Here is a 57671-nt window from a genome sequence, read left to right as displayed (position 1 = left end):
CCGTGCCAATCTACGGCAAGCTCGGCGACTTGTACGGGCGCAGGCGCCTGATGCTGTTCGGCATGGGGCTCTTTACCCTCGCCTCGCTGTTTTGCGGGCTCGCGCAGAACATGGAGCAGTTGGTCCTGGCAAGGATCATTCAGGGGATTGGTGCTGGCGGGATGATATCGGTGAGCCAGGCGATCATCGGCGACATTGTTCCACCACGCGAACGAGGTCGCTATCAGGGCTACTTCAGCAGCATGTATGCCCTGGCCAGCGTCGCGGGGCCGGTACTGGGCGGTTACATGACTGAGTACCTGTCGTGGCGCTGGGTATTTTTAATCAATTTGCCCCTGGGTCTCGCAGCCTGGTGGATCTCCTATCGCACGCTGGTCGGGCTACCTGTCCCGCAACGCAAACCGATTATTGACTACTTGGGCACGATGCTGATGATCGTGGGCCTGACGTCGCAGCTGCTGAGCATCACGTTTATCGGTCAGGGCCATAGCTGGCGCGATGATCAGGTCGCCGGGTTTCTGGCGGTTGCACTGATCGCGCTGGGGCTGTTTGTGTGGCATGAACGTCGCACGACTGAACCGTTGCTGCCCATGCACCTGTTTGCCAATCGCAATGCGGTGCTGTGCTGGTGCACAGTATTTTTCACCAGCTTCCAGGCCATTTCCCTGATTGTGCTCATGCCGTTGCGGTATCAGAGCATCACCGGCGCGGGGGCCGACAGCGCGGCCCTGCACCTGCTGCCTCTGGCCATAGGCTTGCCGATCGGGGCCTATTTTGCCGGGCGCAGGACTTCGGTCACCGGACACTACAAACCGATGATTTTAGCCGGTGCCGTGCTGATGCCCCTGTCCATCCTCGGAATGGCTTTCAGCCCGCCAAGCGCAGAGTTGTTGAGCGCCGTATTCATGCTTTTCAGCGGGATCGCTTCGGGCATGCAGTTTCCAACCTCGCTGGTGGGCGCGCAGAACTCGGTGCAGCAGCAAGACATTGGCGTGGCGACCAGCACCACCAATCTGTTTCGCGCCTTGGGCGGTGCGATGGGGGTCGCCTTGATGTCGGCCCTGCTGCTGGCGTTGCTGCACGACTCGATACTGTCACCGGTCATGGGGCAGCCCTTGATCGGTGAAGGCAGCTCGGGGAATGTGTTGCTCGACAGCCTGAACGCGGTCCAGGGCCCCGCGCTGGATAACCTGCGGGCAGAACTGCTGCTGACTTTCCGCCACCTGCTGACCATCAGCGCGGCGGTGTCGTTGCTGGGGCTGGCTGCAGCGCTGGCGATGCCCAATCAGGTGCTGCGTGGGCGTGAAGACAAGGCGAAGTAGTGGGACGTGTGGGGGCGGGCAAGCCCGCTCCCACACGTTCAGTGTTGCGATTTACGGGCGGGCGCTGATCTGCTTCTGCAAGTTCTGAATCTGGCTTTGCAGGGTATTGATGTTGCGCGTCATCTGGGCGCGAAACACGTCAAACTCCGCTGCATTGGCGCCTTGGGCAGGTGCCGGGCGGTTTTCCAGTTCGCTCTTGAGCACGATCATGTCTTGTTCCAGACGCTCGAGCGCCACACTCGGATTACCTTGTTTTTTAAGGGCCGCCACGTCTACAGCCTGTTGCGCGACACCGGCCTTGAGCGTCGACAACTCAGCACCCAACGTTTTCAACTCGGCTTCGAGCCTGGCCTGGGTTTCTTTTTGCGCCGTCACCTGCAGCACCATCGCCGCATTGATCTGCTCAAAGCGCTGATCCAGCTCGCCCTGCTGCCCCGCCACAACACCCTGCTGACGTTTGCTCTGCTCAAGAAGCTGCTCTTCGAGCTGCTTGATCTGCAACTTCAGGGCTTCGCTGCCATTGTTGATGCTCGACTCGCTGGCCACCACCTTGCCGGAAATGGCCTGCAACCGCCCCGCCGCATCTTCACTGATGCGGGCAAAGCTTTCCTGGGTCGCCACCAGTTGCTGCTCCATCAGCGAGATCTGCTGAAAGCTCCACCAGGCAAGCCCGCCCACGGCAAGCAGCAAGGCACAGATCAACGTCCACAAAGGCCCGGTACTCGGACCCTTGACCTTGATCACCGGTGTATTGCGTGAATAAACCGTGGTGCGCTCACGAGCAGCGTCCGTGGGCGCCAGCTCATCATGATCATGGGCATCGGCGCGCAAGGTCGGGACATGTTCAAAGTCGTCGCGGGCATCGTTACGCATGGTAAACCTTCAAAAATAGCGCTCAGTTACAAGCATTTATCGGTACGGCGATTCCTGAGCTTTCCACCAGCCACAGAACTCATCCAGTGCGGCCCACAGACTGACTTTGGGGTCGTAGTCCAGGTAATGCCGGGCACGGCTGATGTCGAGGGTAAAGTCTTTGTCCATGATCTGCACCCCCAAACGCGAACGTGACGGTTCGGGCTGGCCCGGCCACAGCTTGCAGCCGACTTCGCTCAGCGCGCCCAGACTGTAGGCCAGGCCGTAGCCGCGATAACGGGTTACTTGCGGCACGTTCATTTGGCGCATCACATAATTGATCACATCCCACAACGGGATGGGCGTGCCATTACTGATGTTGTAGGCCCTGCCCAAGGCCGAACCCGTATTCAACAGGCTGCTCATCAACGCCTCGTTGAGGTTTTGCACACTGGTGAAGTCGACCTTGTTCAGGCCGTTGCCCACGATGGCCAGGCGACCTTTGCGCTGCATTTTCAACAAGCGCGGGAACATGCTCATATCCCCCGCCCCCGTGACAAACCGCGGACGCAGTGCAATCACTTCAAGGCCGAACTCCTGGGCACCGAACACCTTTTGCTCCGCCAGGTTTTTGGTCGCGGCATAGGGGTGCCGAAAACGCCTGGGCAACTGTTCTTCGGTGAGGTCGATGTGGGAACGGCCATCGAAGTACAAGGATGCAGAGGACAAATGCACCAGGCGGCGCACCCGCTGCTTCAAGCAGGCCTCAACCACGTTCTCGGTCACCAGCACGTTGTCACGGTGGAAGTCCTGATAACGCCCCCAGGCGCCCCTATGGCCAGCACAATGCACCACAGCGTCGACATCGACACACAGGTCACGCACCAGCAAGCCATCGGTCAAATCACCCGGGATAAATTCAGCCCCACGCCGCACCAGGTGTTCAACACCCTCAGCCCGTCGCCCGCTGACCCGCACGTCAAAGCCCTGCTCCAGGGCAAAGCGCGCGAAGCGTCCCCCGATAAAGCCGCTCGCGCCGGTGACCAGAATCTTCATCAATCACTCCAAATGCTGTAATTCTTGCTGCTTGCTCTTTAAACGCCGGTTATCAGGCCAAAGGCACTAACCACCGTGACGCGGAACGAGATAAATGCTCAGTCAGTTGACTCAGCAGTTGTCCGCCATTACGCCAATGATGCCAGTACAGTGGCACGTCGATGGGTTTATCTGGCAAAAGCTCCACCAGACGTCCACATTCAAGCTGTTCGCGCACTTGTAACTCCGGGACCAGCCCCCATCCCAGACCCGCCTCGGCCAAACGGATAAACCCTTCCGAGGACGGGCACAAATGGTGTTCGAATCCACCGTCTACGCCCAGTGCGGCCAGGTAGCGGTGTTGCAGAAAATCATCCGGGCCAAACACCAGGGCTGGCGTTTTTGACAGCAACGCCGGGCTCACACCCTCAGGAAAATGCCGTGCAATAAAAGCCGGGCTCGCCAGTGCCCGATAGCGCATGGCGCCCAGCAGCACGCTACGGGCCCCGGCCACCGGCCGCTCACTGGCACACAGGCAGGCAGCCACTTCACCGGCGCGCATGCGTTTGAGGCCAACGGTCTGATCCTCAACCACCAGGTCCAGCAACAGGTGCTGCTCGGCACAAAAATCACCCACCGCCGGTGCCCACCAGGTGGCCAGGCTGTCGGCATTCAGGGCAATGCGCAGGCGCTCGGGCAGCCCCTCGTCATCCAGCGCCGGCACTGCACTTTGCAGATCACGCTCCAGCAAGCGCACTTGTTGCACATGGTTGAGCAGGCGACGGCCAATCTCGGTCGGCGTCGGTGGCGTGGCGCGGATCAGCACCGGCTGACCGATGCGCGCTTCCAGCAACTTGATGCGCTGGGAGATGGCCGATTGTGACAACCCCAGTACCTGAGCGGCCCGTTCAAACCCGGCTTGTTCTACTACCGCGGCCAGGGCCGAGAGCAATTTATAGTCGAACATCAGTTTTCCTAATGAGCGATCAGCAATATTGGTTTTTCTTATACATCCAAGGGCCGGACAATAGCCAGCAACAACCCTCTCCCGCCTGCACACGACGAGTAATTCTTATGTGGCAAAGCTACCTCAATGGCCTGTTGGTCGCGTTCGGCCTGATCATGGCCATCGGCACCCAGAATGCATTCGTTCTCGCACAAAGCCTGCGTCGTGAACACCACCTGCCCGTGGCCGCGTTTTGTGTGGTGTGCGATGCCCTGCTGGTGGCGGCCGGGGTCTTCGGCCTGGCGACCCTCCTGGCGCAGAACCCGTTGTTGCTCAGCGTGGCGCGATGGGGTGGCGCGGTGTTCCTGCTGTGGTACGGCACGCAGGCGCTGCGTCGAGCGTTCGCCAAGTCGAGCCTTGAGCAATCCGCCGGCCAGACTGCACGCTCGCTCAAGGCCGTGATGCTCAGCGCGCTGGCCGTCACCCTGCTCAATCCCCATGTGTACCTGGATACGGTTTTGCTGATTGGCTCGCTCGGCGCGCAGCAAAGCGTGCCAGGGGCCTATGTCGTGGGCGCGGCGAGTGCTTCGCTGATGTGGTTTTTCACCCTGGCACTGGGCGCCGCATGGCTGGCGCCGTGGCTGGCACGGCCAAATACCTGGCGTGTGCTGGACCTGCTGGTGGCGGTGATGATGTATGCGGTGGCGGTGCAGTTGATCGTCTCTGGCTGAACCTGCGCGCAGGTCACAAAAACATCGCCAAAAGTGCTGAAACGTCTATCCCACACAGTTGTCGCGTGGTTATGCCTTCACCCCGGTGCTATGATCCAGCCCCTGCGCCGCAAAGAGTAAAAACTCATCGGCGCGTGTTTGGCCGCCCGTGATCGGCCTTGCGCTCATCGCAACTGACCTGATTAGGAGAATCATCATGGCTTTCGAATTGCCGCCGCTGCCGTACGCACACGATGCCCTGCAGCCGCACATCTCCAAAGAAACCCTGGAGTTTCACCACGACAAGCACCACAACACCTACGTCGTGAACCTGAACAACCTGGTGCCAGGCACCGAGTTCGAAGGCAAAACCCTGGAAGAGATCGTTAAAACCTCTTCGGGCGGTATCTTCAACAACGCCGCTCAGGTCTGGAACCACACCTTCTACTGGAACTGCCTGGCGCCAAACGCCGGCGGCGAACCAACCGGCGCGCTGGCAGATGCCATCAACGCTGCCTTCGGCTCGTTCGACAAGTTCAAAGAAGAATTCAGCAAAACCTCCATCGGCACCTTCGGTTCCGGCTGGGGCTGGTTGGTGAAGAAAGCTGACGGTTCCCTGGCCCTGGCCAGCACCATCGGCGCCGGCAACCCGCTGACCAGCGGCGACACCCCGCTGCTGACCTGCGACGTTTGGGAACACGCTTACTACATCGACTACCGCAACGTTCGTCCGAAGTATGTTGAAGCGTTCTGGAACCTCGTTAACTGGAAGTTCGTCGCTGAGCAGTTCGAAGGTAAAGCCTTCACTGCCTGAGCCTGACTCCAGGTAAAAAAACCCGGCATTGCCGGGTTTTTTTTGGTCTGATTTAAAGTTTCAAAAGAGCCGCTCGCCGAGTCCGGGCCAGCTAGTATGAAAGCGTTGTGTATTTTAATAGCGCACCTCAAGTTCGAAGTGAAAATACCGACACAGTAGCGATTGTGAGCGTTGTGTATTTATTGCTTTCGCACCTGTCGTGAATCGTCCACCTACAAGGCCACAGGCAATACCGGCAAGGAACAGGGAAAAGTGCTTTGAAGCTGCAATTCAAGAACAGCTTGTCACTGAAGTTGCTCCGCATCGCACTGCTGTCAGCAGTGGTCGTAGGTGGAGTATTGAGCTGCGCGCAAATTGTCTTTGACGCCTACAGGGTTCGACAAGCCGTCACGGTAGATGCCGGACGTATCCTGGACATGTTTCGCGACCCGTCGACTCAAGCGCTTTATAGCCTGGACCGCGACATGGCCATGCAGGTCATCGAAGGCATGTTCCAGGATGGAGCCGTGCGCAACGCGTCCATCGGCCATCCCAATGAGACGGCCCTCGCCGAAAAATCACGGGCGCTGCAACACTCATCGAGCCGCTGGATGACTGACATGATTCTGGGTCAGGAGCACACGTTCAGTATTCCTCTAGTAGGCAAGGGACCTTACAGCGAGTACTACGGCGACCTGAGCATCACGCTCGACACCGCCAGTTATGGCGAAGGGTTACTGGCCGATTCAGCGGTCATGCTGTTCTCCGGACTGTTGCGTGCCCTGCTGATGGGGCTGGTGCTGTATTCGGTGTATCAGTGGTTGCTGACCAAGCCGCTTTCCAAAGTCATCGGACACCTGACCAGTATTAATCCGGACCGCCCCAGCGAGCACGTGATCCCCCTGCTCAAAGGTCACGAGCACAATGAACTGGGTGTTTGGGTCAACACTTCCAACCAGTTGCTCGCATCCATTGAACGCAACAACCGTTTGCGTCACGAAGCTGAAAGTTCCTTGCTGCGCATGGCCCAGTATGACTTTCTGACCGGCCTGCCCAATCGCCAGCAGCTGCAGGGGCAATTAGGCAAAATCCTCACTGATGCTGGCCGTTTGCAACGCCGCGTCGCTGTGCTTTGCGTGGGGCTGGACGACTTCAAAGGCATCAACGAGCAGTTCGGCTATCAAGCGGGCGATCAACTGCTGCAGGCCCTGGCCGATCGCTTGCGCGCCCACAGTGGAAGCCTGGGCGCTCTGGGACGCCTGGGTGGCGATCAGTTTGCGCTGATTCAGGCCCATATCGAACAGCCCTACGAAGCTGCCGAACTGGCCCAGAGCATTCTGGATAACCTTGAATCACCCTTCTGTCTTGACCAGCAAAACATCCGCTTGCGCGCCACTATCGGTATCACGCTGTTTCCCGAAGATGGCGACACCACTGAAAAGTTGCTGCAAAAAGCCGAGCAAACCATGACGCTGGCCAAGAGTTACTCGCGCAACCGCTATCAGTTTTATATTGCCAGCGTGGACCGCGAGATGCGGCGTATGCGCGAGCTGGAAAAAGACCTTCGTGAAGCCCTGCAATGCAACCAGCTCTCCCTGGTCTACCAGCCACAAATTCGTTACAGCGACCACCGGGTGGTCGGCGTCGAAGCCCTGTTGCGCTGGCGGCACCCGCTACACGGCTTGGTTCCGCCCGATCTGTTTATCCCGCTGGCCGAGAAAAACGGCAGCATCATTGCCATCGGTGAATGGGCAATGGACGAAGCCTGCCGCCAACTGCGCGAATGGCATGATCAAGGCTTCAGTGAACTGCGCATGGCGGTCAATCTGTCCACGGTGCAGTTGCACCACGTCGAACTGCCGCGAGTGGTCAACAACCTCCTGCAGCGCCACCGCTTGCCGCCGCGCAGCCTGGAACTGGAGGTCACCGAAACCAGCCTGATGAAAGATATCAGCACCGCCGCCCAACACCTGCTGAGCCTTCGCCGCTCCGGCGCGTTGATTGCGATTGATGATTTTGGCACCGGCTATTCGTCATTGAGTTACCTCAAAAGCCTGCCGCTGGACAAAATCAAGATCGATAAAAGCTTTGTTCAGGACCTGATCGACGACGGCGACGATGCCACTATCGTGCGCGCCATCATCCAGCTGGGTAAAAGCCTTGGCATGCAGGTGATTGCCGAAGGGGTTGAAACCATTGATCAGGAAGCCTACGTCATCGGCGAAGGCTGCCATGAAGGCCAGGGCTATTTGTACAGCAAACCCCTTGGCTCGCGGGAGTTGGTCGCTTATCTGAAGCAGGCCAAACGTGACAAGGCCGCCAATATGTAAATCCATATTTCAAAAATCGGCAAAGACCCGGTGCGGCCTGCGGTAAATAAGAAATATTTCCAACAGTATCTCTTTACACAAAATGCATATCTTTCGCATTATGTGGCAGTTTCGCGTGCAGCCGCACGCTTGTCCCACCTCTCGAAGCAGGATTTTCGCCATGATTCGTATGCCTCTGGCAACCGCCAGTCTGCTGGCCATTGCTATCTCACTCGCCGGTTGTGGCGACAAGGACAAGGAAAAAACCGCCGCAGCCCCTACGCCAGCAGCCGCCACCAGCACCGCGACGCCAGCCGCTGACATCAGCGCAGCCAAAGTCGACGAAGCTGCCGCCAAGGCCGTCGTTGCGCATTACGCCGACATGGTTCACGCCGTGTACAGCGATGCTGAAAGCACTGCCAAAAAACTGCAAACCGCTATCGATGCGTTCCTGGCCAAGCCCAACGACGACACTCTGAAAGCCGCTCGCGCTGCATGGGTTGAAGCCCGTGTGCCTTACCTGCAGAGCGAAGTGTTTCGCTTCGGCAACACCATCATTGACGACTGGGAAGGCCAAGTTAACGCCTGGCCGCTGGACGAAGGCCTGATCGACTACGTTGACGCCAACTATGCAGGCGCACTGGGCAACCCGGGTGCCAACGCCAACATCATCGCCAACACCCAGATTCAGATCGGCGAAGACAAGGTCGACGTCACCGAAATCACTCCGGAAACCCTGGCCAGCCTGAACGAGCTGGGCGGTTCCGAAGCCAACGTGGCTACCGGTTATCACGCAATCGAATTCCTGCTGTGGGGCCAGGACCTCAACGGCACAGGCCCGGGTGCAGGCAACCGCCCTGCTTCCGACTACCTGGAAGGCGAAGGCGCAACTGGCGGCCACAACGAACGCCGTCGCGCTTACTTGAAAGCCGTGACCCAACTGCTGGTTAACGACCTCGACGAAATGGTCGGCAACTGGGCACCCAACGTTGCCGACAACTACCGCGCCACGCTTGAAGCCGAGCCGGTACAAAACGGTCTGCGCAAAATGCTGTTCGGCATGGGCAGCCTGTCGCTGGGCGAACTGGCCGGCGAGCGTATGAAAGTGTCACTGGAAGCCAACTCCCCTGAAGACGAGCAGGACTGCTTCAGCGACAACACCCACAACTCGCACTTCTACGATGCCAAGGGCATTCGTAACGTGTACCTGGGCGAGTACCTGCGCGCTGACGGTACTAAAATGACCGGCCCAAGCCTGTCGTCGCTGGTGGTTGTGATTGACCCGGCTGCAGACGCGACACTGAAGTCCGATCTGGCCGACACAGAAGCCAAGATCCAGGTCATGGTTGACCGCGCCAACAAGGGCGAGCACTACGACCAGTTGATCGCAGCGGATAACGCAGCGGGCAACCAGGTGGTTCGTGATGCCATTGCAGCCCTGGTCAAGCAGACCGGTGCCATCGAGCAAGCCGCTGGCAAGCTGGGCATCAGCGACCTGAACCCGGACAACGCCGATCACGAGTTTTGATCTGCAGGGTTTGAGTGAGTGAACAATGAGGCGACCTTCGGGTCGCCTTTTTTGTGGGTTTCGCCCTTATACAGAAGTGCTTTTGCAAAACAGATATGACGCTAATGCATTTACAGTCTAATGCTAATACCTCTGTAAACAATACATATACATAGCCATCACCATCCTTGAACTTGATTCAATAAAAGCCCAACAACTTATTGAACGAGAACAACATGACTATTAATTACACTCCCTTCCAAGCCAGCGGCACCCCCTTGCTGCCGCCAAATCAAATCATGTCACCAGGACAATATCTTACGTCCGAAAACAAACGCTTCCGATTGATACTACAATTCGATGGAAACTTGGTTATTAAAGAGGGTGAAACTGTTGTCTGGACCGCCGATAGCAATCAAGTTTACAGCAAAACTTTACAGCGCAAAAAAATGCGTGAACACCTACATTTCGTCATCAGCAACAGTGGTTTTCTCTATGATCCTTCCAGGAGACGCTTGTGGATAGCTGAAAGCACTCACAGCACTGATAAATCGCTCTGGTACAACGCGTGTATGGTCATGCAAAACGATGGGAATCTGGTCATCTATGATCAACGCTCGGGAAATTTGCGCTGGGCTCGGTTTGGATTTACTCCAGGTCGCATGCCAAAAAGAACATTCAAAGTGATCAATATACTGCCTGACGGAGTGCCCTTCACACTATGGGAGTTTTAACTCACCAGCCCCCAATCTTGGCCTACCCTTTACGAAATCATTAATTCTTGATTGCCGCTGGCGGGTGCAGACAATAATCACCATACGGATCTGTCTGACACTTATAAGCAAGTTCCGGACTGTACGCTTTAGGTAATAACTGGCCATTTGCACAACCAGAAATCGCACCCACTATGAACACGACTATAAGTATTTTCATATTTTGCTCCGTTTTTTGGAGAGCATAGTATTCAAAGAAAATACCTTATATCGTTCATCTCTGATTATTCCGTGGGAAATACCTATTGTATTACCATGCCATGTAGGATTTAACCTCCAGACCGCACTGGCTGCCATCGCAAGCAAGCCCATTCCCATGAGCTTGCTTGCCACATATCAATCCAAACGCTAATCCCTCTTATTTCAATTCACCTTCCCTGATAAACTTTGCGCCCTCGATTTAGCTCACTGATCTGGACGTTTGATGCCTTCGTTGCCTCTTCGCCTGTCCCTGCTGCTACTGGCCTTTGGCCTTGGCGGTTGTGATGATGCCCCGCGCTTTACCAAACCCGAGCCAGGCGAAGCCCGCTCCGGCGGGGCTGCTACGGTGCGTAAAACCGATCACAATGCGTTTTCCATGCCCTCGGCCAACCTTTCGCCCACCCGGCGTCTGGATTTCAGCGTCGGCAACAGTTTCTTTCGCAGCCCTTGGGTCATAGCACCGTCCACCACCACCGCACGTGATGGCCTGGGCCCGCTGTTCAATACCAATGGCTGTCAAAACTGCCACATCAAGGATGGCCGCGGCCACCCGCCAGCGCCCGGCGCAAAGAACTCCGTGTCGATGCTGGTTCGGTTATCGATCCCCAACGATCCCGCTTACGCCACGCTCATCGAGCAGGCCGGTATCGTCCCCGAGCCGGTCTATGGCGGTCAGTTGCAGGACATGTCCGTACCCGGCGTAGCTCCCGAGGGCAAGGTACGGGTCGACTACGAACCCGTTACCGTGCGCTTCAAGGACGGCACTGAAGTCGAATTGCGCAAACCCACGCTGCAGATCACCCAGCTGGGTTATGGCCCAATGCACCCCGACACACGTTTTTCGGCTCGCATTGCGCCACCGATGATAGGCCTGGGGCTGCTCGAAGCCATCCCGAACGAGGCGATCCTGGCCAATGCCGATGAACAGGACAAAAACCGTGACGGCATCGCCGGGCGCCCCAACTGGGTGTGGGATGACGCGCAGCAAAAGACGGTTCTGGGTCGATTTGGCTGGAAAGCGGGCCAACCGAACCTCAATCAACAAAATGTTCACGCCTTTTCTGGTGATATGGGGCTCACGACATCCCTGAGACCCTTCGATGATTGCACCAAGGCTCAAACCGCCTGTCTCGAAGCGCCCAACGGGAACGGCCCTGATGGCGAACCCGAGGTCAGCGACAACATCCTGCGCCTGGTGGAGTTCTACACCCGTAACCTGGCCGTACCTGCCCGCCGTGATGTCGGCGCGCCCCAGGTGCTGGCCGGTAAAAACCTGTTCTTCCAGGCGGGCTGCGCCTCATGCCACACCCCTGCGTTCACTACATCCGCCAACGCTGCCGAGCCCGAACTGGCCAATCAGGTCATTCGCCCGTACAGCGACTTGCTGCTGCACGACATGGGCCCCGGCCTTGCCGACAACCGCACCGAGTTCGCCGCCACCGGCCGCGACTGGCGCACGCCACCGTTATGGGGCATTGGTTTGACCCAGGCAGTGAGTGGTCATACTCAGTTTTTGCACGATGGACGTGCTCGCAACCTGATGGAAGCCGTGCTCTGGCATGGCGGCGAAGCCGAATCGGCCAAGCAGCAGGTTTTACGCTTTAATGCCGAGCAGCGCGCTGCGTTGCTGGCGTTCCTGAACTCTCTTTAACGCTTTACAAGATCGGGGACCCCGACATGTTTCGACCCAAGCTGTTGTTCACCAGCCTTGCCGCTATCGCCCTGGCCGCATGCTCACCACAAGACCCGCAGGCCGTCACCTCGGCAGCCATCGCCAAGCAAGTGATCTTGCCGACGTACAGCCGCTGGGTTGAAGCCGACCGCCAACTGGCCGTCAGCGCACTGGCTTACTGCCAAGGCAAGGAAAACCTGGAGACTGCCAGAGCCGACTTTCTGCATGCGCAAAAAGCCTGGGCCGAGCTGCAGCCTTTGCTGATCGGGCCATTGGCCGAAGGCAATCGTTCGTGGCAGGTACAGTTCTGGCCAGACAAAAAGAATCTGGTCGGCCGTCAGGTTGAGCAACTGGTCATTGCCCAGCCACAGATCGATGCAGCAGCCCTGGCCAAATCCAGCGTTGTGGTGCAAGGCCTGTCGGCTTACGAATACATTCTGTTCGACAGCAATATCAACCTCGCTGACGATTCGCAAAAAGCGCGCTACTGCCCGCTGCTGACCGCCATTGGCGAACGTCAAAAGCAACTGGCCGAAGAAATCCTGGCCAGCTGGAACAGCACCGATGGCATGCTCGCGCAAATGAGCAAGTTCCCTAACCAGCGTTATGCCGACTCCCACGAAGCCATTGCAGATGTGCTGCGTGTACAGGTCACGGCCCTCGATACCCTGAAGAAAAAACTCGGCACCCCAATGGGCCGTCAGAGCAAGGGCATTCCGCAGCCATTCCAGGCTGATGCGTGGCGCAGCGAGTCATCGCTCAAAAGCCTGGCCGCCAGCCTATCTGCCGCTCAGAGCGTGTGGGCGGGTGTCGACAACAAAGGGTTGCGCAGCCTGTTGCCTGCCGAGCAAAAACCGTTGGCTGACAAGATCGATGCGGCCTATGCAACCTCGCTCAAGCTGTTCAATGACAACCAGCGCACACTCAATGAGCTGCTGGCAGACGACGCCGGGCGCGCTCAACTGAACGCTATCTATGACAGCCTGAACGTGGTTCACCGCCTGCACGAAGGCGAGCTGGCCAAAGCGCTGGGTATCCAGCTGGGCTTTAACGCCAACGACGGCGATTGATGAAGGAGGGTTCGATGATGCGCAGGCAAGCTCTCAAGCTCGGCGGTTTACTGCTCAGCGCGATCACGCTGGGCGGTTGGTCCCTGTTCAAGCAAAAAGACCGTAGTCCCTTGCTCTTGAGTGCCCGCGACGATGTGGACGGCAATCACTTTGCAGTCGGTTATCGCCTGGATGGCACTCAGGTCTTTAGCACGCAGGTAGGCCAGCGCTGCCATGACATCATCAACCACCCGACGCTGCCCATTGCGTTGTTTGTAGCACGGCGCCCCGGCACCGAAAGCTACCTGATCAACCTCGCAGACGGGCAGTTGCTGCAAACACTGACCTCCCTGCCCAACCGTCACTTCTATGGCCACGCAGTCATCCACAAAGATGGCGAGTGGCTCTACACCACCGAAAACGACACCACTGACCCGGGCCGTGGCTTGCTGGGGGTCTATCGCTTTGAGGGCGAACGTCTGGTCCACAGTGGCGAAATCCCTACCCACGGCGTGGGTCCGCATCAAGTGTCCTGGATGCCTGACGGCGAAACGCTGGTGGTGGCTAACGGCGGCATTCGCACCGAAGCCGAAAGCCGGGTCGAGATGAACCTGAACGCGATGGAGCCCAGCCTGGTGCTGATGCAACGCGACGGCACCTTGCTCAGCAAGGAAACCCTGAGCCAGCAGATGAACAGCGTGCGCCATTTGGGCATCGCCAGTGACGGCACAATCGTCGCCTGCCAGCAATTCATGGGCGACGCCCATGAGCTTTCCGAATTGTTGGCCATCAAGCGTCCTGGCCAGCCATTTGAGCCCTTCCCGGTGGCCGAGCAGCAACTGCGTGCCATGGGCCATTACACGGCCAGTGTCGCGGTCCACAGTGAATTGCGGCTGGTTGCGCTGACCGCTCCGCGGGGCAATCGATTTTTCGTGTGGGATCTGGACAGCGGTGCTTTGCGTCTGGATGCGCCGTTGCCGGACTGTGCGGGGGTGGGTGCGGTACAGGATGGGTTTGTGGTGACGTCCGGCCAGGGCCGTTGCCGATTCTATGATTGCCGTCAGAGCGATCTGAGCGCCAAGCCATTGGATCTACCGTCCGGGCTGTGGGACAACCATCTGCATGTGATGTAGCAGATGACACAAATTCCTGTAGCAGTTGACGAATAGCACAAGGCTGCGCAGTCGGACGCAGCCTCGTTCCTTCGGCAGCTGCTACAGGGATTTTTACCCGCCGTCCTACTTCTTCATCCCTTGGCTCATTCCAAACATAAACAGCAGCAGATCGTGATCGGGCTTTGTCGCTACTGCCACTTTCACTACCCGCGGCAGCGGGCAGTGAGCCCCTGTCGGGGGCCCACTTAACACTTGGGTCACTGGCTGTTCCCATGCGGCCACTGCCACGCCAGCAATGACCAGAGCTGCCAGCAGAAACAAACTTCGTGCTATTTCTCGCTTCATCACCGTAAACCTTTGATGGCGCTGCCAAACACCGTCTTATAAAAGTAGATCAGTCTGTCCCACTCCGTGGCGTTCCACGACGAATGGCGGCGAAGCTGCTTAAGGTCGTGGGAGGCTGCTTTATGAGCAGTCAGTCGTTGCCGGCTTTTTTCAAGGTCCAGCAAAGCCACCTCTACCTGTGGGTTTTCACCCTGCCCTGTCACTCGCACAAACACATGCTTGGCGTACAGGCAGCCATGTTGCCAGCGGCCCAGATGCATGCGCGCAAGGGTCTGGCCAATGGCCTCAAGTACACGATCATGTACCGCCTCCCCCCAACGCTCACGCTCGCCAGCGGCATACCAGTTGTCGATTTCAACAAAGCCGTCCAGAGCGACAGTTACGAGCAATGCTCGCCACTGCTTGTCTGCCCCTTGCCGGGCCCCGCAGTACACCAACTCTGGCACGCCAACCGATAGCCGGTTCATGGCCAGTAACGCATCGCGTTCACGCAATACCGTCGGGCGACCCAACGGATAGCGCCAGCTGCGGTAGGTGTGCCCTACTTGACGTTTTACATAGAGCAAACGCTCGTTGGCATCGTGAATGCGTTGTACACCACTCTCGCCACCGCGACGCTGGTTGGGCTCTTCAACCCATTCGCCTTTTTGATTCCAGTAAAACTCAAATCGGTCTTCAGTCGCAGAGGGGGATTGCTGTACAAAATCAACGGTCATGAATTATCTCTTTCTTAGTACGTAAACCCGCCACATCGCGTAAAGCGGAATAAAGTCCAAATGATCCTGAATGACGAAACCAGCCTTTTTAAACTCAGACTCCACTGTAACAGCTGGTAACACGAAGCGGTTTTGGTAACCCTCCTGCCCTTGTTCCACAGCGCGCTCACGCTCAAGACGCTTGCGTTTCCAGGCCTTGAAATTGCCGTCCACCCAGAGCGAAATGATCAAACTGTCCCGGCTGACACGATGAAGCTCGCGCAGTAGAGCCATCCGGTGACTTGCATCACCAATATGGTGCAGCAGACGCATGCAAAAAATACTGTCAACGGAGTTGTCCGGCATATCTATTTCAAATGCAGACGTCTGCAAGCGCCGTACCCGTTTCACCACCTCGGCCGGTTGCGCCAGTGCCGCGACCTCCAGCATGGAGGCCGAGTTGTCGGCGCCAATGATTTCCCGGTTAGGCATTTGCGCCAGCAACGGCCAGAAACGCCCGGCGCCACAGGGCAAATCCAGGACAACCCGAGGTTCACCTGCCAGGTGAAGAGCGCGGCGGGCCAGTTGCTCATCGCGCTTGTGCGAGAGACGGCGAGCCAGACCATCCTGGTGCTTGATCAGGTATTCGGCCGCGTGCTGCTGGTCATACTTTTCTGAGAACTTGAGTTTGATGATGGGGTTCATGACGGTGCTCCTGAAGCATATAGGCGCTACCTTATTCAGGAGAACGTAAGCGTCAGGTCATCATCAGGTGAAAATTCCGTCTATGCGTCCTACACAAATGTTGCAGGGTTTTACATCGCGCAAATACTGGCGCGGGGCCATATACGAATCAACCATGACGTAAAGCGGCCTGCAGAACGCAGGCCGCGGAAAGGACTTCAGGCGTCGGGCGGGCCGAGCTCGACGCGAAAACGGCAGCCGTTTGGCTCCATTGTGGTGAGGGTCACGCGCCAGCCCTGGCTATCGCAGATTCGCTGCACCAGCGACAACCCCAGACCCAGCCCTTCGCCACGTTTTTCACTGCCGCGCACAAAGGGTTGAAACATGGCCTGGCGTTTTTCTTCCGGAATCCCAACGCCGCTGTCTTCCACCACAAACCCGCTGGGCTCCAGGGTCAACCGGATAAACCCCTTATCGGTGTAGTGCAACGCATTGCGCAGCAAGTTGCCCATCACCGCGTGCAGGAAGGTCGCGTTATAGCGCGTATCCAGCGGATTGCCGGGTTCGTAAATCAATTCAAGGCCTTTTGCCTCGATGGGCTCTCGCCACAGGCTGATCAGGCCTTCGGCCACGGTGGTGAGCGTGACCGTGGGCGACATGCTGGCATCTTCATGTTGCGCACGGGCCAACATCAGGAAGGTCTGCACCAGTTCACGCATTTCTTCGCACGCACGGGATATGCGCTCGACCTGTGAGCGACTGCGCTGATCCAGTGACGGGCTTTCCAGCAGAAGTTCGCAGGAGCTGGCCAATACCATCAGCGGGGTGCGCAATTCGTGGCTTACGTCACTGGTAAACAGACGTTCGCGGGTCAGGGTGTCGCGCAGGCGACCCAGGGTAGCGTCGAACGCCACGGCCAGCTCGCCCACTTCATCGGCGGCATAGTCCGGGGCCAGGGGCGGGGCCAGCCCCAGCAGTTGATCTCGATGGCGAACCTGACGCGCCAGACGCACCACCGGCGCCATTACGCGACGTGCAAGCGTCCAGCCCAGGAAGACGGCCAATGCCAGGGCCAGGACAAAACCGACCACCACCACAGCAAACAGCACGCGCTCACGCTCTTCAAAATCGCTCTGGTCTTGCAGCAGGACATAACGCCGACCATCGACCACTTCAACCATCGCGTGATACGACAGCTGATCGCGAAATACCTCATGGAATCCCGGGTCCAGATGGCGCAGGTCCTTGGGCAAAGCAAAATCGCCACGCCCGCCACTGAAATAAAACAGCTGACTTGGTTTAGGCCTGTGGTTCCACTCTGCGCCGTTGTCCATCAGCAACAGGCGCTGCAAATCACCGCCCAGACCGGCCGATATGAGTTTTTCTTCGACCAGATGCACGGTGGCGATAATGCCCACCGCAAATGTCCCTGCCACCAGGGCGCTCATCAAGGCAAAGGCAATGATGATCCGCTGGGAAAGGCTTTGCTTAAACTCCATCGCGAAGCTCGGCGAGGCGGTAGCCCACACCATGCACGGTTTGCAACAGAGGCTTGTCGAAAGGCTTGTCGATCACCTGGCGCAATTGATGCACATGGCTGCGCAGGCTGTCGCTGTCTGGGCAGTCGTCGCCCCAAAGGGCCTCTTCCAGAACTTCGCGGCGCAGCACGTGAGGGCTTTTTTGCATCAATACCGCGAGCAGTTTGAGACCTACCGGGTTGAGCTTGAGCAAACGCCCTTCACGGGTCACTTCGAGGGTATCGAGATCGTAGCGCAGCTCCGCGACCTGCAACTCACGACGACCTCCGCCTTGGGCGCGACGCAATACCGCCTCGATCCGCGCCGCCAGTTCGGACAGGGCAAACGGCTTGAGCAGGTAGTCATCGGCACCGGACTTGAAGCCTTGCAGGCGATCGTCCAATTGGTCGCGGGCAGTCAGCATGATCACCGGCGTATCGCGACGAGCGTCTTCACGCAGGCGCTTGCACAGGGTATAGCCGTCGATACCCGGCAACATGATGTCGAGCACAATCAGGTCGTAGTGCTCAGTGGCCGCCAGGTGCAAACCTGACAAACCATCCTGGGCGCAGTCAACGGTATAGCCCTTGAGCCCCAGATAGTCCGCCAGGTTGGCGAGGATATCGCGGTTGTCTTCAACCAATAGAATTCGCATGGGTATTCTCTCCGTTCACAGTTACAGCCGTCTTGGCCCGCGCAGCTTAAGGCCAAGAACCGCGCAGGGCCAGCACCGCAGGGCGCACAGACAATTTAGTTGTCGCATCTGCAAAAATGACATTTTTTTTACTATCGGTTCACAAACTCAATACAGTGGCGCCCGCACACTCCCGCACCCTCGCGTTTAAGGAAAAACAACAATGCGTCTGCTGCACACTGCGCCAATGCGCTACCTCCTTCTGTTGACTGGCTGCTGGCTGGCGACTTTTCTAATTACCCGAGGCGTTCTGCTGGTCACCCACCTGGGAGAGGCTGGTAACAACTGGCTTCCGGTGTTTGGCATTGGCTTGCTTTATGACCTCGGCTTTCTGGCCTATGCCGCCCTGCCTCTGGGGCTGTACCTGCTGTTGTGCCCGCCCGGCCTGTGGCGTCGTCGAGGCCATCAGTGGTTTCTGCAAGGCCTGCTGACCGTCAGTCTGTTTGCCATATTGTTCACGGCCGTCGCCGAGTGGCTGTTTTGGGATGAGTTCGGCGTGCGCTTCAACTTTATCGCCGTGGACTATCTGGTCTATTCCGATGAAGTACTGAACAACGTACTGGAGTCCTACCCCATTGGCATACTGCTCAGTGCCATTGCCCTGACTGCCATTGTGTTAAGCCTTGTTCTGCGCAAACCGTTCAACGCGGCCATGAATGCTCCGCTGCCAACCTTTGGCTCTCGCATCGCTGCCTTCGCCAGCCTGTTGCTGGTAGCTGGCCTGAGCCTGCAACTGCTCGATCAGGACGGCCCACGGGGTCAGGGTGGCAATGCCTATCAGCATGAACTGGCAAGCAATGGCCCGTATCAGTTCTTCGCCGCGTTCCGTAACAACGAGCTGGATTACCAGCAGTTTTATGCCAGCTTGCCGACCGACGTGGTGGCCCAACAATTGCGCAAAGAGTTGACGGAGCCCAACGCTACGTTTGTTGGCCAGGACCCGCTGGATATCCGTCGCAATATCGACAATCCGGGCACTGCGCGTCAGCCCAACATTGTGCTGGTGACGATCGAAAGCTTCAGCGCCAAATACCTGGGCAGCAACGGCGATGGTCGCAACCTGACGCCAAATCTGGATCAACTGCGCAAAGAAAGCCTGTACTTCAATAACTTCTATGCCACCGGCACCCGTACCGACCGCGGCCTGGAAGCCATCACCCTGGCCATTCCGCCGACGCCGGGGCGCTCCATCGTCAAGCGCATCGGCCGTGAAAGCGGTTTTGCCAGCCTGGGCCAGCAGCTTAAAGGTGTGGGTTACGACAGCGTGTTCGTCTATGGCGGACGCGGTTACTTTGACAACATGAACGCCTTTTTCAGCGGCAACGGTTACCGCGTGGTTGACCAAAGCAGCGTGAATGAAGCCGATATCCACTTCAAGAACGCATGGGGCATGGCTGATGAAGACCTGTACCGCGAAACCCTGAAGCTGGCCGATGCAGACTATGCGCAACAAAAACCCTTTTTGCTGCAACTGATGACCACCTCGAACCATCGCCCCTACACCTACCCGGAAGGCCGGATCGACATCAAGTCGGGTAATGGTCGCGACGGCGCAGTGAAGTACACCGACTACGCCATCGGCCAATTCCTGGACGCAGCGCGCAAAAAACCCTGGTTCGATAACACGATCTTTGTGTTCGTGGCCGATCACACGGCAGGCAGTGCGGGCAAGGAAGACTTGCCGATCACCAACTATCAGATCCCGCTGTTTATCTATGCGCCCAAACTGATCGAAGCGCGGGAAAACGCGCAACTGGCCAGCCAGATCGATCTTGCCCCAACCTTGCTCGGCTTGCTGAACCTGGACTACCAGTCGACTTTCTTCGGTCGCAACCTGCTCCAGGACAATCCGTTGCCACCACGGGTGGTAGTGGGCAACTACCAGCACCTGGGTTTGTTTGACGGTAAAGACCTGGCCATTCTCAGCCCGCGTCAGGGCCTGCGTCGTCACGACGAAGCGTTGACCACCAGTGTTGAGTCCCGCGTACCGGCGACCGATCCGTTGATTGAACGGGCGATTGCCTACTACCAGGGCGCCAGCCACGGCTATAAACAGCAATTGTTGGGCTGGAAGCCAACGCAGGGAACCCCGGTGCAGCTTTCCCAGCGGTAAACCATCGCTTTTGCGGGAGCGGGCTTGGGGCGACGCGAAATGTCAGTCAACCTGCGGCTGATACCATCGCAGGCAAGCCAGCTCCCACTGGTTTTGGGGTAAACCCAAGACCGGATGCTTACAGGGTCTGAAGTGGGAGCGGGCTTGCTCGCGATGGCGAACGACGCACAGTGTCAGACGTGTACTTTTCTCAATACTTGCCAGATAACGACCAGCCACAAAAAAGCCCCGCCTGATGACTCAGGCGGGGCTTTTGCGTATCGGGGTAAGGCTGGCTTACATCATGCCGCCCATACCACCCATGCCGCCCATGTCTGGCATGCCGCCAGCTGGTTTGTCTTCCTGGATCTCAGCGATCATCGCCTCAGTGGTGATCATCAGGCTGGCAATCGACGAAGCCGCTTGCAGAGCCGAACGAGTCACTTTAGCCGGGTCAAGGATACCCATTTCGATCATGTCGCCGTATTCGCCAGTGGCTGCGTTGTAACCGTAGTTACCCGAACCCTGCTTAACTTTGTCGACAACTACGCTTGGCTCGTCACCGGAGTTGGCAACGATCTGGCGCAGAGGTGCTTCAACAGCACGACGCAGCAATGCGATACCAACGTTCTGATCAGCGTTGTCGCCTTTCAGATCAGCGATTGCCTGCAGAGCGCGAACCAGTGCCACGCCACCGCCAGGTACCACGCCTTCTTCAACGGCTGCACGGGTTGCGTGCAGGGCGTCTTCAACGCGGGCTTTCTTCTCTTTCATTTCTACTTCAGAGCCAGCGCCAACCTTGATCACTGCTACGCCGCCAGACAGCTTGGCCAGACGCTCTTGCAGTTTTTCACGGTCGTAGTCCGAAGTGGTATCAGCCACTTGAGCACGGATCTGAGTCACACGAGCCTGGATGTCAGCTTCAACGCCAGCACCGTCAATAACGGTGGTGTTTTCTTTGGTTACGGTAACGCGCTTGGCATTACCCAGGTGTTCCAGGGTAGCGCTTTCCAGGCTCAGACCGATCTCTTCGGAGATAACGGTACCGCCAGTCAGAACAGCGATGTCCTGCAGCATTGCCTTGCGACGATCACCAAAGCCAGGTGCTTTAACAGCAACGACTTTCACGATACCGCGCATGTTGTTCACAACCAGAGTCGCCAGGGCTTCGCCTTCAACGTCTTCGGATACGATCAGCAGTGGGCGACCGGCTTTGGCAACAGCTTCCAGAACTGGCAGCAGTTCACGGATGTTGGAGATCTTTTTGTCGACCAGAAGGATCAGCGGACCGTCGAGCTCGGCAGTCATGGTTTCTGGTTTGTTGACGAAGTACGGGGACAGGTAGCCACGGTCAAACTGCATGCCTTCAACAACAGACAGTTCGTTTTCCAGGCCCGAGCCTTCTTCAACAGTGATCACGCCTTCTTTACCGACTTTTTCCATGGCTTCGGCAATGATGTCGCCGATGGAGCTGTCGGAGTTGGCAGAGATGGTACCTACCTGAGCGATCGCCTTGCTGTCAGCGCATGGCTTGGCCAGGGATTTCAGCTCTTTGACAATGGCGATGGTCGCTTTGTCGATACCGCGCTTCAGGTCCATCGGGTTCATGCCGGCAGCGACGGCTTTCAGGCCTTCGTTGACGATCGATTGAGCCAGAACGGTTGCAGTGGTAGTACCGTCACCAGCGTCATCGTTGGCACGGGAGGCAACGTCTTTAACCAGCTGCGCGCCCATGTTTTCGAAGCGATCTTTCAGCTCGATTTCTTTGGCAACGGAAACGCCGTCTTTGGTGATGGTCGGAGCGCCGAAGCTCTTCTCGATGATCACGTTACGGCCTTTAGGGCCCAGGGTCGCTTTTACTGCGTCAGCCAGGACGTTTACACCGGCCAGCATTTTTTTACGGGCGGAGTCGCCGAATTTAACTTCTTTAGCAGCCATGTTCGTTCTTCCTTAAATACTTTGTAGTAACGGGAAAAGGAGCGGGAGATCAGCCTTCGATTACAGCGAGAATCTCGTTCTCAGCCATAACCAGCAGGTCTTCGCCGTCGACTTTCACAGTGTTGCTGCCGGAGTAAGGGCCGAACACAACCTTGTCACCCACTTTCACGGCCAGCGCACGTACTTCACCGTTGTCCAGAACGCGGCCAGTACCGACAGCGAGGATTTCACCGCTGTTGGCTTTTTCGGCAGCAGAACCCGGCAGAACGATACCGCCAGCGGTTTTCTTTTCTTCTTCGCTGCGACGGATTACGACGCGGTCATGCAGAGGACGAAGCTTCATTGTCGATCTCTCCTAATTGTGGTGTTCATCGGCCGGTGTCAATACCGGCGGGGTTTGCAAATCCGGAAATGCCGGGTGCTATTCGCTGAAGGGATGTGCTGTTGCCAGTAAAACCCTGCGGTGTCCGTTACATAAGGGCGCATCCACTTATTACAAGGGCACGCCCATGAAATTTTTAACCTTGTGCCTGACCGAAAAACAAACACGGCACCCAAGGTGCCGTGTTGATAACGCCAAAGCCTTATTTGTCGCGGTGCTCGAACTCGCCTTCGATCACATTGGGCTCACGCCCCAAAGGCTGCTGGGATCGAGGGCGAGCTGCCGCCTCGAAGTCATCAGCAAACGCACGCTGGCGAATGGCTTGTTCTTCTGCACGCTTGCGCAGACGGTTGACCAGGAAACGACGAACCGGCGGGAACAGCAACAACAGACCGGCTGCATCGCTGATAAAGCCTGGCAGCACCAGAAGGCCGCCACCCAGGGCCAGCATCAGGCCTTCAAGCATTTGCTGGGCAGGCAGTTCGCCGCGATTGAGGCTTTCGCGCGCTCTGAGCGCAGTGGCCAGACCTGCAACGCGAACCACCAGAACACCCAGCATGGAGCCGGCAATGATCAGCAGCAACGCAGGGAAAAACCCGATAGCGGTGCTGACCTTGAAAAAGACGTACAGCTCTAGCACTGGAAATAACAGAAAGAGCAATAGAAAAGCGCGCATCAAATGATTCCTCTCCGGAAGAATATCTTCCAACCAAACCTAGATGACGGCGCGCCTGTGAAAATTCAAGGTCAGGTCGTCTGTTTTTTCGGCCATTCACTTGCACGCGCCAATAAAACCAACGCTTCGCGCACCTGTGTCGAAGTATTGCAAGGCTCGGGAAAGCCCAACCAATGCAGGCCTTCACCGATACGCAAATGCATGCCTTCGCTGTCGATACCCACCAGCGTAGCTGGCGTTGTTAGCGGTAGACCGGTCAATTTGACGTAATGCTCGATGGCGTTGGCGTGGTCGGCGTTCATGTGCTCCACCATGCGCACCTCGACCTGCCCGGCAAAGGGGTTGGCCAGCGTGACTTGATCCAGCCAGTGAATCGCCCCGAAACCACCTATATAACGGTGCCTGACCGGGTTAAGCACCCAAAAGTCGAAATCATGGGCCGTGTCATAGCCCCTGGCCTCGGGGAAATAGCGGTAGTAGCGCTCAGCTGCGGCGGCAATCGCTGCAGCCTCGGTCAACTGCTCGGCTTCGGCCAGGGACGTCAGGCGCCCAACGGCCTGGACATCTTCAGCCCCCCGCTCGCCTACCATCAGCGAGCACTTGGGGTCCTTGCGCAGGTTATGGGTGTGCTGGGCAATACGGCTGATCAAAATCAGCGGGCGCCCCTGCTCATCCAGGCAATAAGGCACCACGGAACCAAAGGGAAAACCCGGCATGGCCTTGGACTGGGTCGACAGGGCGCCGCGGTATTCCTTGAGCAGTAATTCTCGGGCATGCTTGGCAGCTTCAACGCTCAACTTATGACTCCTTAATAAAAAATCCGTCGATAACGGTCGAGATCAGGGCACCCATGCAACTAAAAGACAAAGTAATCATTATCACTGGCGGCTGCCAAGGGCTGGGCCGTGCAATGGCTGAGTATCTGGCTGCCAAGGGCGCAAGGCTGGCACTGGTCGACCTCAATCCGGAAAAGCTCGAATTGGCGGTCGCGGCTTGTCAGGCACACGGTGTAGAGGCCCGCGCTTACCTGTGTAACGTCGCCGATGAAGAACAGGTTACGCAAACTGTTGCCCAGATTGCAGAAGATTTTGGCGCGATCAATGGTCTTGTAAACAACGCCGGCATTTTGCGCGACGGACTGCTGCTCAAGGTCAAGGACGGGGTGATGACCAAGATGAGCCTCGCGCAATGGCAGGCGGTGATCGACGTCAACCTGACGGGCGTTTTCCTGTGCACCCGTGAGGTCGCGGCAAAAATGATCGAGCTCAACAGTCAGGGCGCGATTATCAACATTTCGTCGATCTCGCGCGCCGGTAACGTAGGCCAGACCAACTACTCGGCAGCCAAGGCCGGAGTTGCCGCAGCCACCGTGACCTGGGCCAAAGAGCTGTCACGCTACGGCATTCGGGTGGCCGGGATTGCCCCAGGCTTTATCGAAACCGAAATGACCCTGGGCATGAAACCCGAAGCCCTCGAAAAGATGACTTCCGGCATCCCGTTGAAGCGCATGGGCAAGGTTGAAGAAATCGCCCATTCCGCGGCCTACATTTTTGAAAACGACTACTACACCGGGCGGATTCTGGAGCTTGATGGCGGCTTGCGGATCTAGAGCAACCTGTAGCCGCTGCCGAAGGAACGAGGCTGCGTTCCTTCGGCAGCTGCAACGGTGGGAGCTATTACCAGGTCACGCCAAACCCCATGGTGTAGCGAGTCTTGTTGAGGGAGTTATCAGAGCCGCTTGAACCACCAATAAGGTCTTTCTCGGCCTTGAGATTGAGCGATGCCCACTCGGTCACCTTGTAACGCAAGCCTATTTCGGAATCGAGGCTGTAGTCCGACGTACTCTCCAGCGACTTGCCCAACTCACCATTGGTGAAGATCGACACTGTCTTGCCCAGCAAGTAGCGGTTGTAATCCCACTTCATGGCCAACGAGTAGAAGTTATCTTTTTTGCCGTCAGAATATTCATAGTCCGTGCGGTTGATCAGCGACCCCAGGGAGAACGCACCCAGTTCGTCATCCCAGAACTGATAGCCCGGACCAGTACCGATCGTGCGCTGGCGTGAAACGTCTTCGACCCGGTCACGGTTATAAGTCAGACGACCTTGCCAGTACCACTTTTCATCAATGAAGTGGTCAAGCGCGTATTCGGCAGTCCAGTTGTCCGTCGTGACAACATCGTTCTGAAACTCGCGGTTGTATTCGCCTTCTGCATGATGGCGCCAGGCACCGTGACGAGCAGTGGTCTTGAAGTCGATGTCGTAATCGTCGGTATCCTTGTCGGCCCGCTTGTAGTCCAGCGCCACATCGACATTGCCTTTCCAGACCAGGTCTTCAATCACCGGCTTGGGCTTGAGGATTTGCTGAATACTGGCCAGCTCTACGGTTTTCGGCGCTTCGCCATTGGCCAGGGTTACGCGGCCATCTTCGGCTGCCTGCAACGACTTGGCTTTCTCTCCGGTGTAGGCATCCTGCTTGACCAGCAGTTCCTGATCACTTTCAAGGGTTTTGACCTGTTTCCAGTCAATGGGCACGGCACCCGCGTATTCGGTCTGGATCAGCAACTTGCCACCGTCGAATACTTTGATCTTGCCGGTCAGACGGTCGCCATTTTTCAACCACACCGTATCGGCAAGCACGGGCGCAGTAAGGCTCAGGACAGCAAGGCATAACAGGGTTCTGGACAGCATAAGCAAATGCGAAACTCAGGAGTGCGAAAGAATGCCGGCATTATCCCCATGGACACGCCCTTGAGAAAGAAAGACCGGCTCATTGTGCTGGAGTTCCTTCTATAGTTGAGTTAACAGCGCAAGCCCCCATTCCGCCTACCAGAAGCCCGCCGTGAGCACACTCATCGACACCCCTCAAAGCCCCGCCGAAATTCGCCGTACAGCACTGTATTCAACCTTGATGATGGTGCCCGCAGGTTATGTGGTGTCCTACGGCCAGCTTGCCGAACTGGCTGGTCTGGGTCGAGCTGCACGGTGGGTTGGGCGAACGCTCAGCCAACTCCCTGAAGGCACGCGCCTGCCCTGGCATCGGGTTCTTGCCGCTGGTGGCCGTATCAGTTTGCCAGTAGGTAGCCCGTCCGGTGATGAACAGCGTGCGCGTTTGCGCGCCGAGGGCCTGAGCATCATGAATAATCGCGTGGATATGCAACGTCATGGCTGGCGCCCGATAGAGCACTGCGGTTAGAGTGCGCCCTTTGTTTCCGCAACCAGAGGCAGACTCCAGTCCATGCCCCGTAAAACCTGGCGCGAAGCGCTAGCTGCCTATTCCAGCCCCTCAACCCTTGTGCTGTTACTGCTCGGTTTTGCCGCCGGTTTACCGTACATGCTGGTTTTTTCAACGCTCTCCGTGTGGCTGCGCGAAGCCGGTGTGGCCCGTGAAACCATTGGCTATGCCAGCCTGATCGGCCTGGCTTACGCCTTTAAATGGGTGTGGTCCCCGCTGCTGGACCAATGGCGTTTACCGCTGCTCGGAAAACTTGGCAGGCGTCGTTCATGGCTGGTGCTGTCGCAGTCGCTGGTGATCCTGGGCCTGATCGGCATGGGTTTTTGCGACCCGCAAAAACACCTTTCCTGGCTGATTGCCATCGCGGTTGTCGTGTCCTTCGCCTCGGCGACCCAGGACATCGCCGTGGATGCCTACCGCCTGGAAATCGCAGAAGACAATCGTCAGGCCGCGCTCGCTGCCAGTTATATGTCCGGCTATCGCGTGGCAGCCCTGCTGGCCACCGCAGGCGCCCTGTTCTTTGCCGAGGGCTTCGGCTCGACGGGCTTTAACTACAAACATTCGGCCTGGACCGGTACTTATGTGCTGTTCGGCCTGCTCATGGTGCCAGCGCTGCTCACCACCCTGTTCATGCGCGAGCCCCCGGTACCGCTGCGCACCCAACTGTCGGCCGGGCGCTACAGTTTTGGTCATCAGCTGGCGTCTGTATTCGTACTGATCGTCTTGCTTGTTTCAGTACCGGCGATGTTCACGCAGCTCTACAACACCGATTTTGCAGGCGTCCTGTTCGAGGGCGTCAGCCCGATGACACTGGTGCTTGAAGACAGGGCATTTCTGCGCGCCATCCTGTACACGCTACTCACGGTGTTGTGCCTCTCGACCTTTGGACGACGCGGGCTAGCGCCAGTCCTGACACCGGTTAATGATTTTATCCTGCGTTATCGCTGGCAAGCCCTTCTGCTGCTGGGCCTGATTGCCACTTACCGCATGTCTGACACGGTCATGGGCGTGATGGCCAACGTGTTCTATATCGACCAAGGGTTCACCAAGGATCAGATCGCCGGGGTCAGCAAGATTTTCGGCTTGATCATGACCCTCGTTGGCGCTGGTATGGGCGGCTTGCTTATCGTGCGCTTCGGCATTTTGCCGATCCTGCTGATTGGCGGGGCGGCCTCAGCAAGCACCAACCTGCTATTTATGTTGCTGGCAGACATGGGCCCGAACCTGGACATGCTGATCGTCACTATCTCTCTCGACAACTTCAGCTCCGGCCTCGCCACGTCTGCGTTCGTCGCCTACCTGTCCAGCCTGACCAACCTCAAGTTTTCAGCCACCCAGTACGCCCTGCTCAGCTCCATCATGCTGCTGCTGCCTCGCCTGATGGGCGGCTATTCAGGGGTTCTGGTGGAGAAGTTCGGCTATCACAACTTCTTTATCATCACGGCACTGATGGGCATCCCTACCTTGCTGCTGATCAGCCTGCACTGGTTTCAGGAAAGCCGTCGGGCCCGCCAGAAGCCCGCTGTAGACCTCGAAAAACAGCCATAAATCTGCGGGGGGAGCACTCTCCCCCGCCCGCGCTGTACGCAAACTGATCTCGCCCGTACAATGCGAGGTCATTTCTAGTCATCAGCAACGGCAACGACTAACCATGCGCACCAGCCAATATCTGCTCGCCACACAGAAAGAAACGCCTTCCGATGCGGTCGTTATCAGCCACCAGCTGATGCTGCGCGCCGGCATGATTCGCAAACTTGCTTCCGGCCTGTACACCTGGCTGCCCATGGGCCTGCGGATCATGCGCAAGGCCGAAGCCATTGTTCGCGAAGAAATGAACGCTGCAGGTGCTCTTGAAGTGCTGATGCCGAGCATCCAGCCAGCTGAGCTGTGGCAGGAATCCGGTCGCTGGGAAGAATACGGCGCCGAACTGCTGCGCCTGAAAGATCGCCACGGTCGCGAGTTCTGCGTAGGCCCGACCCACGAAGAAGTCATCACCGACCTGTGCCGCAACGAGCTCAACAGCTACAAGCAGTTGCCGATCAATCTGTACCAGATCCAGACCAAATTCCGTGACGAAACCCGCCCGCGCTTCGGCTTGATGCGCGGCCGCGAGTTCATCATGAAGGACGCCTACTCCTTCCACGTCGACAACGCTTCGCTGCAGGTCACTTATGACCGCATGCACCAGGCCTACTGCAATGTATTCACCCGCCTGGGCCTGAACTTCCGTCCGGTTGAAGCGGACAACGGCTCCATCGGCGGCGCCGGTTCCCACGAGTTCCACGTTCTGGCCGAGTCTGGCGAAGACGACATCGTGTTCAGCAATGGTTCCGACTACGCGGCCAACATCGAAAAAGCCGAAGCCGTTCCAGCCGAAACCTCGCGCCCTGCTGCCACCCAGGAGCTGCGCCTGGTCGACACGCCAGATGCCAAGACCATCGCCCAACTGGTCGAAGGCTATGATCTGGCCATCGAAAAAACCGTCAAGACCCTGATCGTTCACGCCGCCGAAGAAGGCAAGCTGATCGCTCTGGTTATTCGCGGTGATCACGAACTTAACGAAATCAAGGCTGGCAACCACCCGCTGGTAGCAAGCCCGCTGGTCATGGCTTCGGACGCAGAACTACGTGACGCCATCGGCGCCGGTGCAGGCTCCCTGGGCCCGCTGAACCTGCCGCTGCCGTGCATCATTGACCGTTCGGTCGAATTGATGAGCGACTTCGGCGTGGGCGCCAACATCGATGACAAGCACTACTTCGGCGTGAACTGGGAACGCGACCTGCCGGTTCCGACCGTTGCCGACCTGCGCAACGTGGTCGCTGGCGACCCGAGCCCGGATGGCAAGGGCACGCTGGAAATCAAGCGCGGCATCGAAGTGGGTCACATCTTCCAGCTGGGCACCAAGTACAGCGAAGCGATGAAGTGCCAGGTGCTGGGCGAAAACGGCAAGCCGGTAACCCTAGCAATGGGTTGCTACGGCATCGGTGTTTCCCGCGTCGTGGCAGCAGCCATCGAGCAGAACAACGACGAACGCGGCATTATCTGGAGCGATGCCCTGGCACCTTTCCAGGTCGCACTGGTTCCACTGCGCTACGAGACCGAAGCCGTACGCGAAGCCACCGACACGCTCTACGCCGAACTGACGGCCGCAGGCTTTGAAGTGCTACTGGACGACCGCGACAAGAAAACCAGCCCGGGCATCAAGTTCGCCGACATGGAACTGATCGGCATCCCTCACCGGATCGTGGTCAGTGACCGTGGCCTTGCTGAAGGCAATCTGGAATACAAGAGCCGCACCGAAGCAGAGCCTCAAGCCCTGCCCGTTGCTGATGTGCTTGCCTTCCTTCAAGCCCGTATCGCTCGCTGAAACCAGATAGAGGCGTCATGTTCAAGCGAAGTACCTTAACCCTCGCAGGTGCCGCCATGTGCGGCACCTTGCTGCTGAGCGGCTGTGCCAATCACATGTCGCAACGCAGTGAGCACGAGGAGCGAATCGAGCGAAAGCTGCTCGCCCACAGCCTCCTGATCGATGTTGGCTCGCCAGCAGTGCTTGAGCTGCCGCAACGCCGCGTGCGCATCAATGAACAAAAGACCTTTGAGGTCACCGAGTTCGATGTCACGCGCCATTACGACCGCTACACCCCTTACCAGCCCTGGCGCGAAGTCTATGAGATTCCGCTGGGGGCGGTGGCTATCGTCGCAGGGGTGGGTGCCAATGTGCTTAACGTGTTCATGTTCGGGCAACTTCCTGACAGCGTGACCAAAGACTGGATCAACTACGGCTTTGCGGGCATCAACCCTGCGATGAACGTGCAGTCCCACGGTCGCGCCGAACAGAACCTGGCCGGTATTGATGATGTTCAGCGCGACAAGCGCCTGGAGTATTCAAGCTTGCCCTGGTCGGAACGCCCGGTTGTGGTCAAGGCCGGCAAGCAGACTCATGAGCTGACGACTGATCGCAACGGTGTATTGCGCCTCAACCTGCTGGACAGCCCTTTTGCCGAGCAAGACCTCAATCACATCGGCAAGCTGACCATCATGGTTGAAGACGCTCAGGACGAGACCCACTCGAACTCAACCCTGTCGATCAGCAGCAACCTGCGTGGCAAGCTGCTTGAAGCGCACAACCTGATCTACGACGACCTGGAGGGCGACGACGTCAACCAATGGGTACATCGGGTCAAGCGCTTGTCGGAACTGGGACTGGAAGAAGAAGCCAGCGAGCTGGAACAAAGCCTGATCGAACTCACACGCAACGATCCCGAGCTACAACGTGAGTTCCTTCATTCTCTGACCAAGGATGCCGGTCGGCTGGTAGCGGATCCGGGCGTCAGCTGACACATGCCCTTGTAGTCGCTGCCGCAGGCTGCGAAAAGGGCCGCAGGCTCTTCGTGTTTTGGGGCTGCTTCGCACCCCATCGCAGCCTCGTACCTCGTCAGCGACTACAGTTATTTGCCTACCCCTTGAACAGCTCCAGCTGCTCAAACCCGCTGTTCAAATCCTGCAAACGCACACCAAGCCCGAGCAATCGAACGGGCTTGGCGCCGCGTGCAAACGCCTGGCTCAACAACCCCTCATAACTCTCAAGGTCACGCCCGGCACCGGACTGCTCCAGTGTGGTCTGGGTAAAATCGTGGAATTTGACTTTGACGAACGGCTTGCCTGGACGATAACTGCTGTCTATACGCGCAATGCGGCGAGTCAGCGTCTCCAGCAACTCCGGTAGTTTTTCCAGGCAACTGGCCAGATCCGGCAAATCGGTATCGTAGGTATTTTCCACGCTTACAGACTGACGTCGACTGTCGCTCTGCACCAGACGGTCATCAATCCCCCGCGACAACCCCCACAATCGCTCACCGAAACTGCCGAACTCACGCACAAGCGCCAATTTGCTCCAGTCACGCAACTGCAGGCAGGTCTCAATCCCCAACCGCCCCAGCTTGTCCGCCGTGACCTTGCCCACGCCATGCAACTTGTTGACTGGCAACGCCGACACGAAATCTTCAACCTGATCCGGAGTAATGACGAACAGCCCATTGGGCTTCTTCCAGTCGCTGGCAATTTTGGCCAGAAACTTGTTCGGTGCTACACCCGCCGAGACGGTGATGTGCAGTTGATTGGAGACCCTGCGCCGAATTTCCTGGGCAATGCGCGTGGCACTGCCCGAAAAATGCGGGCTATCAGACACATCCAGGTAAGCCTCATCCAAGGACAGCGGCTCTATCAAGTCGGTGTAATCGCGCAAGATGCCGTGGATTTCTTTCGACGCTTCTTTATAGGCATCCATCCTGCCGTTAACGATGATCAGATCCGGGCACAGCTTGAGTGCATGCCGGGACGCCATCGCCGAGCGCACACCATAAGCCCGCGCCTCGTAGTTACAGGTCGAGATCACACCTCGACGGTCGGCCGAGCCCCCGACTGCCATCGGTTTGTTTGCCAGGCTCGGGTCATCGCGCATCTCAATAGCGGCATAGAAACAGTCACAGTCGACGTGGATGATTTTGCGCTGCGTCATGTAAGGCGGCGTTCTTCAGGGGAGTAGGCAATGCGGATTGCCAGTATGTCACCACCCACTGTATATAGCACCAGTGGTCTCGACTCTCCCCGACAGACGTGGGAAATATCGCCATTAAATTTGTTTTTTCAATCGAATCTTGCCCGTCAATAGAGCTACACCCCATATGGAACATGGCCTCCAGGCCTTTTTATAACCAGCTTTTCTATTTAACCAATTGACGCACAACGAATTTTTCTAAATTAAGGTTTGACAGCCCAGCGGATCGCTGTAGAATCCACCCCACAGACGCGGGATGGAGCAGTCTGGTAGCTCGTCGGGCTCATAACCCGAAGGTCGTCGGTTCAAATCCGGCTCCCGCAACCAAACATCGAAAAAGGCTACTCGAAAGAGTGGCCTTTTTTGTGCGCGTCTGTTTTGTAGCTCGCCTGACTTGCGACGGCTTCGCCGCCGAACGCAGCCTTCGTTCCTCGCCAGCTGCTACAGACCGAACTGCCCCCAACCCAAAAACAGGCCTGTTTTGATCTTATTCAGGTCATTTATGCATTAAAGGTTGACTCCCCCACTCATCACTGTAGAGTGCGCCCCACAGACGCGGGATGGAGCAGTCTGGTAGCTCGTCGGGCTCATAACCCGAAGGTCGTCGGTTCAAATCCGGCTCCCGCAACCAAACATTAAAAGGCTACTCGAAAGAGTGGCCTTTTTTGTGCCCGGGTGTTTTACCCGCCTTCTGCACGTCACGAGCCGGAGGAATTAAAACCGGGTATTTCAACCGCTTACGACATTTAAGGTTGACACCCGCACGATCCTCTGTAGAATGCGCCCACACAGACGCGGGATGGAGCAGTCTGGTAGCTCGTCGGGCTCATAACCCGAAGGTCGTCGGTTCAAATCCGGCTCCCGCAACCAAACATCAAAAAAGGCTACTCGAAAGAGTGGCCTTTTTTGTGCGCGCTCGAAAAGTATGGGGAAAACGGTTATTGACGCTCAACGTCATATTCCTGAAAGTCCCGTCGTCTATGCTGTCTGGCAATAATTACCCTTTTTGTACAGGCCAAACCTGAACCTCAGGCAAACAGCCAAACATATTTAGAAATATTTTCACCAAAAGGATTGGTAACTTGAGCCTATGCCTCCATCCTATCGCGCACGATCCACGAGGTGATTGATGCCCGATAATTCGCCAGAACTTAAAGAAGCCGTCACAGCAGCCCACCCGATTGCCGCAACTCGTTTGCGCTGGCTGGATTTGCTGAGCAAGTATCGCCAACCCATTGGTCTGGCAATCACTTTGTTGCTGTTTGCGATAGCACTGATTGCCTGTCGCCACCTGCTCAGCGAACTTGACCTGTACGCCCTGCACGACTCGATCCTGGAAGTCCCCAAGCCCGCCCTCCTCGGTGCAGTGGCCGCGACTGCCGTGGGCTTTGTGATACTGCTGGGGTATGAGTGGTCCGCCAGCCGGTATGCCGGGGTCAAGCTGCCACCTAAAACCCTGGCATTGGGCGGCTTCACCGCCTTTGCTATCGGCAATGCCATCGGCCTGTCGCTGCTGTCCGGCGGTTCCGTGCGATATCGCCTGTATGCACGTCATGGCGTAGGCGCATCAGAAGTCGCCCACATGACGCTGTTCGCCAGCCTGTCACTGGGCTGTGCCTTGCCGCCACTGGCAGCACTGGCAACGTTGAGCAACTTGCCCGCCGCCTCCGCCGCCCTGCACATCCCGGCTTATATACTGGGTGCAATTGCTTTCGCGGTTCTGGCCCTGTTCGGGTTATTGGCACTGGGCATCTATCGCCGTCGCCTTCCTGAGCAACCGATCCCGGACAACCTGCTGGTAAAGGCCGGGCGTCGCACATTACGCCTGCCAAGCCCGCGCCTGACCTTCCTGCAATTAGTCATTACAGCCCTGGACGTCGCTGCAGCGGCCACCGTGCTGTATTTGCTGCTACCCGAAGCGCCACCTTTTGGCGCCTTTATGCTGGTGTATCTGCTGGCGCTGGCTGCTGGCGTACTCAGCCACGTGCCCGGCGGTGTCGGGGTTTTCGAAGCCATCCTGCTGGCCGCCTTTGCCGACAAGCTCGGCGCAGCACCTCTGGCGGCTGCCCTGCTGCTGTATCGCATGATCTATGTGATCCTGCCGCTGCTGATTGCCTGCCTGCTGCTGTTGCTGAACGAAGCCCAACGCCTGATCCATACCCGACAAAGCCTGCGGGTTGCCTCGGGCCTGGCCGCTCCGGTTCTGGCGGTCCTGGTATTTATGTCCGGCGTGGTGCTGCTGTTTTCCGGGGCCACTCCCGAAATTGACACACGCCTTGAGCACATCGGCTTTCTGATCCCGCACCGCCTGATTGACGCATCACACTTTGGCGCCAGCCTTATCGGCGTGCTGTGTCTGTTGCTTGCCCAAGGCCTGCGCCGGCGCCTGTCCGCCGCCTGGATGCTGACCACGATTCTGCTGCTGGTCGGCGCCGTGCTTTCCCTGCTCAAAGGCTTTGACTGGGAAGAAGCCACTATCCTGGTCCTGACCGCCAGCCTGCTGGGGCTGTTCCGCCGCTCGTTCTACCGTCCGAGCCGCCTGACCGAGTTGCCGTTTTCACCCCTGTATCTGGTGGCCAGTGTCTGCGTGCTGGGCGCCTCGATCTGGCTGTTGCTGTTCGCCTATCAGGACGTTCCTTACAGCCATCAACTCTGGTGGCAGTTCACCCTCGACTCGGACGCCCCACGGGGCCTGCGCTCGTTGCTGGGCGCAGCCGTGCTGCTGGTGATCGTGTCGCTGACCTGGCTATTGCGAACCGCACGCCCGGTGATTCACCTGCCCGATGCCGCAGAGCTGGAAAAAGCCGGAAAAATCATCCTGGCCTCCGACCAGCCCGATGGTGGCCTGGCCCTGACCGGCGACAAGGCCCTGCTGTTCCACCCGGATGAAAATGCCTTCCTGATGTACGCCCGCCGCGGGCGCAGCCTGGTAGCGCTGTACGACCCGATTGGACCGCCCCAGCAGCGTGCCGAGCTGATCTGGCAATTTCGCGACCTGTGCGACACCTTTCACGCCCGCCCCGTGTTCTATCAAGTCCGCGCCGAGAACCTGCCGTTTTACATGGACATTGGCCTGACCGCGATCAAGCTCGGCGAAGAAGCCCGGGTCGACTTGCACCGCTTTGATCTCGAAGCCAAGGGCAAAGAGATGAAAGACCTGCGCTACACCTGGAACCGTGGCACCCGTGACGGTCTGTCACTGGAAATCCACGAACCGGGTGAAGCCCCGATGGATGAACTCAAGGCCATTTCGGATGCCTGGCTTACCGGCAAAAACGTACGGGAAAAAGGCTTCTCCCTGGGTCGCTTCAGCGAGGACTACATCAAGCACTTTCGCGTGGCGATTATTCGCTTTGAAGGCAAGCCGGTAGCCTTCGCCAACCTGCTTGAAACCCACAGCCATGAGCTGTCGAGCCTCGACCTGATGCGCTCGCACCCCGAAGCGCCAAAACTGACCATGGAATTCATGATGGTGGGTTTGATTCAGCATTATAAAAAGCATGGATACGCACGTTTCAGCCTGGGAATGGTACCTCTGTCCGGCCTGCAACCCCGACGCGGCGCACCGTTGACCCAGCGTCTGGGGTCGATGCTGTTCCAGCGCGGCGAGCACCTGTACAACTTCCAGGGTTTGCGCCGCTTCAAAGATAAATTCCAGCCCGACTGGGAACCTCGTTATATGGCCGTGCCCGCCGGACTTGATCCGCTGGTAGCGCTGGCTGATACCGCCGCCCTGATTGCAGGCGGCTTGACTGGATTGGTGAAACGTTAATGAAACATCGTTCCTGGCGGTTTTTGTTGCTTGCCTTGATAGTTCTGGTCGCACTGGCTGCAGGCGGCTATTGGTTCTGGAATCGCCCCGCGCCTGAGCCAACAATTGAACACCTGAGTCAAACCAATGGCTCGACTCTGACCAACGTCACTCCCGGTCAGAAAGCCCTGGCCCGGGTGGTGATCGCCACCCCCGCCGAAGAAGCGCTCAATGACAAGCAGCTAGTGGCCTTGAGCCGTGGCGGCAAAGCACAGGTCGTGCAGGTGATACTGCCCAAGGATGATTGCACCCTGCAGCAGCAAGCCCTGCAAACTGCACTGCAACAACTCAAGGGCCCAGCGACGCTGGTCAGCGGTATCGGCCCGGGTGCCACCCTGGCTTGGCGCTGGCTGGCCGAGCAGACCAATGACAAGGCCCAGGCCGTGTCGGTCGGTTTCAAGCTTGAAGAGCCCGGCTGCGCCCTGCCCGTTCCAAAAACCGCTGCCCACGGCAACTGGCTGGTGGCCTGGAACGACAACCCTGACGACCCGAGCGCTGCGTTCGTACGTGATCAACCTAACGCTCAGACCAGCATCAGCGACTACGACATTCATTACCCGCAGGTACTGAGCAACGAACTGCGCAAAATACTGGTGGGCGATGAAAACGGCGGGTTGAGCATGCCGGTGGTCGAAGTGCCCGCAGGCCAGCAAAACAGCACCGTAACCCTGTTCCTGTCCGGTGACGGTGGCTGGCGAGACCTGGACCGCGATGTGGCCGGTGAAATGGCCAAGATCGGCTACCCGGTGGTCGGCATCGACATGCTGCGCTACTACTGGCAGCACAAAACACCCGAGCAAAGCGCCACCGACCTGACCGAACTGATGCAGCATTACCGTCAGAAGTGGGGCACCCAGCGCTTTGTACTGGTGGGCTACTCGTTTGGTGCTGACGTTTTGCCTGCCACTTACAATCGCTTGCCTGAAGCCGAGCAAAAGCGGGTCGACGCTATCATGCTCCTGGCATTTGCCCGCAGTGGCAGCTTTGAGATCCATGTCGATGGCTGGCTCGGCAAAGCCGGCGCCGAAGCCGATACGGGCGAGGAAATGTCCAAGCTGCCTGCCAGCAAAGTGGTATGCATCTATGGTGCAGAAGAGGTGGATGAAAGCGGCTGCACCGCCAAGACAGCCGTCGGCGAAAGCCTGAAACTGCCCGGCGGGCACCACTTCGACGAAAACTACCCGGCCCTGGCCCAGCGCCTTGTAGACCTGATCAAGAAACATCAGACGACTGCCGAGTAAGTCATTTGTGGGAGCGGGCTTGCTCGCGATGGGTGCGCTGCGGTTTATCAGGCAAACCGCAGCGTCTGTATCGCGAGCAAGCCCGCTCCCACAAAAGCGCCTCCCTCCTGCACAAAAAAGCCCCGACTCTCACGAGCCGGGGCTTTTTATTGGCGACCTGAACGCGGTTACATCTCGACCTGGGTCCCCAACTCGATAACCCGGTTAAGTGGCAACTTGAAGAAGCGCAAATTGCTGTTGGCGTTCTTGAGCATGAACGCGAACAACCCCTCGCGCCAACGCGCCATACCCACCAGCTTGGACGCAATCACCGTCTCCCGGCTAAGGAAGTAAGTGGTACGCATAGGGCTGAAATCCAGCTCATCGAGATGGCACAGCTTCAGCGCCTCAGGCACATCCGGCTCGTCCATGAAACCAAAGTGCAGGATCACCCGAAAGAAGCCATCTCCATACGAATCCACCTCGAAACGCCGCGAAGCAGGAACCCGGGGCGAATCTTCGTTGACCACCGTCAGCAATACCACTTGCTCGTGCAGCACCTGGTTATGCAGCAGGTTGTGCAACAGCGCATGGGGCACCGCGTCCGGACGGGCCGTCAGAAACACCGCAGTCCCTTGAACCCGGTGCGGCGGTTGCACCCTGATACTGCTGATAAACAGCGGCAAGGGCAGCGCACTTTCGTCAAGGCGATCCACCAGCAGTTGCTTGCCGCGACGCCAAGTGGTCATCAGGATAAACAGCACAATCCCCGCCAGCACCGGGAAGGCCCCGCCCTGCACAATTTTGGGTACGTTGGCGGCAAAGAACAGACCGTCCACCAACAGAAAGCCAATCAGTACAGGCACTGCCAGAATCGGCGGCCACTTCCACAGCAACAGCATCACCGCCGACACCAGAATACTGGTGATCAGCATGGTGCCGGTCACCGCCACCCCGTAGGCCGACGCCAGGGCCCCCGAGGATTCAAAGCCCAGCACCAGCAAAATCACCCCGACCATCAGCGACCAGTTCACCGCACCGATGTAAATCTGCCCCTGCTCGGCACTGGAGGTGTGCTGGATATGCATGCGCGGGATATAACCGAGTTGAATCGCCTGGTGGGTCAGGGAGAACGCCCCGGAAATCACTGCCTGGGAGGCAATCACCGTGGCCAGCGTGGCCAGGCCTACCAGAGGAATCAGCGCCCAGGCGGGTGCCAGCAAATAGAACGGGTTACGGGCAGCCTCGGGGTTTTCCAGAAGCAGAGCACCCTGCCCGAAGTAATTGAGCACCAACGCAGGCAACACCAGGATGAACCAGGCCCGGGCAATCGGCTTGCGCCCAAAGTGGCCCATGTCGGCATACAGCGCTTCAGCGCCGGTCAACGCCAGCACCACGGCGCCCAGAATGGCCACGCCCATGCCGGGGTGCGAGACGAAGAAACGCACGCCCCACACGGGGTTCAGCGCATTGAGCACCTCAGGATGTTGAGCGATGCCATGAATACCGAGCCCGCCCAACACGACGAACCACAGCACCATGATCGGACCGAACAGCTTGCCCAGAGTGGCTGTGCCACGGCGCTGGATCAAAAAGAGCGCCACCAGCACGATCAGGGCCAGCGGCACGACCCAGCGCTCCAGCCCGCTGAACGCCAGTTCAAGCCCTTCGACCGCTGACAATACCGAGATCGCCGGAGTAATCATGCTATCGCCGTAAAACAGCGAAGCACCGATCAGCCCCAGGATCACCAACACCGAACGCAGCTTGGGATAGGGCGAAGCAGCACGCCGTGCCAATGCGGTCAGGGCCATGATGCCGCCCTCACCTTCGTTGTCTGCCCGCAGAATGAACAGCACATACTTGATCGAGACCACCCAGATCAGCGACCACAGGATCAACGCCAGAATCCCGAACACACCGTCATGGTTGACTTGCACTCCATACCCGCCGGAAAACACCTCCTTGAGGGTGTACAGGGGGCTGGTACCAATATCGCCGTACACCACGCCGACCGCTGCAACCAGCATCCCTATGGGCCTGGCCTTTGAGTGACCGTCTTCTGCCGCCTGACTACTTGCCTGCCCCATCAACCACCCCTACGACCATGGACCGCGTTTCTTAATGGTTTGCGCTACATTTGTTCAGCAGCATGCGCTGATTTTGCGAATCTGATCCACGAAATTCGGGTGATTGAAAACCCTGTTTTCGCGACGGCGCGCAGCATAGCGCAGCACTCGTCGTAAATCCCCGTATAACGCTGGTCAAGTACGTTGACCATAGCTAAAATTGCGCACTTTTTTTGATCAGAGGCGCACAAGAGCCTGTTACTGCTTGGTTGATCATTTCAACAAAGCGCCAGCAGGCCCAAAGCGCCCGTTCGTCGTGCAGCCTTTACGGGCATGTAACGTCACTACATACCGAGGTTCGCCATGTCCACCATTACCCCCAAGTCAGCCAACCCAAAGGTTGGCTTTGTTTCTCTGGGTTGCCCGAAAGCGTTAGTAGACTCCGAGCGCATCCTTACGCAGCTGCGTATGGAAGGCTACGACGTCGTCTCCACCTACCAGGACGCTGACGTCGTTGTGGTCAACACCTGCGGCTTCATCGACAGCGCGAAAGCTGAATCCCTGGAAGTGATCGGTGAAGCGATCAAGGAAAACGGCAAGGTCATCGTGACCGGCTGCATGGGTGTCGAAGAAGGCAACATCCGCAACGTACACCCAAGCGTGCTCGCCGTGACCGGCCCGCAGCAGTACGAGCAAGTGGTCAACGCCGTGCACCAGGTGGTGCCACCGCGCCAGGATCACAACCCGCTGATCGATCTGGTGCCGCCTCAAGGCATCAAGCTGACGCCGCGTCACTACGCCTACCTGAAGATTTCCGAAGGCTGCAACCACAGCTGCAGCTTCTGCATCATCCCGTCGATGCGCGGCAAGCTGGTCAGCCGTCCGGTGGGTGACGTCCTCGACGAAGCCCAGCGCCTGGTCAAGGCTGGCGTAAAAGAACTGCTGGTGATTTCCCAGGACACCAGCGCCTACGGCGTTGATGTGAAGTACCGTACCGGTTTCTGGAACGGCGCCCCGGTCAAGACCCGCATGACCGAACTCTGCGAAGCGCTTAGCTCGCTGGGTGTGTGGGTCCGCCTGCACTACGTTTACCCGTACCCGCACGTTGACGAGCTGATCCCGCTGATGGCCGCCGGCAAGATCCTGCCGTACCTGGACATCCCGTTCCAGCACGCCAGCCCCAAAGTGCTCAAGGCCATGAAACGCCCTGCGTTTGAAGACAAGACCCTGGCCCGCATCAAAAACTGGCGCGTGATCTGTCCGGACCTGATTATCCGTTCGACCTTCATCGTCGGCTTCCCGGGTGAAACCGAAGAAGACTTCCAGTACCTGCTCGACTGGCTGACCGAAGCGCAACTGGATCGCGTGGGTTGCTTCCAGTACTCGCCAGTAGAAGGCGCCCCCGCCAACCTGCTGGACGCGGCCATCGTGCCGGACGACGTCAAGCAGGATCGCTGGGACCGCTTCATGGCCCACCAACAGGCCATCAGCGCCGCACGCCTGCAGATGAAAATCGGCAAGGAAATCGAAGTCCTGATCGACGAAGTTGATGAGCAAGGCGCTGTTGGCCGCTGCTTCTTCGACGCACCGGAAATCGACGGCAACGTGTTTATCGCTACCGAAAAAGACATCAAGCCGGGTGACAAGATCATGTGTCGCGTCACCGACGCCGATGAGTATGACTTGTGGGCTGAAGTGATCTAAACCGCGACTGCCCCTCAAAAAGCCCTGCCGCTCTCGCGCCAGGGCTTTTTTTACGGCTATCGTTAATCCATTGCTATCCCTACCTGTGTCAGGAGACACGCTTGATGCAACAACAATGGGTTATTCATACGCCACGCCTTACGGACTTCGAAGAACTGACCGACGTGTGGGAAGCATCGGTACGGGCTACCCACGACTTTTTGCCTGACAGCTATATCCAACTGTTACGGGGTCTGGTCAAAGATCAATATCTGGATGCCGTGATGCTGATCTGTTGCAAGGATCCCGTCAGCAAACGCATAACCGGCTTTGCGGGCGTAGCGGGAGGCAAGGTGGAAATGCTGTTTATCCACCCCGATTACCGGGGACAAGGCATAGGCAGGTGCCTGCTGATGTTCGCCATCAACGAACTGAATGCCGAGCGCCTCGACGTCAACGAGCAGAACCCGCAAGCCATTGGCTTCTACCTCAAGCAAGGTTTTGAGGTCACCGGGCGCTGCGAAAAAGACGGCCTGGGCCAACCTTATCCATTGCTGCACCTGCGGTATAAACGCCCAGCACGTGCATAAGGCAAATGTTGCCGGGCTTAACCGGCGCCAGGCGGGTACAATAGCCGCCCAATTCCTATACGGCCCCTGTCATGTCTGAACCGATACGTCTCTCCAAACGCCTCATCGAACTCGTCGGCTGCTCCCGCCGTGAGGCCGAACTGTTCATTGAAGGTGGCTGGGTCACGGTAGATGGCGAAGTCATCGACGAGCCGCAATTCAAGGTCGACAACCAAAAAGTCGAGCTGGACCCAGAGGCCAAGGCTACTGCGCCAGAGCCGGTGACCATCTTGTTGAACGCCCCGGCGGGCCTGGACACTGACAGCGCCCTGGCGTTGATCGGCCCTGAAACCCTGAGCGAGGAGCACCGTTTCGGCAAGCGCCCGCTAAAAGGCCACTTCCTGCGCCTGAGCGTTGGCAACGAGCTGCAAGCCAACGCCAGCGGCCTGCTGGTGTTTACTCAAGACTGGAAAATCGTGCGCAAGCTGACGGCCGATGCCAACAAGATCGAGCAGGAGTACGTGGTTGAAGTCTCTGGCGAGATGGCACCCCACGGTTTGAACCGCCTCAATCACGGCATGACCTACAAGGGTCGCGAGCTGCCTGCGGTCAAGGCCAGCTGGCAGAGTGAAAACCGCCTGCGCTTTGCGATGAAAAATCCGCAGCCGGGGGTCATTGCACTCTTCTGCCAGGCCGTCGGCCTGACGGTCATCTCTATCCGCCGGATCCGTATTGGTGGCGTGTCGATGGGTAAATTGCCCGTTGGCCAATGGCGCTACATGAGCGCCAAAGAAAAGTTCTAAGCCCCACACCGAACATTTCGACACCGCAGCAATGCCTGCGGTGCTCACTGCTGAATATCAGGATTACCCACATGATTCATAACGACGTACTGCGTAGCGTGCGCTACATGCTCGACATCAGCGACAACAAGGTTGTCGAAATCATCAAGCTTGGTGGTCTTGAAGTCACCAAGGAAGACGTACTGACCTACCTGAAAAAAGACGAAGAAGAAGGTTTTGTTCGTTGCCCTGACGACGTGATGGCGCACTTTCTTGATGGCCTGGTGATCTTCAAGCGCGGCAAGGACGAAAGCCGTGCACCGATGCCTGTTGAGCTGCCGGTGACCAACAACATCATCCTGAAAAAACTGCGCGTGGCCTTCGAACTCAAGGAAGACGACATGCACGCCATCCTCAAGGCTGCTGGTTTTCCGGTATCCAAGCCTGAGCTGAGCGCCTTGTTCCGCAAGTTCGGCCACACCAACTACCGCACCTGTGGCGACCAGTTGCTGCGCAACTTCCTGAAAGGCCTGACCCTGCGCGTTCGCGACTGAAAACACACCTCCTGTGGGAACGGGCTTGCTCGCGATTCAGACGCCTCGGTCCATCTGAACCACTGGGGCGTTGCTATCGCGAGCAAGCCCGCTCCCACAAGAACCTGACCTGACCCACCAGCCCGACATCCTCCATGACCTATACCGTCTCCCCCATCGGATTTGTGCACTCCTGCTTCAAGGAGAAGTTCGCGATCCCCCGTCAGCCGCAACTGGCTCCGGCCGCCCGTGGCGTGCTGGAACTGGTCGCGCCTTTCGATCAGGGCGATGCGGTACAAGGGCTGGAGCAGGTCAGTCATGTCTGGCTTTTGTTCGTGTTCCATCAAGCGCTCGAAGACAAACCCCGGCTAAAAGTACGCCCGCCACGGCTGGGCGGTAACAAGTCGATGGGCGTGTTTGCAACCCGCGCCACCCACCGCCCGAATGGCATCGGCCAGTCTGTGGTCAAGCTGGACAAGGTTGAAGCCAATCGCCTGTGGATCTCAGGAATCGACCTGCTCGACGGCACGCCGATTCTCGATATCAAACCCTATGTGCCTTACGCGGACATCATTGCCGATGCCAGCAATGGCATGGCCAGCGCGGCACCGATGTTGATTCCCGTGGCGTGGGCCGATACGGCCCTGCAACAGGCTCATACACAGGCTCTACGCCTCCAGGAGCCGCTGGTGGCACTGATTGAGCAATGCCTGGCGCAAGACCCGCGCCCGGCCTACCAGACGCCCACCCCCGAACGAGAGTACGGCGCGCAGTTCTGGGATCTGGACGTACGCTGGCATTACCCTGAACCCGGCACGATCCGGGTGCTTGAGGTAATTCCCAAGCAGTGATCTGAAACGCAATGTGGGAGCGGGCTTGCTCGCGATTGTGGAGTTCCAGTCACCGCACAGGTGTCTGAAAGACCGATATCGCGAGCAAGCCCGCTCCCACATTTTTTTGATCGGTGCGGTTTACTTCTCGACGAAGGCGCGCTCGATCAGATAGTCACCCGGCTCACGCATACGTGGCGAAACTTTCAGGCCGAAGCTGTTCAGCACTTCGCTGGTTTCGTCGAGCATGCTCGGGCTGCCGCACAACATGGCACGGTCGTCCTGCGGGTTGATTGGAGGCAGACCGATGTCGCTGAACAGTTTGCCGCTGCGCATCAGATCGGTCAGACGGCCTTCGTTCTCGAACGGCTCGCGGGTCACGGTTGGGTAGTAGATCAGCTTTTCACGCAGCGCTTCGCCGAAGAACTCGTTCTGTGGCAGGTGCTCGGTGATGAACTCGCGGTAGGCGACTTCATTGACGTAACGCACGCCGTGGCACAGGATCACTTTTTCGAAACGCTCGTAGGTTTCCGGGTCCTGGATGACGCTCATAAATGGCGCCAAGCCAGTACCGGTGCTGAGCAGGTACAGATGCTTGCCCGGCTTCAAGTCGTCCAGCACCAGCGTACCCGTAGGTTTTTTGCTGATGATGATCTCGTCGCCTTCCTTCAAGTGTTGCAACTGGGAAGTCAGCGGGCCATCCGGCACCTTGATGCTGAAGAACTCCAGATGCTCTTCCCAGTTCGGGCTGGCGATCGAGTAGGCACGCATAAGCGGACGGCCGTTGGGCTGTTGCAGGCCGATCATCACGAACTGACCGTTCTCGAAGCGCAGACCCGGGTCGCGGGTGCACTTGAAGCTGAACAGGGTGTCGTTCCAGTGATGAACACTGAGGACACGTTCGTGGTTCATGTTGCTCATGTACGGGGCTCCTAATTTCGCCTGCGCTGACTATGGGCGCGATTGCACAGCATTCTAATGGCGGCGACAATATCTGTTAACTGAATTATCAAGATAAGGGTTATCGGTTATATCGATATGCGATTTACTCTCAGACAACTCCAGGTGTTCGTTGCCGTCGCCCAACAAGAGAGCGTGTCTCGCGCTGCTGGTTTGTTGGCCCTTTCACAATCTGCTGCCAGTACCTCGATTACCGAGCTGGAGCGCCAAACCAGCTGCCAGCTGTTCGATCGTGCGGGCAAGCGTTTAAGCCTTAATGCTCTGGGCCGCCAACTGCTGCCTCAGGCCGTCGCCCTGCTGGATCAGGCCAAGGAAATCGAAGACCTGCTCAACGGCAAATCCGGCTTTGGCTCATTGACCGTGGGCGCCACACTGACCATCGGCAACTATCTGGCGACCCTGCTGATAGGCAGCTTCATGCAGGCGCACCCTGAAAGTCAGGTCAAGCTGGTGGTTCAAAATACAGCCCATATCGTGCAACAAGTCGCCCATTACGAAATTGACCTGGGTCTGATCGAAGGCGATTGCGCTCATCCGGACATCGAAGTCCAGAGCTGGGTAGAGGATGAACTGGTGGTTTTCTGCGCTCCGCAGCATCCGCTGGCGATTCGTGGTCACGCCACACTGGAAGAGTTGACCCGTGAAGCGTGGATTTTGCGCGAGCAGGGCTCCGGCACCCGCCTGACGTTCGATCAGGCCATGCGCCATCACCAAACTGCGCTCAATATTCGCCTGGAGCTGGAGCACACTGAAGCGATCAAACGGGCGGTGGAGTCGGGACTGGGCATTGGATGCATCTCACGCCTGGCGTTGCGCGACGCTTTTCGCCGCGGCAGCCTGGTCGCCGTGGAAACACCCGACCTGGATCTGGCCCGACAGTTTTTCTTTATCTGGCACAAAAAGAAGTATCAGACGTCTGCCATGCGCGAGTTTCTGGAACTGTGCCGCGCCTTCACCGCAGGGGTTCAGCGCAGCGACGAGATCGTATTACCGACCATCGCTTAAAGCAGAATGACCGCCCATACCACGGCAATCATGGTCAGCACCACAAACTGGGCGGCGCTGCCCATGTCCTTGGCATTTTTCGACAATGGGTGCAAGTCGAGGGAGATACGGTCAACCACTGCCTCAATCGCCGAATTCAACAATTCCACAATCAATGCCAACAGGCATACCGCGATCAGCAAGGCCCGCTCTACCCGGCTCACATTCAGCAGGAAGCTCAGCGGGATCAATATCACGTTCAGCAGCACTAACTGGCGAAAAGCCGCCTCGCCTGTAAAGGCTGCGCGCATACCGTCCAGCGAGTAACCGCTGGCATTCAAAATCCGTTTAAATCCGGTTTTACCCTTGAAAGGCGACATAGATAGGCAACTGCGCAAAAAAATGAGAAAGGGACGCTAGTTCACGCCTCGTCAAAAAAGCGTGAAGGCTCGCAGGTTAATGGCTCTAAATTGATTCAAGTTGCTGCAAGAGTAGCGCGGCCTGGGTTCGTGTGCGAACTCCCAGCTTGCGGAAAATCGCGGTCACGTGGGCCTTGATGGTTGCTTCGGAAACGCTCAGCTCATAGGCGATCTGTTTGTTCAACAAACCTTCACACACCATGGTCAGCACCCGGAACTGCTGTGGAGTCAAGCTGGCCAGGCCTTCGCTGGCGGCCTTGGCCTCAGCCGACACCTGAACTTCTTCAAACGCCTGGGGCGGCCAGCTCACATCACCATCCAGCACCGCGCGCACGGCTTTTTGAATCTCATCCAGCGAGCTGGATTTTGGGATAAAACCACTGGCGCCAAATTCCCGCGACCGCACCATGATCGAGGCTTCTTCCTGAGCTGAAACCATCACTACCGGGATCTGCGGGTATTGACCACGCAACAACACCAGCCCGGAGAAACCGTAAGCGCCCGGCATGTTCAAGTCGAGCAGCACCAGATCCCAATCGGCCTTGATTGCCAGCTGTGTTTCAAGCTCAGCAATACTGGCAACCTCAACCAGGCGAACATCAGAGCCCAGCCCAATGCTCACAGCCTGGTGCAAGGCACTGCGAAACAGCGGATGGTCGTCGGCAATCAGGATTTCGTATGTGGCCATTTTTTAAATGATCCTGTTTTTCAGGCGAGCCCTGATGAATTCCAGCACTCGCTAAGGCAACTCGAGCAATAGCTCAAAGACTAGGGGTCAAAGGGCGCGATTTACGCTAAACGTCGGCAAATATAAGTGTTTTAGCAGCTACTGCAGCCGAATCGGCGCCAAGCATGCCCAGCGAAACGGGGGTGGTCAAGTTGAAAACCTGACGCCTGGGTCCAAGAGGAAGCTATCACGGCGCCATCATCCAAATACGAACAATGGCACTCGCTTGCATCTGCCGGAAAAGTGTAGCGCTACTTCTTTAGTCTATTGAGCCCGATTCCGGGGAAGGTCTTTTACAAAAACGCCCAGTTCCTGGTGTGCGACGCTGGATTCATTCATCGGCAGCTGGTTTTTCGCGTCCAGGTAATGCTGGCTGAACACATCGAAATAGGCATCCAGCGCACTTGAAGCCTCGGTATCGCCGGCCAGCTCAAGGCATAAACTGGCCACTTCTGCGGTACACAGATGCTCACTTCGTGTGGAGCGCCGCAGCCGGTAGCGCGACAGCCTTTCAGGCAGCAGGCTCAAAATAGGCAAGGCATCGAAATACGGGCTTTTACGAAAGATCTTGCGGGCCTCGGTCCAGGTTGCATCCAGCAGGATAAACAGCGGGCGCTTGCTGCTGTCCAGGTCCACCGTGTGCGTTACCCGCTCAGGGGCGACGTACTCACCGGGAAACACCAGATAAGGCTGCCACTGCGGATCGGACAGCAATGCCAGCAGCGCTTCGTCGGTCTCGGTTCGCGACCAGATAAAGGCAAAGTTGTCGCTGACTACGTCCGCAATCAACCAACCTGTATTGCTGGGTTTGAACACTTCCTTTTTAGTCATGACCAAACACACACCCGAGCGCGTGCTGACCTTTGGCCGCCAGTTGCACAGGCAGTGGCTTTCAATCACGCGACAGGTATGGCAACGCGGGGCACGTGAGCCACGCGCCAGGTAAGGCTTGGTGCTCTCCTCTTCGCGCTCGTCTCGTAAACGGGCTACAGAATTCGGGGGAAAGGTCGTCAGGGTCATGGATTTTTACTTAAAGGCGCCAACCGTCCATTTGCCAGAATTGGCACACCAACGGATTCACAAGAGAAAGGCGGCAAGTTTAACAGAGGCGCAGTAACAGGGCGCGAATCCATGACCTTTGGCATTTCCTGCCAACTCATGCTGACCTATACTCCTGCGCCACTGAACGCACAGATATGTGGCCGGTCTAAGCCTGCGTCACTGAAATCAGGAGAGTTTCATGCTGCGCCATATCATTCCGACCGTCGCTCTTATGCTTGCACTGCCTCTGGCTGCCCAAGCGGCTTCTCTCAAGGATTTTGAGTTGAACAAAACCCTGCTCAAGGTTGCCGCGAAAAGCAATGAAGGCAAACCACGGGCTATCAATGCGGACCTGTTGGACAAAGGCTTTACGGTAGACGGCACTGTTTTGATCAACAATCTGGAGGCCAGCCCTACATTGTCCGCCCAGATGCGCTCCAATCCTGAAGAAACAGTCCCGCAACTGGGTCGCAGTGTTTGCAGCAACGCAGGTTTCCGCACCCTGATGGCTCAAGGTGCGACGCTGCGCTACAGCTTCAAGGAATACAAAACCAACAGTCCGGTCCTGATCCAGGATTTCCGGGCTGAAAACTGCCAGCGCAAAAAGTAACCTCGCTGACACGCCGTACCTCCCGGTACGGCGCATGAGCCTGCCACAGGCCTCGACACTACGTTCCCCCGCATGACCTCCTCGCACCAAACTCCATGTAGGTCAGGCAATTAGCTATTGCCAGCCAAGACATCCCGGGACCATCATCGAACCATCATGGTTGACACTCTGTGTCTCTGCGGCTGCCCACCTGCGCCGCCTTCAAGGATGTTGTGTAGAAGGAGAAATACATGCCTGATCAATCCAATGACACCCTGACGCTGCACTTCCAGGAACAGGGGCTGGATCTTGCTCATGAAGTCGACGAGCAACTGCAACGGGTCGCCCCCGATAGCCCGAACCGGGCGCTTTACCGAGAAATGTTGCTGACCGTATTGCGCATGGCCCACGACGATCTTGATCGCTGGAATGCCAAAATCACCCTTCAAGCCATCCGCGAGCTCGAAAAAACCTTTCGAACTCTGGAGCAGTTCAAGGGGCGACGCAAAGTCACGGTCTTCGGCTCGGCCAGAACCCCTATCGAACACCCGCTCTATGCGCTGGCCCGGGAAATGGGCAGCGTGCTGGCCAAGTCCGACATCATGGTCATTACCGGCGGCGGTGCGGGCATCATGGCCGCAGCCCATGAAGGTGCAGGCCTGGCCCATAGCCTGGGTTTCAACATCACCCTGCCCTTCGAGCAACGGGCCAACCCCACCATCAACGGCACTCCCAATGTGCTGGCGTTTCACTTTTTCTTTACCCGCAAACTGTTTTTCACCAAGGAAGCAGATGCTCTGGTGATGTGCCCGGGCGGCTTTGGCACGCTGGATGAAGTGCTGGAAGTGCTGACACTGATGCAGACCGGCAAGACCCCGCTGGTACCGGTAGTTTTGCTGGATGTGCCAGGCGGTTCGTTTTGGCAGGGGGCGCTGGACTTCATTCACAACCAACTGGAGGCCCACCAGTACATTCTGCCCAACGATTTGAAGTTGATGCGCCTGGTACATAGCGCTGAAGAGGCGCTTGCTGAAATCAACCAGTTCTACAACAACTTTCATTCAAGCCGATGGTTGAACAAGACCTTTGTCATCCGCATGAAGCGACCTCTCAGCGCGTTGGCGCTCAAGGCGATACAGAAAGACTTTGCCGATATTTGCTTGAGTGATGGTTTCCATCAACAGGGATATTGCAGCTTTGAGCATGAAGACCCCAAGTTCAACCACCTTACCTGCCTGGGCTTTGCATTTAGCGGGCGCAATCAGGGGCGGTTGCGCGAACTGGTCGATTTTATCAACCTGCCGCAAAACTGGGAGACAGTTGACCGTTCGATTACGTCCTCACAGCCCGCATCCGTAGCGGACTGAAAATACACCCTGTGGGAGCGAGCAGGCTCGCTCCCACAGCGGCTGTCAGTCTTCAAACTCTCGGCCGCTCAACAAGCGGCCGATCATTTCAAGCGGATACCCTCGGTAGCTTAAAAAGCGCCCTTGGCGGGCACGTTCCTTCGCATCGACAGGCAACTGACCGGAAAACTTGCGGCGCCAGGTATCTTCCAGCTGCTCTTGCCAGTTGAAACCACACTCTCGCAACGCCTCCTCGATATCCCCACGCACCAGGCCACGCTGGCTAAGCTCTTCGCGAATTCGCAAAGGGCCATAACCTGAACCGGCACGGTAGTTGATATAGCTCTCGAGATAACGAGACTCGGACAACAGCCCCTCTTCCGTCAGACGGTCAAGGGCGGCGTCAATCATGTCGGGGCAAGCCCCGCGCTGACGCAGCTTGCGCGTCAGCTCGACTCGACCGTGCTCGCGTCGCGCGAGCAGGTCCATTGCAGTCCGTCGCACTGCGACGGGGGTATCCAGAACGGCGATCATGATGTCTATCAGTTATCGCTGTCGGTAGCGTTTTCCATTTCTTCAGCTTCAGCCAGTGCTGCAGCTTCTTTGGCAGCCTTGCTCAGTTTTGGCATGACTTTCATTTCTGCCAGCTCAGCGTCGGTCTTTGGCCCCAGCAACTTCTCACGCAGCTGCTTCTCCAACGCATCCTTGATATCAGGGTTGTCGTCCAGGAACTTGGCGGAGTTGGCCTTGCCCTGACCAATCTTGCTGCCGTTGTAGCTGTACCAGGCACCGGCTTTTTCAACGAAGCCATGCAACACGCCCAGGTCAATCATCTCACCGTTCAGGTAGATGCCCTTGCCGTACAGGATCTGGAACTCGGCCTGACGGAATGGCGGTGCCACCTTGTTCTTGACCACTTTGACGCGGGTTTCGCTGCCTACTACCACATCGCCTTCTTTCACGGCGCCGGTGCGACGGATATCCAGGCGTACCGAAGCGTAGAACTTCAGCGCGTTACCACCGGTAGTGGTTTCCGGGCTGCCGAACATCACGCCGATTTTCATGCGGATCTGGTTGATGAAGATAACCAGGCAGTTGGCGTTCTTGATGTTACCGGTGATTTTACGCAGCGCCTGGGACATCAGACGGGCTTGCAGGCCAACGTGGGTATCGCCCATGTCGCCTTCGATTTCAGCTTTTGGCGTCAGTGCAGCAACGGAGTCGATGATGATCACGTCAACCGCATTGGAACGCACCAGCATGTCGGTGATTTCCAGTGCCTGTTCGCCGGTGTCAGGCTGGGAAACCAGCAGGTCATCAACGTTTACGCCCAGTTTGGCAGCGTACTCAGGGTCAAGGGCGTGCTCTGCGTCGACGAAAGCGCACGTTGCACCCGCTTTTTGCGCCTGTGCAATCACGGACAGGGTAAGCGTGGTTTTACCCGACGACTCTGGACCGTAGATTTCAACAATACGGCCTTTTGGCAAGCCGCCAATGCCCAGTGCGATATCCAGACCCAGGGAGCCCGTGGAGATCGCCGGAACTGCCTGACGCTCCTGGTCGCCCATCAGCATCACGGCACCCTTGCCGAATTGACGTTCGATCTGACCCAGGGCCGCAGCCAAGGCTTTCTTCTTGTTGTCGTCCATTAAAGTCCTCTCGTAATCAATAAGGCCCGACGGCCGATAACTGTATAAGTAGCCAGTATTATTCCACAGGGTTAAACGATCGCCTACCCCTCATTTTTTATTTCTCGTACCGTTCGGCGTATTAAGCCTTCCAGAGCGGCAATCACCGTTTGCTGGCGCACCTCATCACGGTCACCGGGGAAGTGCCTGCGCTCGGTCGTCACCTGATCACCATCGCCCCACGCCAGCCAGACGGTGCCGACCGGCTTCTCTGGCGAACCGCCACCCGGGCCGGCAACGCCACTCACGGCGACGGCAAATCGAGCCCCGCTTTGCACCTGCGCACCACGCACCATCGCCTCAACCACCTCGCGACTGACCGCTCCCACCTGAGTGAACAAAGGCTCGGGGACATTCAGTTGCCTGGTTTTTTGCTGGTTGGAGTAGGTGACGAATCCCGCCTCAAACCAGGCGGAGCTGCCAGCGATGCGGGTGATGGCTTCAGCGATGCCGCCGCCGGTGCAGGATTCGGCGGTCGTCACCTGGGCATTAAGAGCCTGTAACAGCAGCCCAAGTTCAGTCGCAAGTTGAGATATTCGGTCCACGGTCCTCTCCTGATGGGCGCGTCTGCGCCATAACCTACACCAAAATAGCGTCTGCTATGGCTCGATCCGCGAGTCGCCAGCCGAACCATCGACCCCAAGCCGCCTGGCGGCCCAGCGCTGGTACAGGCTGATGGCCGCATCCGCACCGGCCAGCGCGGTCAGGCACCCCAGTGCACCGGCCGCCAGAATCGACATCCCTGCCGAGTACAGCAGCATGAAGGTCGACACACCGCACACCATGCATGCCCCCGAACGCAGCGCCAGGCGCCGCAACAGCAACCATCCGCTTGCTCCGTCCTTGTCCGCCCGCCACATCTCACCAAAAACACCGCCCACCAAGGCAAGAAGGATGACCAGTAAAACCGGCATTTCCAGCAAAACCTGCGGCTCATTAATCATGTCATCACTCCTGTGTCCTTATTGATAAGCGCCAATTTCTGGCTCGGGCTGTACAGCGGGCGCCCTCTGTTACGCCACATCCCTGCTTGAGTTACATCGTGGACCGCCATGCAGCAAAGACTATGCATGTATGGATATACAGTCAATGCACCAGTGCATATATTTATCCGGATGATTTCAGCAAGCCGGAAAAAGCTAACAATTACGGCGTGAATGGTCTTTTTGATGACGAAAAAAAACCCACTAACTTGTGGGTTGCTTCTTAAATACGAGGGTTAGCGTGCGTACATGCCCCACCAGAATACATGCCCGAGGATCACCAACTGCTCATCCTCCATAACGTTGTAGGCGTAATCCTCATCGGGGAACTCATCGCGATTGAAGCTGCGCAAACGGAGCCCTCCCGCCAGGCGATACAGTTGTTTGACCCGCAACTGACCATTGTGATTGACCGCATAGAGGTCGCCATCAATGACTTCCTCCAGCGTACGCTTGCCAGCATTGACCCCGACCGTAGCGCCATCGCGCAGAACGGGCAGCATGCTGTCACCGCGCACGGTCACGCATTTGGCCTGATCGAATTCCACACCGTTATGACGCAGGCTGCGTTTGCCGAAACGCAGCCTGGCGCGCTCGCTCTCTTCAATGGCAAAACGCCCGGAGCCCGCTGCCAGTTCGACCTGGCGCAAAAACGGAATGGACACTTCATCGTCCGCCACCGGGGTATCGTCGTCCCACAGGCAAATATCGCGCAGCTCAGGGTGATGCAAGCCGGCTTCTGACGCGGCAAACGTACAGGGGTCATCCCGGCCACGCAGACGATCGGTGCTGATGTGGAAATACTCGGCGATTTTGGAGATATGTCTGTCGGAAGGATCGACAATTTTACCGCTCAAAATACGTGACAACGTGGGCTGCGGCACCCCAGTGCTACGGTGCAGCGCCATCGCGCTGATTCCGTGCCGGGCAAGCAGCTCTTTAAGGACGGTTGAAACAGTTCGTTTGGACATGACGGCAATAGTGCTGGCCGTGTTTATTGATGGCAAATGCTATTTCTTCTATTTATAGCCACGCGCAAGCGCCCCTCCTTGCGCACCTGTAGATGCAAGGGGCTGACATGTTAACCTTGCGCCCATTGCGAAAACCTCAGGCCACGGCCTGCCTTTCCCCCACTTCTGAACGAATCCGCCTAAGCCCTGATGAGTAAAAATACTTCCGACCTGTCCAGCCACACGCCGATGATGCAGCAGTACTGGCGCCTGAAGAATCAGCACCCTGATCAGCTGATGTTCTATCGCATGGGCGATTTCTACGAAATCTTCTACGAAGACGCGAAGAAAGCCGCCAAATTGCTGGATATCACACTCACGGCACGTGGTCAGTCTGCAGGTCAGGCGATCCCGATGTGCGGGATTCCTTACCATGCAGCTGAAGGCTATCTGGCCAAGCTGGTCAAGCTTGGCGAGTCGGTGGTGATTTGTGAGCAGGTCGGCGACCCGGCCACCAGCAAGGGGCCGGTTGATCGTCAGGTCGTGCGTATCATCACGCCGGGGACGGTCAGTGATGAGGCACTGATGGATGAGCGCCGCGACAACCTGATTGCCGCCGTGCTCGGCGATGAGCGCTTGTTTGGCCTCGCCGTTCTGGACATCACCAGCGGTAACTTCTCGGTACTGGAGATCAAGGGCTGGGAAAACCTGCTGGCAGAGCTTGAGCGCATCAACCCGGTCGAGCTGATGATTCCCGATGACTGGCCACAAGGCCTGCCGGCCGAAAAACGTCGTGGGGTTCGTCGCCGCGCGCCGTGGGATTTTGAACGCGACTCGGCCCTGAAAAGTCTGTGCCAGCAGTTTTCGACCCAAGACCTTAAAGGCTTTGGCTGCGAAAACCTGACCCTGGCCATTGGCGCCGCAGGTTGCCTGCTCAGCTACGCCAAGGAAACCCAGCGCACGGCCCTGCCCCACTTGCGCAGCCTGCGCCATGAGCGCCTGGACGACACCGTCGTACTGGACGGCGCCAGCCGACGCAATCTGGAGCTGGACACCAACCTCGCGGGCGGACGCGACAACACCTTGCAGTCGGTGGTCGACCGCTGCCAGACCTCGATGGGCAGCCGCTTGCTGACCCGCTGGCTGAACCGTCCGTTGCGCGACCTCAACGTGCTGCTGGCTCGCCAGTCATCGATCACCTGCTTGCTGGACGGCTATCGCTTCGAAAAGCTGCAGCCACAGCTCAAGGAAATCGGCGATCTGGAGCGTATTCTGGCCCGTATCGGCCTGCGCAATGCTCGCCCCCGCGATCTGGCACGCCTGCGCGATGCCTTGAACGCATTGCCTGAACTGCAAGATGCAATGATCGGACTCGAAGCGCCGCATCTGCAACAACTGGCCACGACTACCAGCACCTACCCCGAGTTGGGAGCCCTGCTGGAAAAAGCAATCAACGACAATCCGCCAGCCGTGATCCGCGATGGCGGTGTATTGAAAACCGGTTACGACGCCGAGCTCGATGAGCTGCAGTCACTGAGCGAAAACGCCGGGCAGTTTCTGATTGATCTGGAAGCCAGGGAAAAAGCCCGCACCGGCCTGGCCAACCTCAAGGTCGGTTACAACCGGGTACACGGCTACTTTATCGAGTTGCCAAGCAAGCAGGCCGAGCAGGCACCGGCTGATTACATCCGCCGCCAAACGCTCAAGGGCGCCGAACGCTTTATCACCCCGGAGCTCAAAGCCTTCGAAGACAAGGCCCTGTCGGCCAAAAGTCGGGCCCTGGCCCGCGAGAAGATGCTCTACGAAGCACTGCTCGAAGAAATGATCAGCCACCTTGCACCGCTGCAAGACACCGCCGCCGCACTGGCCGAGCTGGATGTGCTGAGCAACCTGGCCGAGCGTGCACTGAACCTGGACTTGAACTGCCCGCGCTTTGTGGACGAGCCGTGCATGCGCATCAGCCAGGGTCGTCACCCGGTGGTCGAGCAAGTACTGACCACCCCATTTGTGGCGAATGATCTGGCGCTGGATGACAACACGCGCATGCTGGTCATCACCGGCCCGAACATGGGCGGTAAATCGACCTACATGCGCCAGACCGCATTGATTGTCCTGCTGGCCCACATCGGCAGTTTTGTTCCGGCAGCCAGCTGCGAGCTGTCGCTGGTTGACCGTATCTTCACCCGGATCGGCTCCAGCGATGACCTGGCGGGCGGCCGTTCGACCTTTATGGTCGAGATGAGCGAAACCGCCAACATCTTGCACAACGCCACCGACCGCAGCCTGGTGCTGATGGATGAAGTCGGTCGCGGCACCAGCACCTTCGACGGCTTGTCGCTGGCGTGGGCTGCGGCAGAACGTCTCGCCCAATTACGGGCCTACACCTTGTTCGCCACCCATTACTTCGAGTTGACGGTACTGCCCGAGAACGAACCGCTGGTCGCCAACGTGCACTTGAGCGCAACCGAGCACAACGAACGCATTGTGTTCCTGCACCATGTGTTGCCTGGCCCTGCGAGCCAGAGTTATGGCTTGGCAGTGGCACAGCTTGCGGGTGTTCCAGCCAATGTCATCACCCGTGCCCGCGAGCATTTGAGCCGCCTGGAGACCACCAGTCTGCCCCACGAAGTACCCCCGGCGACCCCTGGCAAAAAGTCGGCACCGCAGCAAAGCGACCTGTTTGCCAGCCTCCCTCACCCGGTACTGGATGACCTTTCCAGGCTGGATCTGGACAACATTACGCCGCGTAAAGCACTTGATTTGCTCTACACATTAAAGACACGCCTTTAAAAGCTGCTAGAATCGCGCGCGGTTCGGGATGCTACTGACCTTTTAGCCTGGTCTGTAGATATCACTCCCGAACCCGGCGAACCCGTTCTGGAAGGGCTTCGCTGCCGCCGCCTGAGGAGAGAATTAGAAATGACCTTCGTCGTCACCGACAACTGCATCAAGTGCAAGTACACCGACTGCGTAGAAGTCTGTCCGGTGGACTGCTTTTACGAAGGCCCGAACTTCCTGGTGATTCACCCGGATGAGTGCATTGACTGCGCGCTTTGTGAGCCTGAATGCCCTGCACAGGCGATCTTCTCTGAAGATGAAGTGCCTGCTGGCATGGAGAATTTTATTCAGTTGAATGTCGAGCTGGCTGAAATCTGGCCCAACATCACTGAACGCAAAGACCCTCTGCCGGACGCGGCCGAGTGGGATGGCACCCCAGGCAAGATCGCCGACCTGGAACGCTGATTCACGCTTAAGTAAAAAGCCCCGCGAGGGGCTTTTTGCGTTTTGCGGCATCAAACTTTTGTGGGAGCGGGCTTGCTCGCGATGGCATCACTGCGGTTTGACAGTTAAACCGCGGCGCGGGCATCGCGAGCAAGCCCGCACCCACAGATTCAAGCGTTGATTTCGCAGCCGGTGGCCGCTTTCAGCTCTTCAAGACTGACGCCCGCTGCCAGCTCGACCAGCTTGAGCCCCTGCCCGGTCACATCCAGCACGGCCAAATCGGTAATGATCCGGTCAACCACACCCACGCCAGTCAACGGCAAGTCGCACTGCTTGAGCAGTTTATGGGTGCCGCCCTTGGCTGTGTGCTCCATCAGCACCACCACCCGTTTGACTCCGGCCACCAGATCCATAGCACCGCCCATGCCCTTGACCATCTTCCCGGGGATCATCCAGTTGGCCAGGTCGCCTTTCTCGGAGACTTGCATCGCCCCCAGAATCGACAGATTGATATGGCCGCCGCGAATCATTGCGAACGAATCAGCGCTGTTGAAGAAGCTGCTGCCCGGCAAGGTCGTAATGGTTTGCTTGCCCGCGTTGATCAGGTCGGCATCGACTTCATCGTCGGCGGGAAACGGCCCTATGCCCAGCAGACCGTTCTCACTTTGCAACCATACGTCCATCCCCTCGGGAATATAGTTGGCCACCAGCGTAGGCAAACCGATACCCAGATTGACGTAAAAGCCGTCCTGCAGTTCTTGGGAGGCGCGCTGCGCCATTTCTTCACGAGTCCAGGCCATGATCAGGCGCTCCGCACAGTGCGATGTTCGATACGTTTTTCCGGAGTGGCGTTGAGCACCAGCCGCTGCACGTAAATCCCGGGCAAATGAACTTGATCAGGCTCGATCTCGCCGATTTCAACGATTTCTTCCACTTCCACCACACACACCTTGGCCGCCATTGCTGCCAACGGGTTGAAGTTACGTGCAGTTTTGTTGAACAGCAGATTGCCGGACTTGTCGGCTTTCCAGGCCTTGACCAAGGCTACATCGGCGCGCAACGAACGCTCCATGACGTACCACTCGCCATCGAACTCACGGGTTTCCTTGCCTTCAGCCACCAGCGTGCCGTAACCGGTCTTGGTGAAAAAAGCCGGGATACCCGCCC

The 57671-nt window shown here is 57.7% G+C and carries 53 protein-coding genes and 3 tRNA genes (1 of these 56 running past the window's edge); 30 read left to right on the top strand and 26 right to left on the bottom strand.

The window, feature by feature from the left end; genetic code table 11:
* On the top strand, positions 1–1322 hold the 3' portion of the coding sequence (locus AC19YQ_RS21130) for an MDR family MFS transporter (RefSeq protein ID WP_500595862.1). Its footprint begins 196 nt before the window's first position; the window shows 1322 of its 1518 coding nt (coding positions 197–1518); its start codon lies off the left edge, out of view; the stop codon is at positions 1320–1322.
* A gap of 51 nt (positions 1323–1373) precedes the next feature.
* On the opposite strand, the gene AC19YQ_RS21125 is transcribed toward AC19YQ_RS21130, so the two are convergent.
* Genes AC19YQ_RS21125 through AC19YQ_RS21115 form a run of 3 tightly spaced genes read right to left on the bottom strand, consistent with a single transcriptional unit; the run spans position 1374 to position 4176 of the window.
* Positions 1374–2195 carry a coiled-coil domain-containing protein gene (locus AC19YQ_RS21125; protein ID WP_339473747.1) on the bottom strand — a complete coding sequence of 274 codons (822 nt, stop codon included), beginning with the start codon at positions 2193–2195 and terminating at the stop codon, positions 1374–1376.
* A 36-nt stretch (positions 2196–2231) separates the two neighbouring features.
* A complete protein-coding gene (locus AC19YQ_RS21120) occupies positions 2232–3230 on the bottom strand; it encodes an NAD-dependent epimerase/dehydratase family protein (RefSeq protein ID WP_500595861.1) in 999 nt (332 codons plus the stop codon).
* 52 nt (positions 3231–3282) lie between these two features.
* A complete protein-coding gene (locus tag AC19YQ_RS21115) occupies positions 3283–4176 on the bottom strand; it encodes a LysR family transcriptional regulator ArgP (RefSeq protein ID WP_339473746.1) in 894 nt (297 codons plus the stop codon).
* Between the two features lie 107 nt (positions 4177–4283).
* Between AC19YQ_RS21115 and AC19YQ_RS21110 the strand changes: the two genes are divergently transcribed.
* From AC19YQ_RS21110 to AC19YQ_RS21075, 8 genes are all read left to right on the top strand, one after another.
* Entirely contained in the window at positions 4284–4886 is a 603-nt protein-coding gene (locus tag AC19YQ_RS21110; RefSeq protein WP_133075790.1) for a LysE/ArgO family amino acid transporter, read from the top strand.
* Between the two features lie 196 nt (positions 4887–5082).
* Complete coding sequence (locus tag AC19YQ_RS21105) at positions 5083–5679, top strand: superoxide dismutase (protein WP_019827796.1); 597 nt, start codon at positions 5083–5085, stop codon at positions 5677–5679.
* A gap of 257 nt (positions 5680–5936) precedes the next feature.
* The gene (locus AC19YQ_RS21100; protein WP_500595860.1) at positions 5937–7988 is read left to right on the top strand and encodes a putative bifunctional diguanylate cyclase/phosphodiesterase; all 2052 of its coding nucleotides are present in this window, start codon (positions 5937–5939) and stop codon (positions 7986–7988) included.
* 160 nt (positions 7989–8148) lie between these two features.
* On the top strand, positions 8149–9495 hold the full coding sequence (locus tag AC19YQ_RS21095) for an imelysin family protein (protein WP_133075792.1): 1347 nt from the start codon (positions 8149–8151) through the stop codon (positions 9493–9495).
* Positions 9496–9710: 215 nt separating this feature from the next.
* The gene (llpB, locus tag AC19YQ_RS21090; RefSeq protein ID WP_500595859.1) at positions 9711–10208 is read left to right on the top strand and encodes a lectin-like bacteriocin LlpB; all 498 of its coding nucleotides are present in this window, start codon (positions 9711–9713) and stop codon (positions 10206–10208) included.
* A gap of 463 nt (positions 10209–10671) precedes the next feature.
* Positions 10672–12099, top strand: a complete 1428-nt coding sequence (locus AC19YQ_RS21085; protein WP_339473744.1) for a di-heme oxidoreductase family protein — start codon at positions 10672–10674, stop codon at positions 12097–12099.
* Between the two features lie 26 nt (positions 12100–12125).
* Entirely contained in the window at positions 12126–13190 is a 1065-nt protein-coding gene (locus tag AC19YQ_RS21080; protein ID WP_133075794.1) for an imelysin family protein, read from the top strand.
* A 14-nt stretch (positions 13191–13204) separates the two neighbouring features.
* Positions 13205–14302 (top strand): DUF1513 domain-containing protein, encoded by a 1098-nt coding sequence (locus AC19YQ_RS21075; RefSeq protein WP_500595858.1) that lies wholly within the window; start codon positions 13205–13207, stop codon positions 14300–14302.
* A 105-nt stretch (positions 14303–14407) separates the two neighbouring features.
* Here the strand turns inward: AC19YQ_RS21075 and AC19YQ_RS21070 are convergent, their stop codons facing one another.
* From AC19YQ_RS21070 to colR, 5 genes are all read right to left on the bottom strand, one after another.
* On the bottom strand, positions 14408–14629 hold the full coding sequence (locus AC19YQ_RS21070) for a hypothetical protein (protein ID WP_500595857.1): 222 nt from the start codon (positions 14627–14629) through the stop codon (positions 14408–14410).
* Entirely contained in the window at positions 14629–15345 is a 717-nt protein-coding gene (locus AC19YQ_RS21065) for a lipopolysaccharide kinase InaA family protein (protein WP_133075797.1), read from the bottom strand. The genes AC19YQ_RS21070 and AC19YQ_RS21065 overlap by 1 nt, the downstream gene beginning before the upstream one ends.
* A gap of 3 nt (positions 15346–15348) precedes the next feature.
* Entirely contained in the window at positions 15349–16029 is a 681-nt protein-coding gene (locus tag AC19YQ_RS21060) for a class I SAM-dependent methyltransferase (protein WP_133075798.1), read from the bottom strand.
* A 197-nt stretch (positions 16030–16226) separates the two neighbouring features.
* Positions 16227–17507 (bottom strand): sensor histidine kinase, encoded by a 1281-nt coding sequence (locus AC19YQ_RS21055; protein ID WP_133075799.1) that lies wholly within the window; start codon positions 17505–17507, stop codon positions 16227–16229.
* Positions 17497–18180, bottom strand: coding sequence for a two-component system response regulator ColR (gene colR / locus AC19YQ_RS21050; RefSeq protein WP_019827811.1), 684 nt, complete (start codon positions 18178–18180; stop codon positions 17497–17499). The genes AC19YQ_RS21055 and colR overlap by 11 nt, the downstream gene beginning before the upstream one ends.
* 202 nt (positions 18181–18382) lie before the next feature.
* Between colR and AC19YQ_RS21045 the strand changes: the two genes are divergently transcribed.
* A complete protein-coding gene (locus AC19YQ_RS21045; protein ID WP_500595856.1) occupies positions 18383–20332 on the top strand; it encodes an LTA synthase family protein in 1950 nt (649 codons plus the stop codon).
* 276 nt (positions 20333–20608) lie between these two features.
* On the opposite strand, the gene groL is transcribed toward AC19YQ_RS21045, so the two are convergent.
* The 4 genes from groL to AC19YQ_RS21025 all read right to left on the bottom strand — a co-directional run bounded on the left by groL (position 20609) and on the right by AC19YQ_RS21025 (position 24104).
* Positions 20609–22249: a chaperonin GroEL gene (gene groL, locus AC19YQ_RS21040; RefSeq protein ID WP_095038382.1), complete on the bottom strand. Its 1641-nt coding sequence runs from the start codon at positions 22247–22249 to the stop codon at positions 20609–20611.
* 49 nt (positions 22250–22298) lie between these two features.
* Positions 22299–22592: a co-chaperone GroES gene (locus AC19YQ_RS21035; protein WP_019827816.1), complete on the bottom strand. Its 294-nt coding sequence runs from the start codon at positions 22590–22592 to the stop codon at positions 22299–22301.
* 241 nt (positions 22593–22833) lie between these two features.
* Positions 22834–23307, bottom strand: a complete 474-nt coding sequence (locus tag AC19YQ_RS21030) for an FxsA family protein (RefSeq protein ID WP_019827818.1) — start codon at positions 23305–23307, stop codon at positions 22834–22836.
* A 71-nt stretch (positions 23308–23378) separates the two neighbouring features.
* Positions 23379–24104 (bottom strand): HugZ family pyridoxamine 5'-phosphate oxidase, encoded by a 726-nt coding sequence (locus tag AC19YQ_RS21025; protein ID WP_500595855.1) that lies wholly within the window; start codon positions 24102–24104, stop codon positions 23379–23381.
* Between the two features lie 53 nt (positions 24105–24157).
* Between AC19YQ_RS21025 and AC19YQ_RS21020 the strand changes: the two genes are divergently transcribed.
* Complete coding sequence (locus AC19YQ_RS21020) at positions 24158–24916, top strand: SDR family oxidoreductase (RefSeq protein ID WP_046808918.1); 759 nt, start codon at positions 24158–24160, stop codon at positions 24914–24916.
* A 67-nt stretch (positions 24917–24983) separates the two neighbouring features.
* Here the strand turns inward: AC19YQ_RS21020 and AC19YQ_RS21015 are convergent, their stop codons facing one another.
* Positions 24984–25997 (bottom strand): DUF481 domain-containing protein, encoded by a 1014-nt coding sequence (locus AC19YQ_RS21015; protein WP_339473737.1) that lies wholly within the window; start codon positions 25995–25997, stop codon positions 24984–24986.
* Between the two features lie 151 nt (positions 25998–26148).
* On the opposite strand from AC19YQ_RS21015, the gene AC19YQ_RS21010 reads away from it, so the two are divergent.
* From AC19YQ_RS21010 to AC19YQ_RS20995, 4 genes are all read left to right on the top strand, one after another.
* The gene (locus tag AC19YQ_RS21010) at positions 26149–26502 is read left to right on the top strand and encodes an MGMT family protein (protein WP_500595854.1); all 354 of its coding nucleotides are present in this window, start codon (positions 26149–26151) and stop codon (positions 26500–26502) included.
* A gap of 42 nt (positions 26503–26544) precedes the next feature.
* On the top strand, positions 26545–28089 hold the full coding sequence (locus tag AC19YQ_RS21005) for an AmpG family muropeptide MFS transporter (protein ID WP_133075806.1): 1545 nt from the start codon (positions 26545–26547) through the stop codon (positions 28087–28089).
* A 103-nt stretch (positions 28090–28192) separates the two neighbouring features.
* On the top strand, positions 28193–29908 hold the full coding sequence (locus AC19YQ_RS21000; RefSeq protein ID WP_339473732.1) for a proline--tRNA ligase: 1716 nt from the start codon (positions 28193–28195) through the stop codon (positions 29906–29908).
* 17 nt (positions 29909–29925) lie between these two features.
* Positions 29926–30879 carry a hypothetical protein gene (locus AC19YQ_RS20995; protein ID WP_326398364.1) on the top strand — a complete coding sequence of 318 codons (954 nt, stop codon included), beginning with the start codon at positions 29926–29928 and terminating at the stop codon, positions 30877–30879.
* 118 nt (positions 30880–30997) lie between these two features.
* Here AC19YQ_RS20995 and dinB read toward each other — a convergent pair whose 3' ends face one another.
* A complete protein-coding gene (gene dinB, locus AC19YQ_RS20990; RefSeq protein WP_339473729.1) occupies positions 30998–32059 on the bottom strand; it encodes a DNA polymerase IV in 1062 nt (353 codons plus the stop codon).
* A 289-nt stretch (positions 32060–32348) separates the two neighbouring features.
* Between dinB and AC19YQ_RS20985 the strand changes: the two genes are divergently transcribed.
* From AC19YQ_RS20985 to AC19YQ_RS20965, 5 genes are all read left to right on the top strand, one after another.
* Positions 32349–32425: transfer RNA gene (locus AC19YQ_RS20985), tRNA-Met, on the top strand.
* A 227-nt stretch (positions 32426–32652) separates the two neighbouring features.
* A tRNA-Met gene (locus tag AC19YQ_RS20980) sits at positions 32653–32729 on the top strand.
* Positions 32730–32891: 162 nt separating this feature from the next.
* A tRNA-Met gene (locus tag AC19YQ_RS20975) sits at positions 32892–32968 on the top strand.
* Positions 32969–33227: 259 nt separating this feature from the next.
* Complete coding sequence (gene mprF / locus AC19YQ_RS20970; RefSeq protein WP_133075810.1) at positions 33228–35870, top strand: bifunctional lysylphosphatidylglycerol flippase/synthetase MprF; 2643 nt, start codon at positions 33228–33230, stop codon at positions 35868–35870.
* Complete coding sequence (locus AC19YQ_RS20965) at positions 35870–37150, top strand: virulence factor family protein (RefSeq protein ID WP_500595853.1); 1281 nt, start codon at positions 35870–35872, stop codon at positions 37148–37150. Before mprF ends, AC19YQ_RS20965 begins: the two co-directional genes overlap by 1 nt.
* 167 nt (positions 37151–37317) lie before the next feature.
* Here the strand turns inward: AC19YQ_RS20965 and AC19YQ_RS20960 are convergent, their stop codons facing one another.
* A complete protein-coding gene (locus AC19YQ_RS20960) occupies positions 37318–39219 on the bottom strand; it encodes a potassium transporter Kup (protein ID WP_133075812.1) in 1902 nt (633 codons plus the stop codon).
* 342 nt (positions 39220–39561) lie between these two features.
* Between AC19YQ_RS20960 and rimO the strand changes: the two genes are divergently transcribed.
* From rimO to tsaA, 5 genes are all read left to right on the top strand, one after another.
* Entirely contained in the window at positions 39562–40902 is a 1341-nt protein-coding gene (gene rimO / locus AC19YQ_RS20955) for a 30S ribosomal protein S12 methylthiotransferase RimO (protein WP_500595852.1), read from the top strand.
* 104 nt (positions 40903–41006) lie between these two features.
* The gene (locus AC19YQ_RS20950; RefSeq protein ID WP_339473727.1) at positions 41007–41471 is read left to right on the top strand and encodes a GNAT family N-acetyltransferase; all 465 of its coding nucleotides are present in this window, start codon (positions 41007–41009) and stop codon (positions 41469–41471) included.
* A 71-nt stretch (positions 41472–41542) separates the two neighbouring features.
* Positions 41543–42253 (top strand): rRNA pseudouridine synthase, encoded by a 711-nt coding sequence (locus AC19YQ_RS20945; protein WP_133075816.1) that lies wholly within the window; start codon positions 41543–41545, stop codon positions 42251–42253.
* Positions 42254–42324: 71 nt separating this feature from the next.
* Positions 42325–42786: a YehS family protein gene (locus AC19YQ_RS20940; protein WP_095003025.1), complete on the top strand. Its 462-nt coding sequence runs from the start codon at positions 42325–42327 to the stop codon at positions 42784–42786.
* Between the two features lie 134 nt (positions 42787–42920).
* A complete protein-coding gene (gene tsaA / locus AC19YQ_RS20935; RefSeq protein ID WP_500595851.1) occupies positions 42921–43616 on the top strand; it encodes a tRNA (N6-threonylcarbamoyladenosine(37)-N6)-methyltransferase TrmO in 696 nt (231 codons plus the stop codon).
* A 120-nt stretch (positions 43617–43736) separates the two neighbouring features.
* Here tsaA and fpr read toward each other — a convergent pair whose 3' ends face one another.
* Positions 43737–44516 (bottom strand): ferredoxin-NADP reductase, encoded by a 780-nt coding sequence (gene fpr, locus AC19YQ_RS20930; protein ID WP_019827846.1) that lies wholly within the window; start codon positions 44514–44516, stop codon positions 43737–43739.
* 117 nt (positions 44517–44633) lie between these two features.
* Here fpr and AC19YQ_RS20925 point away from each other — a divergent pair, with 117 nt between their 5' ends.
* A complete protein-coding gene (locus tag AC19YQ_RS20925; protein ID WP_500595850.1) occupies positions 44634–45560 on the top strand; it encodes a LysR family transcriptional regulator in 927 nt (308 codons plus the stop codon).
* Here the strand turns inward: AC19YQ_RS20925 and AC19YQ_RS20920 are convergent.
* The 3 genes from AC19YQ_RS20920 to AC19YQ_RS20910 form a co-directional block, all read right to left on the bottom strand.
* Entirely contained in the window at positions 45557–45919 is a 363-nt protein-coding gene (locus AC19YQ_RS20920) for a diacylglycerol kinase (RefSeq protein ID WP_133075819.1), read from the bottom strand. The two genes, AC19YQ_RS20925 and AC19YQ_RS20920, sit on opposite strands and share 4 nt — an antisense overlap.
* 85 nt (positions 45920–46004) lie before the next feature.
* Positions 46005–46646 carry a response regulator transcription factor ErdR gene (erdR, locus tag AC19YQ_RS20915; protein ID WP_500595849.1) on the bottom strand — a complete coding sequence of 214 codons (642 nt, stop codon included), beginning with the start codon at positions 46644–46646 and terminating at the stop codon, positions 46005–46007.
* A gap of 303 nt (positions 46647–46949) precedes the next feature.
* Positions 46950–47705: a tRNA-uridine aminocarboxypropyltransferase gene (locus AC19YQ_RS20910; RefSeq protein ID WP_500595848.1), complete on the bottom strand. Its 756-nt coding sequence runs from the start codon at positions 47703–47705 to the stop codon at positions 46950–46952.
* A gap of 220 nt (positions 47706–47925) precedes the next feature.
* Between AC19YQ_RS20910 and AC19YQ_RS20905 the strand changes: the two genes are divergently transcribed.
* Both AC19YQ_RS20905 and AC19YQ_RS20900 read left to right on the top strand, forming a co-directional pair.
* Entirely contained in the window at positions 47926–48336 is a 411-nt protein-coding gene (locus AC19YQ_RS20905; RefSeq protein WP_019827851.1) for a PA3611 family quorum-sensing-regulated virulence factor, read from the top strand.
* A gap of 230 nt (positions 48337–48566) precedes the next feature.
* A complete protein-coding gene (locus AC19YQ_RS20900; protein ID WP_339473721.1) occupies positions 48567–49682 on the top strand; it encodes an LOG family protein in 1116 nt (371 codons plus the stop codon).
* Between the two features lie 45 nt (positions 49683–49727).
* Here the strand turns inward: AC19YQ_RS20900 and recX are convergent, their stop codons facing one another.
* From recX to AC19YQ_RS20875, 5 genes are all read right to left on the bottom strand, one after another.
* Positions 49728–50195 carry a recombination regulator RecX gene (gene recX / locus AC19YQ_RS20895; protein ID WP_219260777.1) on the bottom strand — a complete coding sequence of 156 codons (468 nt, stop codon included), beginning with the start codon at positions 50193–50195 and terminating at the stop codon, positions 49728–49730.
* A gap of 8 nt (positions 50196–50203) precedes the next feature.
* Positions 50204–51310: a recombinase RecA gene (recA, locus tag AC19YQ_RS20890; RefSeq protein ID WP_133075823.1), complete on the bottom strand. Its 1107-nt coding sequence runs from the start codon at positions 51308–51310 to the stop codon at positions 50204–50206.
* Positions 51311–51393: 83 nt separating this feature from the next.
* A complete protein-coding gene (locus AC19YQ_RS20885) occupies positions 51394–51894 on the bottom strand; it encodes a CinA family protein (RefSeq protein ID WP_500595847.1) in 501 nt (166 codons plus the stop codon).
* Positions 51895–51948: 54 nt separating this feature from the next.
* The gene (locus AC19YQ_RS20880; protein WP_133075825.1) at positions 51949–52293 is read right to left on the bottom strand and encodes a phage holin family protein; all 345 of its coding nucleotides are present in this window, start codon (positions 52291–52293) and stop codon (positions 51949–51951) included.
* A 275-nt stretch (positions 52294–52568) separates the two neighbouring features.
* Positions 52569–53303, bottom strand: coding sequence for a LexA family transcriptional regulator (locus AC19YQ_RS20875; protein WP_500595846.1), 735 nt, complete (start codon positions 53301–53303; stop codon positions 52569–52571).
* Between the two features lie 189 nt (positions 53304–53492).
* Between AC19YQ_RS20875 and mutS the strand changes: the two genes are divergently transcribed.
* A complete protein-coding gene (mutS, locus tag AC19YQ_RS20870; protein ID WP_326425488.1) occupies positions 53493–56072 on the top strand; it encodes a DNA mismatch repair protein MutS in 2580 nt (859 codons plus the stop codon).
* 129 nt (positions 56073–56201) lie between these two features.
* The gene (gene fdxA, locus AC19YQ_RS20865; protein ID WP_133075828.1) at positions 56202–56525 is read left to right on the top strand and encodes a ferredoxin FdxA; all 324 of its coding nucleotides are present in this window, start codon (positions 56202–56204) and stop codon (positions 56523–56525) included.
* A 149-nt stretch (positions 56526–56674) separates the two neighbouring features.
* Here fdxA and AC19YQ_RS20860 read toward each other — a convergent pair whose 3' ends face one another.
* Together AC19YQ_RS20860 and AC19YQ_RS20855 are read right to left on the bottom strand one after the other, a co-directional pair.
* Positions 56675–57304 carry a CoA transferase subunit B gene (locus AC19YQ_RS20860; RefSeq protein WP_133075829.1) on the bottom strand — a complete coding sequence of 210 codons (630 nt, stop codon included), beginning with the start codon at positions 57302–57304 and terminating at the stop codon, positions 56675–56677.
* 2 nt (positions 57305–57306) lie between these two features.
* Positions 57307–57671: CoA transferase subunit A (locus tag AC19YQ_RS20855; protein ID WP_500595845.1), on the bottom strand; the 365-nt coding region annotated here is incomplete at its 5' end.

This window comes from Pseudomonas sp. MF06569 (genome assembly GCF_059862735.1).
The sequence above is the reverse complement of the archived record's forward strand: the minus strand, read 5'-3'. Positions and strand labels throughout refer to the sequence as shown.

Bases quoted from the DNA above. Each gene is read 5' to 3' on its own strand.
- AC19YQ_RS21125 (WP_339473747.1), bottom strand. From the start codon at position 2,195: ATGCGTAACGATGCCCGCGACGACTTTGAACATGTCCCGACCTTGCGC.
- AC19YQ_RS21120 (WP_500595861.1), bottom strand. From the start codon at position 3,230: ATGAAGATTCTGGTCACCGGCGCGAGCGGCTTTATCGGGGGACGCTTC.
- AC19YQ_RS21115 (WP_339473746.1), bottom strand. From the start codon at position 4,176: ATGTTCGACTATAAATTGCTCTCGGCCCTGGCCGCGGTAGTAGAACAA.
- AC19YQ_RS21110 (WP_133075790.1), top strand. From the start codon at position 4,284: ATGTGGCAAAGCTACCTCAATGGCCTGTTGGTCGCGTTCGGCCTGATC.
- AC19YQ_RS21105 (WP_019827796.1), top strand. From the start codon at position 5,083: ATGGCTTTCGAATTGCCGCCGCTGCCGTACGCACACGATGCCCTGCAG.
- AC19YQ_RS21095 (WP_133075792.1), top strand. From the start codon at position 8,149: ATGATTCGTATGCCTCTGGCAACCGCCAGTCTGCTGGCCATTGCTATC.
- llpB (WP_500595859.1), top strand. From the start codon at position 9,711: ATGACTATTAATTACACTCCCTTCCAAGCCAGCGGCACCCCCTTGCTG.
- AC19YQ_RS21085 (WP_339473744.1), top strand. From the start codon at position 10,672: ATGCCTTCGTTGCCTCTTCGCCTGTCCCTGCTGCTACTGGCCTTTGGC.
- AC19YQ_RS21080 (WP_133075794.1), top strand. From the start codon at position 12,126: ATGTTTCGACCCAAGCTGTTGTTCACCAGCCTTGCCGCTATCGCCCTG.
- AC19YQ_RS21075 (WP_500595858.1), top strand. From the start codon at position 13,205: ATGATGCGCAGGCAAGCTCTCAAGCTCGGCGGTTTACTGCTCAGCGCG.
- AC19YQ_RS21070 (WP_500595857.1), bottom strand. From the start codon at position 14,629: ATGAAGCGAGAAATAGCACGAAGTTTGTTTCTGCTGGCAGCTCTGGTC.
- AC19YQ_RS21065 (WP_133075797.1), bottom strand. From the start codon at position 15,345: ATGACCGTTGATTTTGTACAGCAATCCCCCTCTGCGACTGAAGACCGA.
- AC19YQ_RS21060 (WP_133075798.1), bottom strand. From the start codon at position 16,029: ATGAACCCCATCATCAAACTCAAGTTCTCAGAAAAGTATGACCAGCAG.
- AC19YQ_RS21055 (WP_133075799.1), bottom strand. From the start codon at position 17,507: ATGGAGTTTAAGCAAAGCCTTTCCCAGCGGATCATCATTGCCTTTGCC.
- colR (WP_019827811.1), bottom strand. From the start codon at position 18,180: ATGCGAATTCTATTGGTTGAAGACAACCGCGATATCCTCGCCAACCTG.
- AC19YQ_RS21045 (WP_500595856.1), top strand. From the start codon at position 18,383: ATGCGTCTGCTGCACACTGCGCCAATGCGCTACCTCCTTCTGTTGACT.
- groL (WP_095038382.1), bottom strand. From the start codon at position 22,249: ATGGCTGCTAAAGAAGTTAAATTCGGCGACTCCGCCCGTAAAAAAATG.
- AC19YQ_RS21035 (WP_019827816.1), bottom strand. From the start codon at position 22,592: ATGAAGCTTCGTCCTCTGCATGACCGCGTCGTAATCCGTCGCAGCGAA.
- AC19YQ_RS21030 (WP_019827818.1), bottom strand. From the start codon at position 23,307: ATGCGCGCTTTTCTATTGCTCTTTCTGTTATTTCCAGTGCTAGAGCTG.
- AC19YQ_RS21020 (WP_046808918.1), top strand. From the start codon at position 24,158: ATGCAACTAAAAGACAAAGTAATCATTATCACTGGCGGCTGCCAAGGG.
- AC19YQ_RS21015 (WP_339473737.1), bottom strand. From the start codon at position 25,997: ATGCTGTCCAGAACCCTGTTATGCCTTGCTGTCCTGAGCCTTACTGCG.
- AC19YQ_RS21005 (WP_133075806.1), top strand. From the start codon at position 26,545: ATGCCCCGTAAAACCTGGCGCGAAGCGCTAGCTGCCTATTCCAGCCCC.
- AC19YQ_RS21000 (WP_339473732.1), top strand. From the start codon at position 28,193: ATGCGCACCAGCCAATATCTGCTCGCCACACAGAAAGAAACGCCTTCC.
- AC19YQ_RS20995 (WP_326398364.1), top strand. From the start codon at position 29,926: ATGTTCAAGCGAAGTACCTTAACCCTCGCAGGTGCCGCCATGTGCGGC.
- dinB (WP_339473729.1), bottom strand. From the start codon at position 32,059: ATGACGCAGCGCAAAATCATCCACGTCGACTGTGACTGTTTCTATGCC.
- mprF (WP_133075810.1), top strand. From the start codon at position 33,228: ATGCCCGATAATTCGCCAGAACTTAAAGAAGCCGTCACAGCAGCCCAC.
- AC19YQ_RS20965 (WP_500595853.1), top strand. From the start codon at position 35,870: ATGAAACATCGTTCCTGGCGGTTTTTGTTGCTTGCCTTGATAGTTCTG.
- AC19YQ_RS20960 (WP_133075812.1), bottom strand. From the start codon at position 39,219: ATGGGGCAGGCAAGTAGTCAGGCGGCAGAAGACGGTCACTCAAAGGCC.
- rimO (WP_500595852.1), top strand. From the start codon at position 39,562: ATGTCCACCATTACCCCCAAGTCAGCCAACCCAAAGGTTGGCTTTGTT.
- AC19YQ_RS20950 (WP_339473727.1), top strand. From the start codon at position 41,007: ATGCAACAACAATGGGTTATTCATACGCCACGCCTTACGGACTTCGAA.
- AC19YQ_RS20945 (WP_133075816.1), top strand. From the start codon at position 41,543: ATGTCTGAACCGATACGTCTCTCCAAACGCCTCATCGAACTCGTCGGC.
- AC19YQ_RS20940 (WP_095003025.1), top strand. From the start codon at position 42,325: ATGATTCATAACGACGTACTGCGTAGCGTGCGCTACATGCTCGACATC.
- tsaA (WP_500595851.1), top strand. From the start codon at position 42,921: ATGACCTATACCGTCTCCCCCATCGGATTTGTGCACTCCTGCTTCAAG.
- fpr (WP_019827846.1), bottom strand. From the start codon at position 44,516: ATGAGCAACATGAACCACGAACGTGTCCTCAGTGTTCATCACTGGAAC.
- AC19YQ_RS20925 (WP_500595850.1), top strand. From the start codon at position 44,634: ATGCGATTTACTCTCAGACAACTCCAGGTGTTCGTTGCCGTCGCCCAA.
- AC19YQ_RS20920 (WP_133075819.1), bottom strand. From the start codon at position 45,919: ATGTCGCCTTTCAAGGGTAAAACCGGATTTAAACGGATTTTGAATGCC.
- erdR (WP_500595849.1), bottom strand. From the start codon at position 46,646: ATGGCCACATACGAAATCCTGATTGCCGACGACCATCCGCTGTTTCGC.
- AC19YQ_RS20910 (WP_500595848.1), bottom strand. From the start codon at position 47,705: ATGACCCTGACGACCTTTCCCCCGAATTCTGTAGCCCGTTTACGAGAC.
- AC19YQ_RS20905 (WP_019827851.1), top strand. From the start codon at position 47,926: ATGCTGCGCCATATCATTCCGACCGTCGCTCTTATGCTTGCACTGCCT.
- AC19YQ_RS20900 (WP_339473721.1), top strand. From the start codon at position 48,567: ATGCCTGATCAATCCAATGACACCCTGACGCTGCACTTCCAGGAACAG.
- recX (WP_219260777.1), bottom strand. From the start codon at position 50,195: ATGATCGCCGTTCTGGATACCCCCGTCGCAGTGCGACGGACTGCAATG.
- recA (WP_133075823.1), bottom strand. From the start codon at position 51,310: ATGGACGACAACAAGAAGAAAGCCTTGGCTGCGGCCCTGGGTCAGATC.
- AC19YQ_RS20880 (WP_133075825.1), bottom strand. From the start codon at position 52,293: ATGATTAATGAGCCGCAGGTTTTGCTGGAAATGCCGGTTTTACTGGTC.
- AC19YQ_RS20875 (WP_500595846.1), bottom strand. From the start codon at position 53,303: ATGTCCAAACGAACTGTTTCAACCGTCCTTAAAGAGCTGCTTGCCCGG.
- mutS (WP_326425488.1), top strand. From the start codon at position 53,493: ATGAGTAAAAATACTTCCGACCTGTCCAGCCACACGCCGATGATGCAG.
- fdxA (WP_133075828.1), top strand. From the start codon at position 56,202: ATGACCTTCGTCGTCACCGACAACTGCATCAAGTGCAAGTACACCGAC.
- AC19YQ_RS20860 (WP_133075829.1), bottom strand. From the start codon at position 57,304: ATGGCCTGGACTCGTGAAGAAATGGCGCAGCGCGCCTCCCAAGAACTG.